The organism is Pseudomonas sp. RIT623 (assembly GCF_004519305.1).
Lineage (GTDB): Bacteria > Pseudomonadota > Gammaproteobacteria > Pseudomonadales > Pseudomonadaceae > Aquipseudomonas.
This window is the reverse complement of the sequence record NZ_SOZA01000004.1, coordinates 56,143-112,569: the sequence shown is the minus strand read 5'-3', so window position 1 is coordinate 112,569 and position 56,427 is coordinate 56,143. Positions and strand designations below refer to the sequence as shown.

Genomic DNA, 56,427 nt, shown 5'->3' with positions numbered 1-56,427 from the left:
AGCTTCCACGGGCAATTGATGCACTGGCGCGGGCGGGTCGACTGGCACTTCCGCCAGGTGATCGCCGACCCGGACGAAGACGACGCCGAGGGCGAGCTGGTGGTGGGCGGCGAATGGTCGCCGTTGTGGGAGCAGGCCCAGGATGAAGAGGCCGCCGGGCGGCAGTTGGAAGAGGCCGGCTTCCGCCAGCCCGCCGAAGCCTTGCGCCGGCTCAACGCCTTGCGCGTCAGCCCGACCTTGCGCTCGATGCAGCGCATTGGTCGTGAGCGGTTGGACGCCTTCATTCCGCGCCTGCTGGCCCAGGCCGTGGAACACGACAACCCCGACCTGGTGCTCGAGCGCGTGCTGCCTCTGGTAGAGGCGGTGGCGCGGCGCTCGGCCTACCTGGTGCTGCTGACCGAGAATCCCGGGGCCTTGCGCCGCTTGCTGACCCTGTGCGCCGCCAGCCCGTGGATCGCCGAACAGATGGCCCGCTACCCGCTGCTGCTCGACGAGCTGCTCAACGAAGGCCGGTTGTTCAGCCCGCCACTGGCCCCGGAACTGGCCGCCGAGCTGCGCGAGCGCCTGATGCGCATCCCCGAGGACGACCTCGAGCAGCAAATGGAGGCCCTGCGCCACTTCAAGCTGGCCCACAGCCTGCGGGTGGCGGCGTCCGAGATCAGCGGCAACCTGCCGTTGATGAAGGTCAGTGACTACCTGACCTGGCTGGCCGAGGCGATCCTCGACCAGGTGCTGGCCCTGGCCTGGCGCCAGACCGTGGCGCGCCATGGCCAGCCCAAGCGCAGTGACGGCAGCCTGTGCGACCCGGGCTTCATCATCGTCGGTTATGGCAAGGTCGGCGGCATCGAGCTGGGCCATGGCTCCGACCTGGACTTGGTGTTCATCCACGATGGCGACCCGAACGCCGAGACCGACGGCGCCAAGCCCATCGACAGCGCGCAGTTCTTCACCCGCCTGGGCCAGCGCATCATCCATTTGCTGACTACCCAGACCAACTCCGGGCAGCTGTATGACGTCGATATGCGCCTGCGCCCGTCGGGGGCCTCGGGGTTGCTGGTCAGCTCGCTGGGCGCCTTCGAGCGCTACCAGCAGAACGAGGCCTGGACCTGGGAACACCAGGCCCTGGTGCGCGCCCGGGTGCTGGTGGGTTGTCCGCAGGTGGCGAAGGCTTTCGAAGGCGTGCGGGCGCAGGTGCTGGGCCAGCCGCGCGACCTCGACAAGCTGCGCGCCGAGGTGAGCGAAATGCGCGCCAAGATGCGCGACAACCTCGGTACCAAGGGTACTGCCGCAGGTACCGCCGGCAACGCCTTCGACGCCGGCCAGCCGTTCGATATCAAGCAGGATGCCGGCGGTATCGTCGATATCGAATTTATGGTGCAATACGCCGCTTTGGCGTGGTCCCACGCGCATCCGGCGATACTGCGCTGGACCGACAATATCCGCATCCTCGAAGAGCTGGAGCAGGCCGCGCTGATGCCCGCCGCCGATGCGGTGTTGCTGCGCGAGGTGTACAAGGCGTTCCGCTCGGCCTCGCACCGCCAGGCCTTGCAGAAGCAGGCGGGGGTGATCGATGCCGCGCAGTTCGTCGATGAGCGCCGTGAGGTAAGGCGGATCTGGGGGGAATTGGGCCTGGCTTGAGATTTTGGGGCCGCTGTGCGGCCCTATCGCGACACAAGGCCGCTCCTACAGGGAAATGCGATCTCCTGTAGGAGCGGCCTTGTGTCGCGATAGGGCTGCATAGCAGCCCCAAAGGTCCATGGCCCGACACCGGTGGTACACTGTCCGCCACATAGCCTGAATATAAAGAGGGGAGGCCAGGTTGTAGCGCAGCCTGCAGCCTCCCCGAATGTTTCTGGATAAAGCATGAGAATACTGATCATTGGCCCCAGCTGGGTCGGCGACATGGTGATGGCGCAGACCCTGTTCCAGTGCCTGAAGCAACAGCATCCCGACTGCGCGATCGATGTGCTGGCCCCCGAGTGGAGCCGGCCGATCCTCGAGCGCATGCCCGAAGTGCGCCAGGCCTTGAGCTTCCCGCTCGGCCACGGCGCCCTGGAGCTGGCCACGCGGCGGCGCATCGGCAAGTCCCTGGCCGGCCAGTACGACCAGGCGATCCTGCTGCCCAACTCGCTCAAGTCGGCGCTGGTGCCGTACTTTGCCGGTATCCCCAAGCGCACCGGCTGGCGCGGCGAGATGCGCTACCTGCTGCTCAACGATGTGCGCAAGCTGGACAAGGCGCGCTACCCGCTGATGATCGAACGCCTCATGGCCCTGGCCTATGCCCCAGGTGCCGAGCTGCCGCAGCCATATCCGCGGCCGAGCCTGCAGATAGAAGCCGCCAGCCGCGACGCCGCCCTGGCCAAGTTCGGGCTGGCGCTGGACCGCCCGGTGCTGGCCCTGTGCCCGGGGGCCGAGTTCGGCGAAGCCAAGCGCTGGCCCGCCGAGCACTACGCCGAGGTGGCCGATGCCATGATCCGCCAGGGCTGGCAGGTGTGGCTGTTCGGTTCGAAGAACGATCACCCGGTCGGCGAACAGATCCGCGACCGGCTGATCCCGGGCCTGCGCGAAGAGTCCAGCAACCTGGCCGGCGAGACCTCGCTGGCCGAGGCAATCGACCTGATGTCCTGCGCCAGCGCGGTGGTTTCCAACGACTCTGGCCTGATGCACGTGGCCGCGGCCCTCAACCGCCCGCTGGTGGCGGTGTACGGCTCTACTTCGCCGGGCTTCACCCCGCCGTTGGCCGAGCAGGTCGAGGTGGTGCGCACCGGTATCGAGTGCAGCCCGTGCTTCGAGCGCACCTGCCGTTTCGGTCACTACAACTGCCTGCGGCTGCTGGAGCCGGCGAAAGTCATCGCCGCCCTGCACAGCCTGGGTGGGCCTAACCTGATCGATACCGTGGCCGAGGTCGACTGAGTGCGGGTGCTGATCATCAAGACGTCGTCGCTGGGCGACGTCATCCATACCCTTCCGGCGCTCACCGACGCCGCCCACGCCATCCCCGGCATTCGTTTCGACTGGGTGGTGGAAGAGGGCTTCGCCGAGATCCCCAGCTGGCACCCAGCGGTCGACCAGGTGATCCCGGTGGCGATCCGCCGCTGGCGCAAGAACCTCTGGCAGACCCTCAAGAGCGGTGAGTGGAAGGCATTCAAGCAACGCCTGCGCGCGCGCAAGTACGACCTGGTGATCGATGCCCAGGGCCTGGTCAAATCGGCCTGGCTGACCCGCTACGTGAAGGCGCCGGTGGCTGGCCTGGACCGCTATTCGGCGCGTGAAGGCTTGGCCAGCCGCTTTTATGACCGGCGGCTGTCGGTCGCGGTTGGCCAGCATGCCGTCGAGCGCGTGCGCCAACTGTTTGCCCTGGCCCTGGCCTACGACCTGCCCGAAGGGCTGGGCAACTACGGCCTGGATCTCAACCGCCTGCAACTGCCGCCAGCGGCGCCCTATGTGGTGTTCCTGCACGGCACCACCTGGGCCACCAAGCACTGGCCCGAATCCTACTGGCGTGAGTTGGCCGAACGCATGGGCCGGCGCAAGCTGCAAGTGATGCTGCCGTGGGGCAACCCGGCGGAAAAGGCCCGCGCCGAGCGCATCGCCCAGGGCTTGAATAACTGCCAGGTACTGCCCAAGTTGAACCTGGTCGGCGTTGCCCGCGTACTGGCGGCCGCCAAGGCCTGCGTGGCGGTGGACACCGGCCTCGGCCACCTGGCCGCCGCCCTGGATGTGCCGACCATTTCCCTGTTCGGCCCCACCAACCCTGGTCTGACCGGTGCCTACGGACGCGCCCAGATCCACCAGGCGAGCGACTTCCCCTGCGCGCCGTGCCTGCAGAAGAAGTGCACCTACAAACCGAGCGCCGAGGACCTGCGCCGGTTCGATCTCAAACGCGAGTGGCCGCTGTGCTTCACTCGCCTGAATCCCGAGCATGTGGCGGGCCGCTTGAGCGCGCTGCTGCTGGCTGAGGATGTTCGTTGATGCAACTGGCTTTTGTGCTCTACAAGTATTTCCCCTTTGGCGGGCTGCAGCGCGATTTCATGCGCATCGCCCTTGAGTGCCAGAAACGCGGCCACCAGATCCGCGTGTACACGCTGATCTGGGAAGGTGACATTCCGCCGGGCTTCGAGGTGCTGGTGGCACCGGTCAAGGCGTTGTTCAACCACCGGCGCAACGAGAAGCTCAGCGCCTGGATGGAAGCGGACCTGGCCAAGCGCCCGGTCGATCGCCTGATCGGCTTCAACAAGATGCCGGGCCTGGACGTGTATTACGCCGCCGACGGCTGCTTCGAGGACAAGGCCCAGACCCTGCGCGGCGGCCTGTACCGCCGTTGGGGCCGTTATCGTCATTTCGCCGACTATGAGCGAGCGGTGTTCGCCAAGGACGCACGCACCGAGATCCTGATGATCTCCGAGGTGCAGCAGCCGCTGTTCATCAAGCACTACGGCACCCCTGAAGCACGTTTCCACCTGCTGCCACCGGGGATTTCCCAGGATCGCCGACGCCCGGCCGATGCCGAGGCGATCCGCGCCGAGTTCCGTCGTGAGTTCGGCCTGGCCGACGACGAGCTGCTACTCGTGCAGATCGGCTCGGGCTTCAAGACCAAGGGCGTGGACCGCAGCCTCAAGGCCCTGGCCGCTCTGCCGTCGGCGCTGCGCAAGCGCACCCGGCTGATGGTCATCGGCCAGGACGATCCCAAGCTGTTCCAGGTACAAAGCACCGCGCTCGGCCTGGGTGACCAGGTGCAGTTCCTCAAGGGGCGCAGCGACATCCCGCGTTTCCTGCTCGGTGCCGACTTGCTGATTCATCCGGCCTACAACGAAAACACCGGCACCGTGCTGCTCGAGGCGCTGGTCGCCGGGCTGCCGGTGCTGGTGTCCAAGGTCTGTGGCTATGCCCACTACATCGCCGAGGCCGACAGCGGCCTGGTGCTGGACGAGCCGTTCGAGCAGGAGCAGCTCAATCGCTATCTGCAACGCATGCTCGAAGACAGCGAGGCGCGTGCGGCTTGGTCGCGCAATGGCGTGGCCTTCGCCGCCAGCGCCGACCTGTACAGCATGCCGCAGCATGCCGCCGACGTGATCCTGGCCCAGGAGCGCCCATGAAACTGATGCTGGCCGAGCCGTTCAAGCGCCTGTGGGCCGAGCGCGACCCATTCGAGGCCGTCGAGCAACTGCAAGGCGAGGTATACCGCGAACTGGAAGGCCGCCGCACGTTGCGCACCGAAGTCGACGGCGCAGGCTTCTTCGTCAAGATCCACCGTGGCATCGGCTGGGGCGAGATCTTCAAGAACCTGTTCAGCGCCAAGCTGCCGGTATTGGGTGCCGGCCAGGAGTGGCGGGCCATTCAGCGCTTGCATGAGGTAGGCGTGCCGACCATGACCGCGGTGGCCTATGGCGAGCGTGGCAGCAACCCGGCGACCCAGCATTCGTTCATCGTGACCGAAGAACTGGCGCCGACCATCAGCCTGGAAGATTTCAGCATCGATTGGCTCAAGCAGCCGCCCGAGCCGCGTCTCAAGCGCGCCTTGATCGCCGAGGTGGCGAAGATGACCGGCGGTATGCACCGCGCCGGGGTCAACCACCGCGACTGCTATATCTGTCACTTCCTGCTGCACACCGACCGCCCGGTGACCGCGGACGACTTCAAGCTGTCGGTGATTGACCTGCACCGCGCTCAGACCCGGGCGACCATCACCCGGCGCTGGCGCGACAAGGACCTGGCCGCCCTGTATTTCTCGGCCCTGGACATCGGCCTTACGCGCCGCGACAAGCTGCGTTTCTTGCGCGGTTATTTCCAGCGCCCGCTGCGCCAGGTGCTCAAGGAGGAGGCGGCGCTGCTCGCCTGGCTCGAGCGCAAGGCGCAAAAACTTTACGATCGCAAGCAACGCTATGGAGATGCACTCTGATGGCGGGTTGGACACTGGCGCCGGGCTACGAACACCTGGCGGTGGACTTTGGCAGCTTGGACGCGGTGTTCGCGCTCAAGGGCGAGCACCTCACCCGGGACCCACTCAGCGAGGTGATTCGCGTCCAGCGCGACGGTGTGTATTACTACGTCAAGCGCTATACCGGCGCCGGCAAGCACATGCGCCGCTATCTGGGGCGGCCGCGGATCAAGGCTGAGTGGCAGAACCTCAAGCAGTTCGCCAAGTGGGGCATCCCCACGGCCGAGGTCGTGGCCTGGGGCCTGGAGCGCAACGGCCTGGCATTTGGCCGCGGGGCGATGATCACTCGTGAACTACCGCGTACCGAAGACCTGTCGGCCTTGGCCGAGCGCAATGATCCGCGCCTGGCCGACCGTGCCTGGGTTGGCCATGTCAGCCGGCAACTGGCGCGGCACACGCGGGTCATGCACGAGCACCGTTTTGCCCACAACGACCTGAAATGGCGCAACCTGTTGGTCGATGACCAGGGCACGCTATTCTTCATCGACTGCCCGACGGGCGACTTTTGGCGCGGTTTCATGTGGCGGCACCGGATGATCAAGGACCTGGCCTGCCTGGACAAGGTCGCCAAGTATCACCTGTCGTCGACCCAGCGCCTGCGTTTCTACCTGCAATACCGTGGTCGCGAGCGCCTCAACGGCCGTGACAAGAAGCGGATCCGCCAGGTGCTGAGCTTTTTCGAGGGAAGGGAATGACCGACTACCTGGCCAGCGCCGACCAGGCGCTGCTGCAACGCCATGGCCTGGGCGACTTCGACGCGCTGTGGGCGCTGCAACTGGACGCCGTGGACGAGCCCAACACCGGTCGTGGCGGCTGGAGCAGCGTGTTTCGCCTGGAGCTCGAGGGCAAGGGTTACTACCTCAAGCGCCAGAGCGACTACTTGACCCGTACCCTGCACCGGCCCTTCGGCGAGCCGACCTTCGCCCGTGAGTTCCGCAATATCAGCCGCTACCAAAAACTCGACATCCCGGCCTTGCAGGCGGTGTTCTATGGCGAGCGCAAGCAGGCAGGCGAGCACCGCGCGATCCTCATGACCCGCGCGCTGGACGAGTGGACCGACCTGGATCAGTTGCTGGCGCAGTGGCCACAGCTACCCGAGGCCCAACGCACTGGCATACTCCAGGCCTGCGGCCAATTGGCCCGCACCCTGCACGCGGCCGGCCAGGTGCACGGCTGCTTCTACCCCAAGCACATTTTCCTGCGCGAGCGCCGCGAAGGCTGGCAGGCCCAGCTGATCGACCTGGAAAAGACCCGGCCGCTGCTGTTCGGCATGCGTGACCGCCTCAAGGACCTGGAGCCGCTGCTGCGTCGAGCCGATGCCTGGGGCGAGGAGGATGTGCGGGTACTGCTGGGCGCTTACCTGGCGCAGCCTGTGCACAGTGCGCCGGTCGATACCTGGTTGCACCGCTTGCTGCAACGCCGTCGCCATAAAGAGGCCCGCTGATGCGTTTGTCCGAACTCAAGCACGCCGGGCGCAGTCCGGCATTGCCACTGACTGTCACCCTCGCCGACGCCGCGGGCCCGGCCGATCTGCAACTGCTCAGCCTGCTGCGCGTGCTGCCGGGCCAGCGTTATGTCGGCGCCGGGATCTGGCGGGGCACCAAGGTATTGGCCAAGCTGCTGGTCGGCGGCAATGCCGCCCGGCACTTCCAGCGTGAGCTGGACGGCGCCCGCTTGCTGGCCGGGCAGGGCCTGACTACCCCGCGGTTGCTGGCCGATGGCCTCAAGGAGGGCGAGGGTGGCTGGTTGTTGTTCGAGTACCTCGACCATGGCGAAAGCCTGAGCGAGGCCTGGGCCGCTGTCGAACACCTGCCAATGCTCGCCGATGAGCAGCACCTAGTGCTCGGCGAGGCGCTGACCGCCGTGGCCCGGATGCATGCCAAAGGCCTGTGGCAGGAGGATCTGCACCTGGACAACCTGTTGCGCCAGGACGGCCAGCTGTACCTGATCGATGGTGCCGGCATCAAGGCCGAGACCCCCGGTCAGCAGCTGTCGCGCCAGCGCGTGCTGGAAAACCTCGGCGTGTTCTTCGCCCAGTTGCCCAAGCGTCTTGAGCCGTTCATGGAAGAGGCGCTGGTGCATTACATTCTGGCCAACGCCGAGCACGCGCTGCCGCTGGAAGCCTTGCAGAAGCAGGTGGACAAGGTGCGTGCCTGGCGCCTGAAGGATTACCTGGACAAAGCGGGTCGCGAATGCACGTTATTCAGCGTCGAGCGCAGCCTGTCCGGCCTGCGTGCCGTCCGTCGCGACGAAGCTCAGGCGCTGTTGCCGGTGCTGGAACAGGCCGACGCGTTGATCGACCAGGGCCACCTGTACAAGACCGGCGGCGCGGCCAGCGTGGCGCGCATCGAGGTTGGCGGGCGCAGGTTGGTGCTCAAACGCTACAACATCAAGAACACCGCGCACTGGTTCAAGCGCTTCTGGCGCCCGAGCCGGGCCTGGCATTCGTGGATCGAAGGCCACCGCCTGGAGTTCCTCGACATCGCCACGCCCAAGCCGTTGGCGGTGCTGGAACAACGCACCTTGGGCCTGCGCAGCCGTGCCTACCTGCTGACCGAGCATGCCGACGGCCCGGACCTGATCGCCTGCTTCGCGCCCTTCATCGACAGCGGCGAGGCACCTGACGAGCAGGTCGATGCCCTGGTACGGCTGATGCAGCAACTGATCCGTGAACGCATCAGCCACGGTGATTTCAAGGGCCACAACCTGTTCTGGCAGGATGGCCAGTGGTCGCTGATCGACCTTGATGCGATGTGCCAGCACGCCACGCAGTTGAGCTTTGCCCCTGCGTTTGCCCGGGACCGGGCACGTTTGCTGCGTAACTGGCCCAGCGGCAGCGCCCTGCACCGACGGCTGGATGAGGTGTTGCCGCGCCTGGCCGAGTGAGGCGCGCTGAGCCCGGGACCGCGCCATCCACCGCGTCGTCTGGTTCGCCAGCAAGGCTGGCTCCTACGGGCCTGAGGCAGGCTGCAACCGTGCAGGAGCCGACCTTGCCGGCGAAGCCGGTGCCATCCTTCACGTCGCCGGGTTTATGCCAACGCCAGCCAGTCACTGCTGCGCCCGGCCTGGCGGATGCGGATCCGCCACGCCCCCTCGACCTTGCGCAGCACCGCCCAGGCCCCCACGGCACCTGGCACGCCTTGGGGCATCTGCAAGTGGTAATGCCCGGCCAGCAGATGCCTGCGCACGGGTAGCTGCCGGTCGTTGACTTGCAGGTACAGCACACCCTCGGCATCGAACAGCGCGGACTCCCCGTCCACCGGCATTCCATTTAGTTGGGACACCAATTGGCAGTCATCCAGCAGTTGCCGCACATTGGGTAGCCCGTCATGCCAAAGCACCGGCGAATCGATCACCCAGGTCCCGTCCTGCAGGCGCTTGAGTGGCTGTTTGATGTAGGCGTCTGGTTGCCTGGGGTCGCTCACACGCCACCGTTGCCCATCAAAACTGACGTGGTAGTGGCGCCCTTGGCCATCGCGGATGAAGTACTGGTTCAGTCCGGCGTTGGCACCGAGCTTTTCGAAGACCCCTTCGCCATGGATACCGTCGAGGCGATAGCGCAACGTGCTGGTTTCCACGGGCAGTGCATACCGTGGCGGCAGTGTCAGCGGCCGGGGCGGCGGCAGTCCCCGTATGGCACGCCGCATCAGCGTTGATCCGGAGAAACCCTTGACGCCAGCTGGTAGGGGGCTTACGCCATCGACCAGATTGTTCAGTGCGTCGAGCGAGTGGCTCAGGGCCGCGAACGCGTGATGCAAGGCTTCCTGTTGATTGTCCTCGCCCATGGCTTGCACCCCGTCGAGCACGGAGATGCACAACCGGCCGAACGCCAGCGCGGCCATGGCGGGGTAGGGCAGGGCCAGGCTGAGCAGGTCGAGCAGGATGCGCAACGTATCCAGGCCGACACGGCCGAGCAGTTCACGGTTGCTGCGGCTACTGGCATCGGTTTGCGCCATCAGGCCACGGACCTCGGCGCGATAGACCTCATCGAACAGGTTGCCGGTGATGAGTGGACGCCGCACATGCGGGCCGAGGCGCCCCTTGCGCAGCAGCTCGCCGGTTTTACTGGGGTTGGCCAGTGGCATGCGGTCGCTCACGTATTGGCGTAGCGCAGGGTTGCCGCGCAGGTCGCGCAGTACCTCGCGGGTTGTCCGATATTCCCGCCAGGGACGCCGGTCGGGTGCGTCTGGGGCATAGATCACCACGCTAGCGCTGTGGGGCGCATCCTGGGTGAGCAGGAGCAGGCCGTGCACGGTATGCCCCTTGAGGATCAACTGGCGCACGCTGATCCGCTCCCCCTCGGCGGTGAAACGTTCTGCACTGTGGGGGTGCTCGATCACGGCCCGTGCCCAGCGGTAGCCACGTTCCATCGTGCCAACCAGGAAGTGCCCGGCATAGCGGGCCTTGGCGGCCTCCGCGTGCATGCGCGCGCGGTTCAGGCGCGCATGGGCCTCGCGGCGCCACTGTGCGTGCCCCGAATCGAGCAGGTTGCGGCGCAGGAAACGGTTGTAGCTGGTGCCGGCGTCGAGATTGCGCACCAGGGCCTTGACCCGTGCCGGGGTCAACGCCGGTATGGCCTCGCCGTCATCCAGGTGTACCCGAGCGGTGAGCCAGTAGTCGACATCGAACCAGGCGATGTTGAGCAGGGCCAGTTGCTCGAGGCTGTAGGTCATGGGGATGAGCTCGACGGTTTCGTCTGCATGAGGCCGGCTGTTGACGGCAATGTATGCCGAGGGCTGCAAGGGGTTGACCAGCGGGCCCTTGCGGCGGGCGAGGGTGACGCTGACGCGGATGTCCTCGGGCGGGATATCGATGCCAGGGTTCCAGCGCAGGCCTTCGCCAAGGCGTGCGCGGACCCAGCTGAGCAGATCATGCTGGTGACGGAATTGCTCAAGCGTCAGTAACCCCGGCGCGCTGGCATGGGTGATGGCGCCAGCCAGCTCCTGCAGGGTTTGCATGACGTGCGCCAGTTGACCTGCTGACGCGTTGCGCAGCCAGTCGGGCAGATGCTTCTCCAGCAGCAGGGCGTAACGCGTGGCCAAGGGTAGCTGGCTGCCAATCTGGGCTTTCAGGTCCAGCAGGTCGGTGAGCACGCTCGATGCTGGGGGCCATGCGCTGGTGAGCCGGGTACGTTGGTGTTCGATCAGGGCCTGGGCCTGATAGGCGAAGGGATCGTCTGGGTACCATTCGTAGCGCAGGCGATCGGCCTGCTCAATGATCGCTCGGTCCGCGTCGCGGCTCACCAGGTTCAACAGTGCCTGGGATTGCAAAGGATCGTCGAGGCGTTCGCACAGCTCGACATGCAGGTCCATCAGGCTGGGGAAGGCTTCTATTCCATGGGGCAGGCTGCAGAGCAAGGCCTTGCCGCGGACCAGGCCCGGAATGACTTCGGCGCCCTGTGGGGCGGCGACGATCACCACGGTGCCGGGTAGATGGCAGCGTCGGTTCGGGGTGTGCGTGCTGAACCAGGGGCGAAAGACTTCTGCACGTGGTTGCGCGGTGGCTTGCCGCTGCCAGGCCGAGGGATAGGCCAGGCAGGTGCGCAGGAGGAGTTCGTCGGTGTCATCGAGGGTTGCATCGGCCAGGCGCAGTTCGAGTTCTGCCTGTATTTGCTGTTGGCGTAGCTGGGCTAGGGCTTGCTGGCGGCGCACCCCATCGCTGCCCTGGGTACTCCAGAAACTGGCCAGCTCGCTGAAGAAGTGCTGACGCTGCTGTTGTGGGGCGAGATTGGGGTCGAGGCTGGGTTGGCCCTGTTGCAGCTCGCTGATGCGCGCGTCAAGGGCCGTGAGGCGTTCGAGAGGGGTCATGATCGGGCTCCTGGCGGGTCAAGCACCCACCATGCCGATGACTGGCCTGGTCGAGGTGGTAGCCGGCTATGGTTGCCGGCGTCGCCAGAAGCCGCTCAGCCCCAGTGCCGCCGAGAGCCCCAGGCCTAGCCAGGCCAGGCCGTCCCAGATGCCGTCGCCGAGCAGCGCGGCGAACAGACCGGCGCCGCTGAGCAGGGCGATCAGCAGTGGCCAGGCGAAAATCCTGCGGGTTGATTGCGAGGCATGGCTCATGAGCGTGGCTCCCTTGGTTTACGCTGTTTACCCCACCACAGGTACAGGCCGCTGCACAGCACGACGATGGTCAGTACATCGAGCAGCGCCCAGAGAATCTGCATCGGCCGGCCGCCGTAGTCGCCGAAGTGCAAGGGTTGCGACAGGCCCATGGCGTCCATGTACCAGGGGCGATCGCCGACGGCGGTCACCTCGAGGGTGCGGGCGTCGATCAGCACTGGCGTGAACAGGTGCGCGCTCAGGTGCGTGGCGCCGTTCATGAACACCGCGTAATGGTGTTCGCTGGAGAAGCGCGTGCCAGGGAAGGCGATGAAATCCGGGCGCATGCCGGGCGCGGCCTGTTCGGCGATCGTCAGCAGCCGGGTGGCCGCGGCGCGTTCGGTGAGCGGCGGGGCATCGCGGTAGGGAGCGACCATGGCCGCCAGGCTGTCGTTGCGCCAGGCGGCGATCACCAGGTCCGACAGGGCACTGATCACCCCGGTGACACCGACCACCAGGGCCCAGGTCAGGGTGACCACGCCGATCAGGTTGTGCAGGTCGAGCCAGCGCAGGCGCGTGGACTTGTCGTGGCGCACCGTGGCGAACTTCAAGCGGCGCATGAACGGTGCGTAAAGCACGGTGCCAGAGACGATCGCCACCACGAACAATACGCCCATGAAGGCCAGCAGCAACTTGCCGGGCAGGCCGGCGAACATGTCCACGTGCAGGCGCAGGAAGGTCATCATCAAGCCGCCGTTGGCCGCTGGCATGGCCACGGCCTCGCCGGTGCGGGCGTCGAGCATGAAGGTGTGAGACAAGTCGGGGTGGGTGCCGGCGGTGGCGGCCATGATCGCCACCACGCCGTTGGGTTCGTCTGCTTCGTAGCCGAAGTACTGCATCACCTCGCCGGGGCGGTGCTGCTCGGCCTTGAGCACCAGTTGTTGCAGGTCCAGGTGCGGGGTGCCGGCGGGCATCTCGCGCAGTTCGGGAGCGTCGCCCAGCAGGTGTTCCAGTTCGTGGTGGAAGATCAGCGGCAGGCCGGTCAGTGCCAGTAGCAGCAGGAACAGCGTGCACACCAGGCTGCTCCAGGTATGGATCGCCGACCAGCGGCGGATGGTTAGGCTTTTCATCACGGCTCCTTACGCAATCGCGGGTCTAGTCCGCTCCCACGATCTGTAGGAGCGGACTAGACCCGCGATGCCCACTCAGAACTTGTAGGTGGCGCTGGCGACGACGCTACGCTGATCGCCGTAGTAGCAGTAGTACCCATCGCAAGTGGAGAGGTAGTCCTTGTTCAGCAGGTTGCTGGCGTTGATGGCCACCGAGGCGCCCTTGAGGCTGTTGTCCAGGCGGCCCAGGTCATAGTGCACGGCGGCGTCGAACACAGTGTAGGCCTTGCTCTTGCCGAGCCAGGTATTGGCTTCGTCACCGTAGCGATTGCCGGTGTAACGTGCGCCCAAGCCAATGCCGAAGCCGTCAAGCACACCGGTATGCCAGGTGTAGTCGGCCCACAAGGAGGCCTGCTGGTTGGGCATCTGTTGCAGGCGGTTGCCTTTGTACTGCCCTTTCTGGACTTCGGACTTGGCCAGGGTGTAGGCGGCGATCACCTTGAGGTTGTCGGTGACGTCCGAGACCGCCTCAAGCTCCAGGCCGTGGACTTTCACTTCACCCGTCTGGCTGGAGACGGGCTTTCCACCCACGTTGTTGGTGACGGTCACGTTTTTCTGGGTGAGGTCATACACAGCGGCGGACAACAAAGTGTTGGAACCAGGGGGTTGGTACTTGATACCCAGTTCCCACTGCTTGCCTTCGGTGGGCTTGAACGACTTTTCAGGGCTGGCTTCAGAGCCGCTGCTCGGCTGGAATGACTCGGCGTAGGACAGGTAGGGGACGAAGCCTGAATCGAATACGTAGCTGAGCGCCGCGTTGCCGCTGAACTGCTTGTCGCGTTGGGTGTTGGTGGCATCACCCAGGTTGTGGAAGGTGGTGCCAGTGTGTACCCAGTCCTCGCGCCCGCCCAGGGTCAGGCGCCATTTGTCGAGTGCCATCTGGTCCTGGAGGTAGAGCCCGGTCTGGACGGTTTTCTGGTTGTAGTCCAGGTAAGCCGAGGAACGGGGCGGTCGGGTGATCGGCAAACCGTACACCGGATTATTGACGTTGGTGGTCGGTAGTCCGAAGCCATAGATGGAGAGGAAGTCGGACTCGGTGCGCTGATGGTCCAGGCCGATCAGCACGGTGTGGCTGATGTCGCCGGTAGTGAAGTCGGCCTGGAAATTGTTGTCGAGGGCGAACTGGCTGATGTCTTCATCGACGTTGGTGGACATGCGATTGGCAATGCCGTCATCGGTGACTGGAGGGGTGTCCTTGTTGTAGCTGCCGACGGTGATGGTCTGGAACGACAGTTCACTCTTGGTGTAGCGCAGGTTCTGGCGGAATTGCCAGACATCGTTGAAACGATGCTCGAAGGCATAACCCAGGGCGTAGTAAGTGCGGTCGTAGAACTCGTAGTCCGGATCGCCAAGATTCTTGTGGCGGGAGATCTTGCCGAATGGCATGTCGATCTTGGTGCCTTGTATGGGGTAGAACTGGCTGGTGGCGCCGGTATCGTCACGGGTGAACTGGCTGAGGAAGGTCAGCGAGGTGTCTTCGTCGATGTTCCAGGTCAGGCTTGGGGCGATGTTGTAGCGTTTGTTCTCGATATGGTCGATCTGCGTACCGCTGTCGCGCACGACACCGCTGATGCCATAGAGGAACTGACCTTGCTCATCGATCTTGCCGGTGCTGGCGAAGTTGATCTGGCGGTGATTGTCGCTGCCGTACTGGAGCTGGATCTCGTGGCTGCTTTCTGCCTGTGGGCGGCGGCTGACCATGTCCAGCAGACCGCCGGGCGGGGTCTGGCCGTAGACCGACGAGGCCGGGCCGCGCAACAGCGCGAGGCGGTCGAGGTTCCAGGTTTCGGCTTTCGGGTTGGCATACACGCCGCGAGGCAGGGGCAGGCCATCGAGGAACTGGGTCGGCTCGAAACCGCGCACGCGCATCCAGTCATAGCGGGTGTCGCTGCCGAAACTGGCCGAGACGATGCCCGGCATGTACTTCACCGCGTCATCCAGGCTTTGCACGCCGCGGTCGCTCATCTGCTGGCGGGTGGCGACGGAAATGGAGCGTGGGACTTCGACCAGTGCGGTGTCGGTCTTGGTACCGGCGGCTGTGCGTTTGGCGGTATAGCCCTCGACCGGTCCCCAGGCGCTTTCGTAGCTGCTGTTGGCGTTGATATTGGTTTCCGGCAGCGCCAGGGTGCCCTCAGAGACGGCCACCAGGCTATAGCTGCCGGCGCTGCCCTGCTGCAATTGCAGTCCGGTGCCGCGCAGGGCTGCCTGCATGGCGCCGAGGGCATCGTACTGGCCGTTGACGGGGGCCGAGGCGCGGCCCTGGACCAGGCTCGGGTCAATGGCCAGGGCAATGCCGGCCTGGCTGGCGATCTGGTTGAGGGTGCTGGCCAGCGGGCCGCTGGGCAGGTTGTAGGCTTGTGGCACCGCCTGTTCGGCGGCGAACAGGGCCGGGCTGGCCAACGGGGCGGCCAGGCCAATGGCCAGGGCCATCAGGCTGGGGCGAAGCAAAGCATCAACGGCACGGGACATGCAGCGGCTCCTCGACGAAATAGTGCTGACTGCTTCCTTGCCGAGCGAGAGTGGGAAAGTGACAGGGGGGGCGTGAAAAAAAATGCGACTGATTTGCACAAGCCTTTGCGAGCCGGCAAGCCAGCTCTTACAAAGGGCTGTTAGGTGTGGGTTTATCTGGCGGTGACGGTCACCCACCACGGCGTGTGCCGTTCGATCTTCACTGGCAGCGCCGGCAGCAGCGAGGCCAGGGCCAGGTCGGTGTCGGCCAGCGGGAAGCTACCGCTCACGCGCAGGTCGGCCACCTCGTCGGCGACGCCCAGGTGGCCGCTGCGGTATTGGCCGAGGGTGGCCAGCAGCTCGGCCAGGCGCACGTTGTCCACAACCAGCATGCCGCGGGTCCAGGCATCGCTGCCCGGCGCCACTGGGGCAACCCGGCCCAGGCCGTCGGCGCTCATCAACACTTGCTGGCCCTCGCGTAGCACTTGTTCATCGCCGCTGTTCTGCGGCTTGGCGGCTACCGAGGCCTGCAGCACCTCCAGGCGGGTGCCCTGGTCTTCGCGCTTGACCAGGAAGCGCGTGCCCAACGGCCTCAGGCGGCCTTCCTCGGTGCGTACCAGCAGCGGCCGGGTGTCCTCATGGCCGGTCTCGACCGAGATTTCACCCTGGTGCAGCACGATCAGCCGCTGTTCGCCCTGGAAGTCGATGTCCACCGCCGTCTGGGTGTTCAGGCTCAGCAAGGTGCCGTCTTCCAGGCGCAGGGTGCGCATTTCGCCGGTGCCGGTGCGCTGGTCGGCCAACCAGTAGGTCGGTGCCAAGGTCGGAACCCCGGCACCGAGCAGCAAGCCAGCCAGCAGCAACAGGCCGGCCAGGCCACCGCCTAACCCGCCCAGACGCTGGCGCAGGCCAGCGCGCGACTGCATCAGGGTATGCCGCACCGGGCCGGCGGCGGCCTGCACGCGTTGATCGAGGGCGCCCAGCTGGCGCCAGGCGCGGGCGTGCTCCTCATGGGCGGCATGCCAGCGCATGAAATCGTTGCGCTCATCCGGGGTACCGCTACCTTCATCCAGGCACAGCTTCCAGGCGATGGCCGCTTCCAGCACCTCGCTGGACACTGGGGCATGGTTCATGTCGGGTCCCCGTACAGGGCGATGTAGCACTGGCGCAGGCCCTGGGCGAGGTACTGGCGCACGCGGGACACAGACACCCCCAGGCGCTCGGCGATCTCGGCGTGGCCGAGGCCGTCCAGGCGGTTGTACAGGAAGGCCGCGCGGGCCTTGCTCGACAGCTTGCCGAGCAAGCGGTCGATGGCCTTGAGGTCTTCGAGGATCAGGTGCTGGAGTTCAGGGGAGGGCTGTTCGGCTTCTGGTGCCCGTGCCAGTTCCGCCAAGTAGGCCTGCTCGAGGGCGGCGCGGCGAAAGTGGTCGAACAGCAGGCCCTTGGCCACGGCTGCCAGGAATGCCCGGGGTTCACGGGGGGTGTCCAGCTGGTCGCGTCCCAGCAGGCGCACGAAGGTGTCCTGGCTCAGGTCCTCGGCGCGCTGGCGACAGGCGGTGCTGCGCTGTAGCCAGGCGAGCAGCCAGCCGCGATGGTCGCGATACAGCGTCCCGACCAGCTCGGCATGTGGACTGTGCGCAGACGTCAAGGAACGCCCCCCGGAAAAATATACGTTAACTAACGATAATTATTCGCGATTGTGGCAGAGGCGAGGGTGGTGGCGCAATTGACGCTTATCGGATTGCCAGCATGGCAGAGGCTGCAATAGCAAACGTTTTGCGATTCTATGCAGGCTAGGTGTAACTCCTGTAGGCGCGGCCTCGGCAAGGCCGCTCCCGGGGGCGATGCATGAGTCAGAAGCTGTGCTGCTGGACCTTGCGTCGCTGCCATTGGCCAAGCCGCTGACGCAGTTGCAGTGGGCTGTCCAATTGCTGGCGGCGAGCCTGGCTGAACAGGATCAACGCCAGCTCGGCGGTCACCTGGGCGTCGGCGCTGGCATGGTGGCGAGCCTGCACTTCAAGGCCGAAACGGGCGATCCAGTCGTCCAGCCCGGCTTCGCGCAGCACGGTGTCGGGGTTGAGCATCGGCGCCAGGTCGGCGACATCCAGGAACGCATGCTGCAGGCGCAGGCCCAGGCTGCCTTTCACGGCGCGTTCGAGCATGCGCTGGTCGAACGGCGCATGGAACGCCAGTACCGGGCTGTCGCCGATGAATTCCAGCAACTCCAGCAGTGCCTCGGCCGGGTCGCAGCCGGCGGCCAGGGCGCTAGGGCCCAGGCCGTGGATCAGCACGCTGGCGTTGGTCTTCTGTTCAGGGCGGTGCAGGGTACGTTCGAACGGACGGCCCAGGTCGATGGCGCCGTCCTCGATGGCCACTGCGCCAATCGACAGGACCTGGTCGCGGTTGGGGTTCAGGCCGCTGGTTTCCAGGTCGAGTACCACCCAGCGCTGTTCGCGCAGCGAGCACACCGCCGCCGGTGCCGGGCGCGGCAAGCGGGCCAGGCGCTGGCGCAGCGGTGCGGCCAGTTCGGGCATGGGCTGGCGTAGCCAGGCGAACAGCTTCACAGCTGGTACCGCAGGGCCAGGCTGCTCTGCAGGCGTTGGGCCTGGCGCAGGGACTCGCGCAGGATGCGCCGGTCCAGGTGGTTGAGGCTGTCAGGGTCGAGCCGGTTGGAGTACGCCAGGTTGTCGCGGCTCTGGCGCTGGTGCTGTTGCATGCGGGTCTGCTGGATGAAGTGGTAGGCCTCTTCATAGGCGGCGCCATCCAGCGCCTCGATGACGCCCTTGGCCACTAGCTGGCGCAGGCGTTCAAGGGTGTTGCAGGCGCCAATGCCGTTGGCCAGGGCCAGCAATCGGGCGCCGTCGACGAAGGGGGTCAGGCCCTGCACCTTGAGGTCGAGGGTGGCGGCCTTGTCGTCGCCCTGGCGGGTCAGCACGAACTCGCGCAGGCGCCCCACCGGCGGGCGCTGGCGCAGGGCGTTGTCGGCCATCATGCGCTGGAACAGGCGGTTGTCGGCAACCTGTTCCAGCACGGCCTGGCGCAGCTGCTCGCAGCCTTGCTCGTCACCCCAGACCACGCGCAGGTCGAAATAGATGCTCGAGCCCAGCAGGTTTTCCGGGCTGGCCTCGCGCACGAAGCCGGCGAAGCGCCGCGCCCATTCGCCACGCGACAGGCACAGTTCGGGGTTGCCGGCCATCACGTTGCCCTTGCACAGGGTGAAGCCGCACTGTGCCAGGTTGTGGTTGATGCATTGGGCCAGCGGCAGCAGCCTGGCGCGAATCGCCTCGGCCTCGGCGTGGTCGCGGGCCTCGAACAGCATGCCGTTGTCCTGGTCGGTGTGCAGGGTCTGCTCGCGGCGGCCTTCGCTGCCGAAGCACAGCCAGCTGAACGGTACGCCAGGGTCGCCGCGCTCGGCGATGGCCAGCTCGATCACCCGGCACACGGTGTGGTCGTTGAGCAGGGTGATGATCTGGGTAATCTGCGTGGAGGAGGCGCCGTGGGCGAGCATGCGCTCAACCAGCTGGCCGATCTCGCCGCGCAGCGATACCAGGTTGTCCAGGCGTGGCGCGTGGCGGATGGTGCGCGCCAGGTGCACCAGGTCGACCCGTTGCAGGGAAAACAGGTCGCGTTCGGAGATCACTCCGCACAAGCGCTGGTTCTCCACCAGGCAGACGTGGGCGATATGCCGCTCGGTCATCGCCATGGCGGCGTCGAAGGCGCTGGCCTGGGGGCTGAGGTAGAAGGGGCGGGGTGTCATGTAGCGTTCGATCGGCGCGGTCAGTTCGGCGCTTGGGTCCGCCACTACCTGGCGCAGGTCGCGCAGGGTGAAGATGCCCCTAGGGTAGCGCTGCGCGTCGACGATGACGATGCTGCCGACCTGCTGTTCGTGCATCAGGTGCACGGCTTCGCGCAGCGGGGTGTTGGCGGCGCAGACCACGGGATGGCGCAGCGCCAGTTCGCCCAGCGGGGTGTTCAGCGAGTACTGGGTGCCGAGGGTTTCCACCGCGCGCTGGCGCACTTGCTGGTTGACCTGGTCGAGCAGGCTGCTGACGCCGCGCAAGGCGAAGTCGCGGAACACGTCGGACATCGAGAACAGCCGAATGAACGCGGCCTTGTTCAGTTGCAGGCAGAAGGTATCCTCGCCGGCCAAATGCTCGGTGCGGGTCGCCCGTTCACCCAGCAGCGCGGCCAAAGGGAAGCATTCGCCGCTGGTGATCTCGAAGGTGGTCTCGGTGCCTGGCTTGGTCACGTGGTGGCGTTCGCCGACCACCCGGCCCTGCTTGACGATGTAGAAGTGCTCGACCGGCCCGTCGGCGGGCTTGATGATGCTTTCGCCGCCCGCGTAGAAGCGCAGCTGGCACTGTTCCACCAGGTAGGCCAGGTGGCTGTGTTCCATCTGGTTGAACGGCGGGAAGCGCTGCAGAAATTGCAGGGTTCCCTGGATGTTCTGCAGTACCGCAGTCCTGCCGGCCTGGGTGTAGGCGTCCTTTTTGCTCATGAAGCTGACCGTATCGCTACGCCGAACTATATATATCTATGTATAGAGGTCGGCTTTGTTGTTCTCGGCCTCCATGGTCGGCTGGCCGTCCTGTGGTGCCCATTGGACGTAAGTCTAGAGCGGGCGCTGTCAAAGACCCGACGAAAGGCTAACCGGGTGACGCAACTTTTGCGGTCCTAAGCTGCGAACGAGATTTTTTTGACGAGATGGCCATGGCTGAGCATGACGACATCCTGAGTGACGCCGAGCGCGAGGCGCTGGCCGGGGTGACTGCGCCTGTCGCGCCGAGGCCCGTGGTACTGGTGGTCGACGATAACCCAGTGAACAGCGAGGCGTTGAGCCTGTACCTGAAGAGCCGGGGTATAGCCTGCATGACGGCCGATGGGGCGCAGGAGGCCATGCTCAAGCTGCATTACGAGCCGCGTATCGCGCTGATGATCACTGATCTGCGCATGGAGCCGGCGGATGGCCTGGAGCTGATCCATCAGGTACGTGAGTCGGAGCGGGCGGCGCTGTCGATCATCGTGGTGTCGGGCGACACCGATGTGAAGGAGGCGGTGGACGTGATGCACCTGGGGGTGGTGGATTTCCTGCTAAAACCGGTGGACCTGGGGAAGCTCCTGGAGCTGGTGCGACGTGAGTTGAGAATGGATCAGGTCTGAAAACGATCGCGGGGCAAGCCCGCTCCCACGCTGCAGAGGCGTGGGAGCGGGCTTGCCCCGCGATGCGTTGCTGGCTGTTTACAGCCCGTTGCGCGCCTTGAACTCGCGACGACGGCGGTGCAGCACTGGCTCGGTGTAGCCGTTCGGCTGTTTGGCGCCTTCGATCACCAGTTCGATCGCCGCCTGGAACGCGATGTTGTCATCGAAGTTCGGCGCCATCGGCCGGTACAGGGCGTCACCGGCGTTCTGCTTGTCGACCACCGCGGCCATGCGCTTGAGGCTTTCCAGCACCTGGTCCTGGGTGACCACGCCGTGGCGTAGCCAGTTGGCCAGCAACTGCGCCGAGATGCGCAGGGTGGCGCGGTCTTCCATCAGGCCGACATCGTTGATGTCCGGCACTTTCGAGCAACCCACGCCCTGGTCGATCCAGCGCACCACATAGCCGAGGATGCCCTGGGCGTTGTTGTCCAGCTCGTTGCGGATCTCGTCGGCAGACCAATTGGTGTTGGCCGCCAGCGGGATGCTCAGGATGTCGTCGACCGAAGCCGGGGTGCGGCTGGCCAGCTCGCGCTGACGGGCCTGCACGTCGACCTTGTGGTAGTGCAGGGCGTGCAGGGTGGCGGCGGTCGGCGATGGTACCCAGGCGGTGTTGGCACCGGCCAGCGGGTGGGCGATCTTCTGCTCGAGCATGGCGGCCATCAGGTCGGGCATGGCCCACATGCCCTTGCCGATCTGCGCGCGGCCCTGCAGGCCTGTGGCCAGGCCGATGTCTACGTTGTTGTTCTCGTAGGCGCCGATCCACTTCTCGTTCTTCATGGCGCCCTTGCGCACCACGGCGCCGGCTTCCATCGAGGTGTGGATCTCGTCGCCGGTGCGGTCGAGGAAACCGGTGTTGATGAACGCCACGCGCTCGGCGGCGGCCTTGATGCAGGCCTTGAGGTTGACCGTGGTGCGGCGCTCCTCGTCCATGATGCCGACCTTGACGGTGTTGCGCGGCATGCCCAGCAGGTCTTCGACGCGGCTGAAAATCTCGGCGGCGAAGGCCACTTCCTCGGGGCCGTGCATCTTCGGCTTGACGATGTACACGCTGCCGGTGCGGGTGTTCTTGCGGCTGGTGTTGCCGTTGAGGTTGTGCAGGGCGATCAGGTTGGTGAACAGGCCGTCCTGGATGCCCTCGGGGATCTCGTTGCCCTGGGCGTCGAGGATCGCCGGGTTGGTCATCAGGTGGCCAACGTTGCGCACGAACAGCAACGAGCGACCATGCAGGGTCACGCTGCCGCCGTTGGGCGCGGCGTATTCGCGGTCCGGGTTCATGGTGCGGGTGAAGGTCTTGCCACCCTTGCTCACGCTTTCGGCCAGGTCGCCCTTCATCAGGCCCAGCCAGTTGCGGTAGACGATGACCTTGTCGTCGGCATCGACCGCGGCGACCGAGTCTTCGCAGTCCATGATGGTGGTCAGCGCCGACTCCATCAGGATGTCCTTCACGCCGGCGGCGTCGGTGCTGCCGACCGGGGTGCTGGCGTCGACCTGGATCTCGAAGTGCAGGCCGTTGTGCTTGAGCAACACGGCTGTCGGCGCCTTGGCGTCGCCATGGAAACCGATCAGTTGGGCGTCGTCGCGCAGGCCGCTGTTGCTACCGCCCTTGAGGGCAACCACCAACTTGCCGGCTTCGATGCGGTAGCCGGTGGAGTCGACATGAGAGCCAGCGGCCAGGGGCGCGGCTTCGTCGAGGAAGGCGCGGGCGAAGGCGATTACCTTGTCGCCACGTACCTTGTTGTAGCCCTGGCCTTTCTCTGCACCGCCTTCGTCGCTGATGGCGTCGGTGCCGTAGAGGGCGTCATACAGCGAACCCCAACGGGCGTTGGCGGCGTTCAGGGCGAAGCGGGCGTTCATCACCGGAACCACCAGCTGTGGGCCGGCCATCACGGCGATTTCTTCGTCGACGTTCTGCGTGGTGGCCTGGAAATCGTCGGCTTGTGGCAGCAGGTAGCCGATTTCCTGGAGGAAGCTTTTGTAGGCCGCGGCGTCGTGTGCCTGGCCCTGACGTGCCTGGTGCCAGGCGTCGATCTTGGCTTGCAGCTCGTCGCGCTTGGCGAGCAGGGCTTTGTTCTTTGGAGCGAGGTCTTTAATGATCTCTGCCGCCCCGGCCCAGAACTCATCGGCCTTGATGCCGGTTCCAGGGATCGCTTCATCGTTGACGAAGTCGTACAGGGCCTTGGCGACCTGAAGGCCACCGACTTGAACGTATCCAGTCATTGCTTGCCTCACCTCTGCTCAGCTATTTCGCTTTCGCTCTTCTGTATTAAGCCTGTAGCGCTTCTCTAAACACGGCACCAGTGCATGCCCTCGGCATCGAGCGCGGCTGGGTGCGGCTCGCCAGACAGGCTGGCGGGCGGTTGGCGTATTTTCACAGGCGCCTTGGCAGACTTCCAAACGACGTTTTGTAGTCCGCGTCGATGCATACTACATGAAGCAGCAGGCAGGTAAACATCAGACTAGAAACGTCGTTGCGCGACCGATCAGTCGCATAGGGTCACGCTGGGAGAACGTATGTTCGCAAAAAACAGGTGGATTGTTCCAGATAAATCTTGAAACAGTACACGATTCATTCGGCGGACTGTCCTGCGGCAGGTTGCCGCGCCTTGCCTATACTGATGCGATCCCCAATTCATGGCCGTTCGCGACGGCCCGAGCTTAGTAGAAGGAGTGGCCCGTGGACCATCTCGTACTCACCGTGATCGCTCCCGACAAGGCCGGGCAGGTCGAACGTATCGCCCAGTGCATTGCCGATCACAATGGCAACTGGCTGGAAAGCCGCATGTCGCGCATGGCCGGGCAGTTCGCCGGGATCCTGCGGGTGGCGGTGCCGGCGGAGAACTATGCCGAGCTGGTCGAGTCGCTGCAGAAGCTGGGCGACCACGGCATTCGAGTGTTGATCGCCGAAAGCGGCATCGAGCCGTCCTGCACCTGGAAGCCGATCGCCATGGAACTGGTGGGCAACGACAGGCCCGGCATCGTTCGCGACATTACTCGCCTGCTGGCAGAGCTTGGGGTGAACGTGGAACGTCTGAGCACCGAGGTGCGCCCGGCGCCGATGAGCAGCGAGCCGTTGTTCCAGGCCGATGCGCTGCTGGCGCTGCCCTTGACCTTGTCGCTGGATGATTTGCAGGCAAGGTTGGAGAGCCTGGCGGATGATCTGATGGTGGAGTTGCGGCTGCGGCCGGAGGAGTGATTTAAGATTGCCGGGGCCGCTTCGCGCCCCATCGCGACACAAGGCCGCTCCTACAGGGGATCTCGATTTCCTGTAGGAGCGGCCCTGCGGTGGTTATCCCGATTTTGCGGGGAAGCCCCTGTGGATAAGCTGGGGGCGCTACGCTGGAGGCCAGTAACAGCAAGGCCTGGCGAGATTTGAGCAAAAAACGTCCACTATTCAGTAGCTTGTGCACAAACGGCGGGGACGAGGGTGTGGATAACCTTTGGAGCGCTTGCTGCAGGCCACGGATTCCGTGGCTCGCAGCTGTTTGATCATTAATTGATCAGGCGCGCTTGCGCAAACTCAGCCAGGCATCGACGCTGTACACCGCCAGCCCCGCCCAGATGCACGCGAACGCCAGCAGGTTGCTGGAGGTCAGGTGCTCATCGAACAGCCACACCGCCTGCAGCAGCACCAAGGTTGGCGCCAGGTACTGCAGGAAGCCCAGGGTGGTATAGGGCAGATGGCGTGCGGCGGCATTGAAGCACACCAGCGGCACCAGGGTGACCGGGCCGGCCGCGATCAGCCATAACGCTTCGCTGCTGCTGAAGAACTCGGCATTGGCGCTGCTGGCGCTCGGGTGCAGCAACAGCCAGCCGATGGCCAGCGGCACCAGCATCCAGGTTTCCACCACCAACCCGGGCAATGCCTGTACCGGCGCCTGTTTGCGGATCAAGCCGTAGAAGCCGAACGACAACGCCAGGGCCAGCGACACCCACGGCAGGCTGCCGACTTGCCAGACCTGCTGGGCCACCCCAAGGGCGGCCAAGCCCACGGCCAGCCACTGCAGGCGGCGCAGGCGCTCGCCGAGCAGCAGCATGCCCAGCAGCACATTGATCAATGGATTGATGTAGTACCCGAGGCTGGCCTCGAGCATGCGCCCGTTGTTCACCGCCCATACGTAGGTCAGCCAGTTGCCGGCGATCAGCGCGCCGCTGAGCGCCAGGATCGCCAGACGCCGTGGGTTCTCGCGCAGTTCGCGCCACCAGCCGGGGTGTTTCCACACCAGTAGCAGTAGCGAGCCGAACAACGCCGACCAGAGCACCCGGTGGACGATGATCTCCACCGCCGGGACGCTCTGGATGGCTTTGAAGTACAGGGGGAACAGGCCCCAGATGATGTAGGCGCCGAGGCCCAGAATGTACCCGCGGCGCGGGTTGGCGGCGTGCATGCAGAATCCTTGCTTAGGTAGCTAAATAAAGCGACGCCTATTGTAGACAGCGCCTGGCGCAGATCTAGAACAATTTCAGCGGTTCTTCATCCAGGGCGGCGAGCTGCTCGCGCAGGGCGAGAATCTGGTCGCCCCAGTAGCGTGGCTGGCCGAACCAGGGGAAGCTCGGCGGGAACGCCGGGTCGTCCCAGCGCCGTGCCAGCCAAGCGCTGTAGTGCAGTTGGCGCAGGGCGCGCAGTGGCTCTATCAGGGCCAACTCGCGCGGGTCGAAGTCGTGGAACTCGTTGTAGCCGTCGACCAGTTCGGCCAGTTGCCCCAGGCGCTCCTCGCGGCTGCCAGCAAGCATCATCCACAGGTCCTGCACCGCCGGGCCCATGCGGCAGTCGTCGAGATCGACCATGTGGTAGATATCGTCGCGATGCATCAGGTTGCCCGGGTGCAGGTCGCCGTGCAGGCGGATCAACTGATGCGGCGTGCGGGCGTAGAGGTCCTCGACGCGCTTGAGCAAGTCGCGGGCGACCGATTCGAAGGCCGGCAGCAGTTCCTTGGGGACGAAGCTGCCATCCAGCAGGGTGTTCAACGAGGCGTGGCCGAAGTTGTCCACAGCCAGGTGCTCACGGTGCACGAAGGGCCGGGTGGCGCCTACGGCATGCAGGCGGCCAAGCAACTGGCCGAGGCGGTACAACTGGTCGAGGTTGCCAGGCTCCGGCGCATGGCCGCCGCGGCGTGGGAACAGGGCGAAGCGAAAGCCGGCGTGTTCGAAGAGTGACCGGCCCTCATGTTGCATTGGCGCCACCACCGGCACTTCGTGCTCGGTGAGTTCGGCGCTGAAGGCGTGCTCTTCGATAATGGCCGCATCGCTCCAGCGCCCGGGGCGGTAGAACTTGGCGATCAGCGGTTGTTCGCCTTCGATGCCCACCTGGTAGACGCGGTTCTCGTAGCTGTTGAGGGCCAGCACCCGGGCATCGCTGAGAAAACCGAGGCTTTCCACGGCGTCGAGGACCAGATCGGGGGTGAGGGTATCGAAAGGGTGGGACATGCAAGCTCCAGGCACGGGACAGCGTGGGCGCATGGTAACCCATGCCGGCCCATATCGAGGGCGTCGATCTGGAGCTGTGTTGCAGCCCTTTCGCCGACAAGCCTGCGCCCAGGTTAAACCGGCACTCCCAACAATACGAACGACGGATGGAACTGCACGCGCACCGCGCTGCCGGCGGCGATCCGATGCTCGCCCAGCCACGCTTGCTCGGCAAGCGCGCACAAGGTCTGGCCGTTGCCTAGTGCCAGGCGTACCTCGCAGGACGCGTCCTCGCCACCGAGCACCTCTTCGACCTCGGCCTTCAGGCAATTGCTGCCCGCCTCGGGTTGCTCATCGTCCCCCAGCAAGCGCACCCACCCTGCCTTGAGCAATGCCACGACCGTGCCGCCCAGGGTCAGCTCCAGGCGCTCGGTACTGCCCCGGGTGATCAAGGCTTCGATCTCCAGCTCGCCGCCCAGGTCCAGGCTGACGCGGTCATGCCGCCCTTCGCGACGCAGCCCGCTGATGCGCCCTTGCAACTGGTTGCGCGCACTGGTGCGCAGCATAAGGCGGCCCAGCAGGTCGAAGTCGCTGCTGTCCTCGGCGGACTCGAGAATTTCTGCCTGCAGCGCCTGCAGGCGCTGATACAGGCGCAGCACTCGCTGACCCTCGGCGGACAGCCGCGCGCCACCGCCGCCGCGACCGCCGGTGCTGCGCTCGACCAGCGGCTGGGCAGCCAGGTTATTGAGCTCGTCGATCGCGTCCCAGGCAGCCTTGTAGCTGATGCCGGCGGCCTTGGCGGCGCGGGTGATCGAGCCTTGTTCGGCGACATGCTGCAACAGGGCGATGCGCTGTGGACGGCGGGCGATGTGCTGGGTGAGCAGGGCGGGCAGGGACATGGTCAGGTTTCGGGGGTTGCTTCAGGTTCCGCGACGTTGCCGTCCAGTTGCGCCCAAGTCAAGCCTGGCCCGGCCTGGGCGTGCGGGCCAGGCAATATATATCCACGCGTCGGGCGCCAGCCTTGCGCAGCACGTGGGCGATGGCCTGCGCGGTGGCGCCGGTGGTCAGCACATCGTCGACCACGGCCAGGTGCAAGCCCTCGACATCCACGCCGGGCAACAGGCTGAAGGCCTGGCGCAGGTTGCGCCGGCGGGCCCGGGCCCCCAAGGCCTGCTGGGCTGGCGTGTCGCGCGAGCGTTCGAGCAGGCGTTCGCAGCAGGGCAGGTTCAGTTGCCGGGCCAGCCAGCGCGCCAGCATCGCCGCCTGGTTGAAGCCACGCTGGCGCAGTCGACGCCGGGCCAGGGGCACCGGCAACAGTCCGTCGGGGCGTGGCAGGCCTTCGCTGTAGCGATGCTCCAGGACATGGCCGAGCAACTGCGCCATCAGCCGCCCCAGCGGCCATTGGCTGTTGTGCTTGAAACGGCTGATCAGCGTGTCGATCGGAAATGCATATTCCCAGGCCGCGACCACCTGGCGAAACCCTGGCGGGCGGCGCCGACAGCCTTTGCACAAGAAGCCGTCGATCGCCAGCGGCAGGGCGCAGCGGGGGCAGTGGTCGCCCAGCCAGGGCAATTCCTGCTCGCAGCCCATGCACAGCGGATAAGGCTGATGGGCAGGTGCGTCGCATAACAAACATGTCTGGTTGATATTTGTACAGTTGTAAACCATGGTCTTTATGGTTGGTTGACAGTTCATGGGCCTTCCGTGACTATGCGGGCTATCCGTGATGCGCTGGCGGGCTTTCTTCTCCCGGCGTCAGTCAGACCCTAGATAAGGAAACGCCGATGAGCGCCAGTACAATTGCAACCACACGTCACGACTGGTCCCTGGCCGAGGTCAAGGCGCTGTTCCAGCAGCCGTTCAACGACCTGCTGTTCCAGGCGCAGACCGTGCACCGCGCGCATTTCGACCCCAACCGTGTACAGGTGTCGACCCTGTTGTCGATCAAGACCGGCGCCTGTCCGGAAGATTGCAAATATTGTCCGCAGTCCGGCCACTACAACACCGGGCTGGAAAAACAGAAGCTGATGGAAGTGCAGAAGGTGCTGGAAGAGGCCGCCCGGGCCAAGGCCATCGGTTCCACGCGCTTCTGCATGGGCGCGGCGTGGAAGCACCCCTCGGCCAAGGACATGCCCTACGTGCTGGAGATGGTCAAAGGGGTCAAGGCCATGGGCCTGGAAACCTGCATGACCCTCGGCAAGCTCGACCAGGAGCAGACCCAGGCCCTGGCCCAGGCCGGCCTGGACTACTACAACCACAACCTCGACACCTCGCCGGAGTTCTACACCAGCATCATCACCACCCGCACCTATGGCGAGCGCCTGCAGACCCTGGCCTATGTGCGCGATGCCGGGATGAAAATCTGCTCTGGCGGCATCCTCGGCATGGGTGAGTCGCTGGACGACCGCGCCGGGCTGTTGATCCAGCTGGCCAACCTGCCCGAGCACCCGGAGTCGGTGCCGATCAACATGCTGGTGAAGGTTGCCGGCACGCCACTGGCCGAGGAAGAAGATGTCGACCCGTTCGACTTCATCCGCATGCTGGCCGTGGCCCGTATCCTCATGCCCAAGTCCCATGTGCGCCTGTCGGCCGGTCGCGAGCAGATGAACGAGCAGATGCAGGCGCTGGCGTTCATGGCCGGGGCCAACTCGATCTTCTACGGCGAGAAGCTGCTGACCACGGCCAACCCGCAGGCTGACAAGGACATGCAGCTGTTCGCTCGCCTTGGTATCCAGCCCGAAGCCCGTGAGGAGCACGCCGACGAAGTGCACCAGGCGGCTATCGAGCAAGCCCTGGTCGAGCAGCGCAGCAGCGAGCTGTTCTACGACGCAGCCTCGGCCTGAGCATGGCCTTCGACCTCGCCGCGCGGCTGGCCGAACGGCGCGCCGCCGACCTGTATCGCCAGCGACCGCTGCTGGAAAGCCCGCAGCGGCCCGAGGTGGTGGTCGACGGCCAGCCGCTGCTTGCCTTCTGCAGCAACGACTACCTGGGCCTGGCCAATCACCCCGAGGTGATCAAGGCCTGGCGCGACGGCGCCGAGCGCTGGGGTGTCGGCGGTGGCGCCTCGCACCTGGTGATCGGCCACAGCACGCCGCACCACCAGGTGGAAGAGGCGCTGGCCGAACTGACCGGACGGCCACGGGCGTTGTTGTTTTCCACTGGCTACATGGCCAACCTCGGTGCCATCACCGCGTTGGTCGGGCAGGGCGACACGGTGCTGCAAGACCGTCTCAACCATGCCTCCTTGCTCGACGGCGGGTTGCTTAGTGGCGCGCGTTTCAGCCGCTACCTGCACAACGACCCGGCCAGCCTGGCCAGCCGCCTGGACAAGGCCACCGGCAACACCCTGGTAGTCACCGATGGCGTGTTCAGCATGGATGGCGATTGCGCCGAGCTGCCGGCCCTGGCCGAGGTGGCGCGCGCGCGCGGCGCCTGGCTGATGGTCGACGACGCCCATGGCTTGGGCACGCTTGGCGCCAACGGCGGTGGCCTGGTCGAGCACCACGGCCTGGGTCTGGAAGATGTACCGGTGCTGATTGGCACGCTCGGCAAGGCCTGTGGTACTTCAGGCGCCTTCGTCGCCGGTAGCGAAGAGCTGATCGAGGCGTTGGTGCAGTTTGCCCGGCCTTACATCTATACCACCAGCCAACCTCCGGCCCTGGCCTGTGCCACGCTCAAGGCCCTGGCCTTGTTGCGCCGCGAAAGCTGGCGACGTGAGCACCTGGCTGCGTTGGTCCGCCAGTTCCGCGAGGGCGCCGGACAGATCGGCCTGACTCTGATGGACAGCCACACGGCGATCCAGCCGATTTTGATCGGCGATGCCGGCCGGGCCATGGCGTTGTCGCGCATGTTGCGCGAGCGCGGGTTGCTGGTCACCGCGATCCGTCCGCCGACCGTGCCCACTGGCAGCGCGCGTCTGCGGGTAACCCTGAGCGCGGCCCACAGCGCGGCTCAGGTGCAGCTATTGTTGAATGCATTGGCCGAGTGTTATCCACAGTTGGAGTCCGCCGATGCGTAACCGAATGATCCTTCTGCCCGGCTGGGGGCTGGGCACCGCCTCACTGGAGCCGCTGGCCGCCAGCTTGCGGGCCCAGGACTCGCGCCTGCAGGTCGAGCTGATGCCGCTACCGGAGCTGGCCGAGAGTGATCCGCAGGCTTGGGTCGCGCACCTCGACCGCAAACTGCCCAACGATGTCTGGCTGGGTGGCTGGTCACTGGGCGGCATGCTCGCCAGCGCCCTGGCGCACAAGCGCGGCGATCATTGCTGCGGCTTGCTCACCCTGGCGAGCAACCCCAGTTTCGTTGCACGGCCAGATTGGCCGCATGGCATGGCGCCGGACACCTTCGGCACCTTCCTTGACGGCTGCCGCAGCCATACCCAGGTGACCCTCAAGCGCTTTCGTACTTTATGCAGCGACGGTGCGCTGCAGCCGCGCACCTTGCTGCGCCAACTCGGCGTCGGCGTGCCGGACACCGACCCGTTGTACCTGGCCAGTGGGCTTGAAGTTCTGGCCAAGCTGGACACCCGCATCGCCCTGGAGCAATACGGCGGTCCGCAGCTGCACCTGTTCGCCGGCAGTGACGCGCTGGTGCCGGTGGAAGCGGCCAAGGCCCTCAGCGACCTGTTGCCCGACGTGGAAGTCGGCCTGGTCGAAGACAGTTCCCACGCCTTCCTGCTGGAGTACCCGCAGGAGCTGGCGGCGGGCATCAAGAGTTTCCTGCATGAGAGTGGCGATGACTGATCTTTCCCAGCCCACCTTGCCCGGTGCCTTGCCGGACAAACGCCAGGTGGCGGCTTCGTTCTCCCGCGCCGCAGCCAGCTACGACAGTGTCGCGGCCCTGCAGCGCGCCGTAGGCATGGCGCTGCTGGAGAAACTGCCCGCGGGTCTGGCCCCTGTGCGCTGGCTGGACATGGGCAGTGGCACCGGCCATTTCAGCCGGGTCCTGGCCGAGCGCTTCAACGATGCCGATGGTGTGGCGGTGGACATCGCCGAGGGCATGTTGCGCCATGCCCGTGAGCACGGCGGCGCCCGGCACCATGTGGCAGGTGACGCCGAGCGTCTGCCGTTGCGCGATGGCAGTGTCGATCTGCTGTTCAGCAGCCTGGCGGTGCAGTGGTGCGGCCAGTTCGCCAGCGTGCTGGGTGAGGCACGGCGGGTGCTGCGCCCAGGCGGGGTGCTGGCATTCAGCAGCTTGTGCGTGGGCACTCTTGATGAGTTGCGTGCCAGCTGGCAAGCCGTCGATGGCATGGTGCATGTCAATCGCTTCCGGCGTTTCGAGGATTACCAGCGTCTATGCGGGGACGGCGGCCTGGAGCTGATCGACCTGGAGCGACGTCCCCATGTACTGCATTACCCCGACGTGCGCAGCCTGACCCACGAGCTCAAGGCACTGGGTGCGCACAACCTCAATCCGGGGCGCCCATCGGGGTTGACCGGACGTGCGCGGATGCAGGGCCTGTTGCAGGCCTATGAACAGTTCCGCCAGCCTCAGGGGCTGCCTGCCACCTATCAGGTGGTGTATGGCGTCTTGCGCAAACCGCTGGCCGGGGAGCAGTGACATGAGCCAGGCCTATTTCATTGCCGGCACCGACACCGATGTCGGCAAGACCACCATCGCCGCCGGCCTGCTGCATGCTGCCATGCAGTCGGGGCTGAGCACGCTGGCGGCCAAGCCGGTGGCATCCGGGTGCATGGTGACGCCTAGAGGGTTGCGCAACAGCGATGCCCTGGCGTTGATCGATGAAAGCTCGGTCAAACTGCCCTATGAAGCGGTGAACCCTTTCGCTTTCGAGCCGGCCATCGCTCCACATGTGGCGGCGCGCGAGGCGGGGGTGGTGTTGAGCGTGCCGGTGCTGCGTGATGCGATGCAGCAGGTGCTGGCGCAGCACGCTGACTTCACCTTGATCGAAGGGGCCGGCGGCTGGCGAGTGCCGTTGTCCGACCATGCCAACTTGTCGGACCTGGCCATTGCCCTGAAACTACCGGTAATCCTGGTGGTAGGGGTGCGATTGGGATGCATCAACCACGCCTTGCTCAGCGCCGAGGCCATCAAGCGCGACGGCCTGCAACTGGCCGGTTGGGTGGCAAACATCGTCGATCCGCGTACATCGCGCCTGGAGGAGAACCTGTCGAGCCTGGCCGAGCGGCTGCCCGCGCCATGCTTGGGGCATGTACCCTGGTTGAAAGTGGCGGGCGCGGCAGCTGTGGCCGAGCATTTGCACTTGGACCTATTGGATTAGGTCTCTGCCTATCGGCTGGCACAAGGCTATTAGGGATTTCAACGGGCCTTTTTTCCGTTCTGCTGCTTTAATAAGGCCTGTTCATCATCCAGCGTCATGGAGTCCTGACATGGAAATCAATGCGAGCTCCGCCTACTACGCGGGCCTGGGTGCCATCCAGAACGGCCAGAACCGTGTCGACCAGGCCGCCCAGCAGATCGCCAGCGGTGCCGTCGAGCGGGGCACCAGCGGGCAGTCCACCGACTACCAGGCCGAACGCCTGCGTGGCGTCGACCGCAGCCAGCAGTTGGACTTGGCCACCAGTACCGTGCAGTTGGCCCTGGGCAAGCACGAAGTCGAACTGGGCGCCAAAGTCGCCAAGGCCTCGGACGAAATGCTCGGTCGTTTCATCGACACCTACGCCTGATCCACCGACCTTTCCGGCACACATCGCGGGGCAAGCCCGCTTCCATTCGTGGGAGCAGGCCTGCCCCGCGATGCGTTTGAGGGTGCTTGGCGTAAATGTCATGTTCGGCGGCATAAATGCCACCGCTAGCCCTCCTTGACAGCGAGGCCACCTAAACGTAAGTTTCAAACAACTGTTTGACCGAAAGCCGCCAAGAGCTGGTCGGTATCCGCGGTCTCCCCAACGAACTCATCACAGAGGTTCATCGCAATGCCTGATTACAAAGCCCCCTTGCGTGATATCCGCTTCGTCCGCGACGAGCTGCTCGGCTATGAGGCGCACTATCAGAGCCTGCCGGGCTGCCAGGACGCCACGCCGGACATGGTCGACGCGATCCTGGAAGAAGGCGCGAAATTCTGTGAGCAGGTGCTGGCCCCGTTGAACCGCGTCGGCGACCTCGAAGGCTGCACCTGGAGCGAGTCGGGCGTGAAGACCCCGACCGGCTTCAAGGAAGCTTACGAGCAGTTCGTCGAAGGCGGCTGGCCGAGCCTGGCCCATGACGTCGAGCACGGCGGCCAGGGCCTGCCGGAGTCGCTGGGCCTGGCCCTGAGCGAAATGGTCGGCGAGTCGAACTGGTCGTGGGGCATGTACCCAGGCTTGTCCCATGGCGCGATGAACACCATCTCCGAGCACGGCACCCCCGAGCAACAGGAGACCTACCTGACCAAGCTGGTGTCCGGCGAATGGACCGGCACCATGTGCCTGACCGAGCCGCACTGCGGCACCGACCTGGGCATGCTGCGCACCAAGGCAGAACCTCAGGCCGACGGCAGCTACAAAGTGTCCGGCACCAAGATCTTCATCTCGGCCGGCGAACACGACATGGCCGATAACATCGTCCACATCGTCCTGGCCCGCCTGCCCGATGCGCCGGCCGGCACCAAGGGTATCTCGCTGTTCATCGTGCCGAAGTTCCTGCCCAACGCCGAAGGCGGCGCGGGCGAGCGCAACGGCGTGAGCTGCGGCTCGCTCGAGCACAAGATGGGCATCCACGGCAACGCCACCTGCGTGATGAACTTCGACAGCGCCACCGGCTACCTGATCGGCCCGGCCAACAAGGGCCTGAACTGCATGTTCACCTTCATGAACACCGCTCGCCTGGGTACCGCGCTGCAAGGCCTGGCCCATGCCGAAGTGGCGTTCCAGGGCGGCCTGAAGTACGCCCGTGACCGTCTGCAAATGCGCTCGCTGACCGGCCCGAAAGCACCGGAAAAAGCCGCTGACCCGATCATCGTCCACCCGGACGTGCGCCGCATGCTGCTGACCATGAAGGCGTTCGCCGAAGGCAACCGCGCCATGGTCTACTTCACCGCCAAGCAGGTGGACATCGTCAAGTACAGCCAGGACGAGGAAGAGCGCAAGAAGGCCGACGCGCTGCTGGCCTTCCTGACCCCGATTGCCAAGGCATTCATGACCGAAGTCGGTTTCGAGTCTGCCAACCACGGTGTGCAGATCTACGGCGGCCACGGCTTCATCGCCGAATGGGGCATGGAGCAGAACGTACGCGACAGCCGTATTTCCATGCTGTACGAAGGCACCACCGGCATCCAGGCGCTCGACCTGCTCGGGCGCAAGGTGCTGATGACCCAGGGCGAGGCGCTCAAGGGCTTCACCAAGATCGTCCACAAGTTCTGCCAGGGGCAGGAAGGCAACGCTGCCACCAAGGAGTTCGTCGAGCCGCTGGCCGCGATCAACAAGGAGTGGGGCGAGCTGACCATGAAGATCGGCATGGCGGCGATGAAGGACCGCGAGGAAGTCGGCGCTGCGTCGGTGGACTACCTGATGTACTCCGGCTATGCGTGCCTGGCCTACTTCTGGGCTGACATCGCCCGCCTGGCCGCCGAAAAACTGGCCGCTGGCACCAGCGAAGAGGCCTTCTATACCGCCAAGCTGCAGACTGCGCGCTTCTACTTCCAGCGCATCCTGCCGCGTACCCGCAGCCACGTGGCGGCGATCCTGTCGGGCGCCGACAACCTGATGGCGATGAAGGAAGAAGACTTCGGTCTGTCCTGCTAAGCCCTAGCGGTTATACAAAAAACCGCCTGCCCTAACCGGCAGGCGGTTTTTTTTTGCCCGGACTTTCACGCGTGCCCCTGTAGGAGCGGCCTTGCGTCGCGAAAGGGCTGCGCAGCAGCCCCAGGATTTCAGCGTTGATGCAACGATCGCCGGGGCTGCTTTGCAGCCCTTTCGCGACACGAGGCCGCCCCTACAGGAATTGCGTAAACAGGAAGAGTCCTACTGGGTGTCGCATCCAGTAACGAGAAAGTCTCAAGCTTCACCCCTGATCTGCCGTTAAAACGGGCATCTGTATTCATCTATTCATGTGCACTGCCGATGCAGTAGGGCACAATGCCATTATTGATCTGCCGGGTCGGAGATTACCCTTGTTTCGTTTATCCGCTGTACGCGCGAGCCACTTCCTGCCTTCGCTGATTCTGTTGCTGGCAGGGCTTGCGGCAGCCTATGTGAGGGACCTCAGTGTCTTCTTCACATCGCTGTTCAACGTTCTGCCAACCTTGGTGCTGTTGCTCGGGGGCGCCTACTGCGCCGTATACCGCCGCCAGCGCGAACTGTTCCTGATGGTCACGGTGTACATCGCCTATTTCCTGCTCGACACCCAGACCGATTTCTACCGGGACAATGGCCGCGTGCGCGAGGACGCCGCGGTGATTTTCCACCTGGTCTGCCTGCTGTTGCCGGCCTTGTATGGGCTGTACGGTGCCTGGCAGGAACGCACCCACCTGGCCCAGGACCTGCTGGCGCGCTTCGCCGTGCTGTTCGCCGTGAGCAGTGTCGCGGTGGCGCTGGAGCAGAGTTTTCCCGAGGCGCTGCTGACCTGGCTGGCCGAGATCCGCTGGCCGGCGCTGCATGGCCAGTGGATGAGCCTGATCCAGTTGGCTTACCCGTTGTTCCTGGCGGTGTTCATCCTGCTGGTTGTGCAATACCTGCGCGAGCCGCGGCCCTTGCACGCGGCGCAGATCATCGGCCTGATCGGCATCTTCTGGATGCTGCCCAAGACCTTCATCCTGCCGTTCACCCTGAACATCATGTGCAGCCAGGTGATGCTGATGATCGCCGCGGCGGTGTCCCACGAGGCCTACCAGATGGCGTTCCGCGATGAGCTGACCGGGTTGCCGGGGCGCCGGGCGTTGAACGAGCGCATGCAGCGCCTGGGGCGCAACTACGTGATCGCCATGACCGACGTCGACCATTTCAAGAAATTCAACGACACCCATGGTCACGATGTCGGCGACCAGGTGTTGCGCCTGGTCGCCAGCCGCCTGTCCAAGGTCACCGGTGGTGGCCGCGCCTACCGCTACGGCGGCGAGGAGTTCGCCTTGGTGTTCGCCGGCAAGACTGCCGAGGAATGCTTGCCGCACCTGGAGTCGGTGCGGGAGATGATCGCCAACTACGCGATCCAGCTACGCGACCAGAACAGCCGGCCCCTGGACGACTCCACCGGCCGGCAGCGTCGCGGGGGGGGCGCCAATACCACGGTATCGGTGACCATCAGCATTGGCGTCGCCGAGCGCCAGGTCGAGCACCGCAACCCCGACGAAGTGCTCAAGTCCGCCGACCAGGCTTTGTACAGCGCCAAGGGCGCCGGGCGTAACTGCGTGATGACCTTCGGCCAGCAATCGCGGCGTGGGGCCGTGCGCATGGCGTGAATTCGGGTGTGACCATGCCTGACTATTCAGTCGCATGATGACCCTATGTCTCGTAAAAGTTGTTCGGTTACACTGCGGGTCATCCCAGTGCCGCGGCCCTCGATGGGCCGCCCCGACCCCGATAGCGAGAGGTTGTCATGGCTGAATATAAAGCGCCCCTGCGCGATATGCGCTTCGTCCTCAATGAAGTCTTCGACGTGGCCACACTCTGGTCGCAACTGCCGGGGTTGGCGGAGGTGGTCGACGCCGACACGGCGATGGCAGTACTGGAAGAGGCCGGCAAGGTCACTGGCAAGTCCATCGCCCCGCTGAGCCGCGCCGCCGACGAGGAAGGCTGCCATTGGGACAACGGCTCGGTGCGCACCCCGCAGGGCTTCATCGAGGCATACAACACTTATGCCCAAGGGGGCTGGGTCGGCGTTGGCGGAGATCCGCTCTTCGGTGGCATGGGCATGCCCAAGGTCGTCTCGGCCCAGGTCGAGGAAATGGTCAACGCCTCGAGCCTGGCTTTCGGCCTGTATCCGATGCTGACCGCCGGCGCCTGCTTGTCGATCAACGCCCACGCCAGTGAAGCGCTCAAGGAAAAGTACCTGCCGAACATGTACTCCGGTGTTTGGGCCGGTTCCATGTGCCTCACCGAGCCCCACGCCGGTACCGACCTGGGCATCATCCGCACCAAGGCCGAGCCCCAGGCTGATGGCAGCTACAAGGTCAGTGGCACCAAGATTTTCATTACCGGCGGCGAGCACGACCTCACCGAGAACATCATCCACCTGGTGCTGGCCAAGCTGCCGGACGCCCCGGCAGGCCCGAAAGGCATCTCGCTGTTCCTGGTACCCAAGTTCCTGGTCAACGAAGATGGCAGCCTTGGCGCGCGCAACCCGGCCACTTGCGGCTCGATCGAGCACAAGATGGGCATCCAGGGTTCGGCCACCTGCGTGATGAACTTCGACGAAGCGCTCGGCTATATCGTCGGCGAGCCGAACAAGGGCCTGGCGGCCATGTTCACCATGATGAACTACGAGCGCCTGGGTGTCGGCATCCAGGGCCTGGCTTCGGCCGAGCGTTCCTACCAGAATGCCGTGGAGTACGCCCGCGACCGTCTGCAAAGCCGCGCCCCGACCGGCCCGCAGGCCAAGGACAAGGTGGCCGACCCGATCATCGTCCACCCGGACGTGCGGCGCATGCTGCTGACCATGAAGGCGCTGACTGAAGGCGGCCGGGCGTTCTCCACCTATGTGGCGATGCAGCTCGACAGCGCCAAGTACAGCGAAGACGCTGCGACCCGCAAGCGCAGCGAAGAGCTGGTGGCGCTGCTGACCCCGGTGGCCAAGGCCTTCCTCACCGACCTGGGCCTGGAGTGCACGGTGCATGGCCAGCAGGTGTTCGGCGGCCATGGCTACATCCGCGAGTGGGGCCAGGAGCAGCTGGTGCGCGATGTGCGCATCACCCAGATCTACGAAGGCACCAACGGTATCCAGGCACTGGACCTGGTCGGGCGCAAGGTGGTGGCCAGTGGTGGCGCCTACTACAAGCTGTTCGCCGACGAGATCCGCGAGTTCATCGCCACCAGCGCTGCTGACCTTGGCGAGTTCAGCAAGCCGCTGGCGGCCTCCCTCGACCAGCTCGATGAGCTGACCGCCTGGCTGCTGGACCAGGCCAAGGGCAACCCCAACGAGATTGGCGCGGCTTCGGTCGAGTACCTGCACGCATTCGGCTATGTCGCCTACGCCTACATGTGGGCGCTGATGGCCCGCACCGCCAAGGCGGGCGAGGGCGATGTCGAGTTCTACGGTGCCAAGCTGGGCACGGCACGCTTCTACTTCGCCCGCCTGCTGCCACGGGTACATTCGCTGGTCGCTTCGGTGAAAGCTGGCAGCGAGTCGCTCTACTTGCTGGACGCGGCGCAGTTCTAAGCCAACTGCGGGCTGGCTGACAGCCCCGCGCGGCCCAGGCCGCTCTTGCCGAGGATTGCGATCCGTCGGCGGGAGCGGCTTTTTTCGTTAGGGCAATCCTGTTTGCGAATACACCTATTTTGTAAGCTTTGTCTTACATCGCGTGGTGACTTTTCGCCTCTTTCCTAAGATTGGATCCACGGTTACTCTTTGTCACATGGACGTAGCGCAGGAAGCGCAATGGACAGAACAGGGACACGAAAGGATTTCCTGCCAGGGAGGCGGGGTGATAGGGATGTCAAAGGGAAACAGTCTGGGAAACCCCGCTTCGGCGGGGTTTTCTTTGTGCGCGTGATTTGTCAGCCGAGCACATCAAGCGGCGATACACCCAGGGGCCGGGTATCTGTCTCTTCCTCGAGCAAGGCGCGCAACAGCTCCACCGAGGCCTGCTGGCGCTGCGCGTCGCGGAACACCAGGCCGACCTTCAAGGGCACCCGCGGTTCGCTCAATGGCTTCCACAGCAGTTCCTGGTCATCCTGGGCGGCATCCTTGGCGCGGCCCGGCAGGATGGTGGCCAGGGCGGTATGCGCCAGGCTGTCGAGGATCCCCGCCATGTTGTTCATCTCGGCCTGCACCTGCGGCCGGCGGCCTTGGTTGGCCAGTTGCGCCTTCCAGATCTGGCGGATCTGGAACTCCTCGCCGAGCATCAGCAGCGGCAGCTCCGCCGCCTGGCGGATCGAGACCTTCTTGAAGTCCTTCAGCGGGTGAGTCTTGGGGATCACCAATTGCAGTTCGTCTTCGTACAGCAGCAGGCCGTGCAGCCCCGGTTGGCGCGGTGGCAGGTAGCTGATGCCGATGTCCAGGCTGCCGTTGAGCAGACGCCGCTCGATTTCTGAACCTGACAGCTCGTAGATCTGTACCACAAGATGCGGTTGGGCCTTGCGCACCCGTTCCAGCAGTTGCGGCACCAGGCTGGGGCGGACGGTTTGCAGCACGCCGATGGCCAGGGTGCGTAGCGACTGTCCCTTGAAGTTGCGCATGGCCTCGTGGGCCCGCTGCAAACCTTCGAGCAGGGGGCCGGCGTGGTTGTACAGGGTGTGGGCGGCAAGGGTTGGCAACAGGCGCTTGTTGCTGCGCTCGAACAGGTTCAGGTCGAGGCTGTGCTCCAGCTGACGGATCTGTTGCGACAGGGCCGGCTGGGACAGCGACAGGCGCTCGGCGGCGCGGCCGACATGGCCTTCCTCGTAGACCGCGACGAAGTAACGCAGTTGGCGAAAATCCATAACTATTACTTATCGAAAAAGCTGGAAAAACGAAATGGCCGGACATCGGCTTGGGGCCTAGTCTATCGCCGTATTCCAGCGGGTTACAGCGCTTATACAGGCGATTGTTACCTTGGATGAAAAACACTTTTGATAGGCAAGGCAAAATATACCCTCCGGCGTTCGACCGGGGCCTTGGCCGCCTGACACCGTGATTGGCTGGAGCCTCGATGAACCTGTTCAACCTGCGCCGCTCGGCACCTGCCGTGGCCGAGCCCAAGCGTGCCCCGGCGCTGGCGCCGGCCACCGCGCAGCCCAGCCGCGAGCGGCTGATGCCCAGCGCCGAGCGCGCGGCGCAGATGTTCGTGCGTGGCCAGGGCTCGTGGTTGTGGGACAACGAAGGGCACGCCTACCTGGACTTTACCCAGGGCTGTGCGGTCAACAGCCTGGGCCACAGCCCGAGCGCGCTGGTCAAGGCGCTGGGCAACCAGGCCCAGGCGTTGATCAACCCTGGCGCTGGCTATCACAGCCGCGCGCTGTTGAGCCTGGTCGAGCAACTGTGCCAGAGCACCGGCAGCGACCAGGCCTACCTGCTCAACAGCGGTGCCGAGGCCTGCGAAGGGGCGATCAAGCTGGCGCGCAAATGGGGGCAACTGCACCGCAATGGCGCCTATCACATCATCACCGCCAGCCAGGGCTGCCATGGCCGTAGCCTGGGGGCGTTGTCGGCCTCCGACCCGCTACCGTGCAACCGCTGCGAGCCGGGCCTGCCGGGCTTTAGCAAGGTGCCGTTCAACGACCTGGCGGCGCTGCATGCCGCGGTCGACTCGCGCACCGTGGCGATCATGCTCGAGCCGATCCAGGGCGAAGCCGGGGTGATCCCGGCCAGCGCCGACTACCTCAAGGGCGTCGAGCGGCTGTGCCGGGAGCTGGGCATCCTGCTGATCCTCGACGAGGTGCAGACCGGGATCGGACGTTGCGGCGCCTTGCTGGCCGAGCAGACCTACGGCGTGCGCGCCGACATCGTCACCCTGGGCAAGGGCCTGGGTGGCGGCGTGCCCCTGGCAGCGCTGCTGGCGCGGGGTAGCGCCTGCTGCGCCGAGCCTGGCGAGCTGGCGGGCAGCCACCATGGCAATGCGCTGATGAGCGCGGCCGGGCTGGCGGTGCTGAGCACGGTGCTGGAGCCGGGCTTCTTCGACCAGGTGATGGATAGGGGCCGGCACCTGCGCGATGGCCTGAGCCGCCTGGCGGGTCGCTATGGCCAGGGTGAGGTGCGCGGACAGGGGCTGCTCTGGGCCTTGCAGATGCGTGAAGGCGTGGCCGCCGAACTGGTCGAGGCCGCCTTGCATGAAGGGCTGTTGCTCAATGCCCCACAGGCCGACGTGGTGCGCTTTTCGCCGGCGCTGACCGTGAGCCAGGGCAACATCGACGAGATGCTCCTGCGCCTGGCCCGCGCCTTTGCCCGACTGCATGCCCAGCAACACAGCCGCCGGGAGATGCCGGCCTGAGCGGCCCACAGAATTTCAACGAACCGTCTCGCGTTTCTGCGCATCGCCCCTGGCCTGAAATATTTGGCTCGGGGCGTTTTTTTTGCCTGTTGCACGGCGTGGGCAATATGCGCAGGGAACCTCTGCGAAGCGAGGCTAGTCTGTGATGAGACACCCTCAAGGAGCGCATCGCATGGATTTCATTCGCATCATCATCGCCATCATCCTGCCGCCGCTGGGCGTGTTCCTTCAGGTTGGCTTTGGCGGGGCATTCTGGTTGAACATCCTGCTGACATTGTTGGGGTATATCCCCGGGATCGTGCATGCGGTGTATATCATCGCCAAGCGCTGAAGACCCTCAGGGGCGAGGCATACCGCAAACCTCGTAGGAGCCGGCCTTGCCGGCGAACACCGGCGCAGCCGGTGCCATGCACCGTGGCGCCTACAGAGGCTCTGTGGCCAAGACCCGGCAATAGAACTTCCATTCCTCTTCGAGCGCATGGGCCAGATTCGCCGCCTGGCGAAAGCCATGTCGCTCGCCTGGGTAGAAATGCCCCTCGGCGGCAATGCCGTTGGCCTGCAAGGCCTCGAGCATCGAGCGGGTCTGCGCTGGCACGACTACCGCGTCCAGTTCACCCTGGAAGAAGATCACCGGTACCTGGATTTGCCCGGCATGCAGCAGCGGCGTGCGCTGGCGGTAGCGTTCGGCATCCTTCACGGGGTCGCCGATCAGCCAGTCCAGGTAATCCCCTTCGAACTTGTGGGTGGACTGCCCCAGCGCCACGGGGTCGCTGACGCCATATAGGCTGGCGCCGCCGCGGAACACCTTGTGGAAGGCCAGCGCGCAGAGGGTGGTGTAGCCGCCCGCGCTGCCACCGCGAATGAACGCCTGGCGAGGGTCGACCAGCCCCTGTTCGGCCAGGTATGCCACCACCGCGCAAGCATCCTGCACATCGCTTTCGCCCCAGCGCAAGTGCAGGGCCTGGCGATAGGCACGGCCATAGCCGCTGCTGCCCCGGTAGTTGAGGTCGGCGACGGCGAAGCCGCGCTGGGCCCAGTACTGGATACGCGGGTCGAGCACCGGGTAGCAGGCCGAGGTCGGCCCGCCATGGATGAACACCACCAGCGGCGCGGGGCCGTTGCTGGTCATCGCCGGGTAGAAGAACCCGTGGGCCATGCCATCGCCGCTGGCATAGCGAATTGGCTGTGGCTGGCTGATGTGTTCGGCGGGCAACACCTCGGCCCCGCCCGCCAGCACCCGTACCTCGTGGCTGCGCCGGTCGATGGCGATGACTGCCGGCGGGCTGATGGGCGAGGCGGCGATGGCATAGAGGGAGTCGGCATCCAGGGCCAGGCTGCGAAAGCGGCTGTAGGCGCTGGCGTAGCGCTGCACTTCACCGCTGTCCGTGCGTAGCCCCAGTTGTCCGAAGCCTTCTTCGAACCAGCTGGCCAGGTAGCTGGCAGGGCCCAGCGCCAGCCAGGTGCAGGGGCCCAGTTGCCAGGGTGCGGCGGCATGGTCGGCGTTGGTGGCGGGCAAGGCTTGCCAGCGTTCGTCGACTTCACCCCAGGGCTGCCAGAAACCGTCGTGGTCCGACAGGCAGTACAGGCGTCCTGCGGTATCGAAGCGCGGTTGCTGCAGCGACTCGTCCTGTCCGGCGATGCAGCGTGCCGGCCCCCAATCGCCAGCCGGGCCGCGCTCGCGGCACATCAGGCGGGTGTGGGTCCATGGCTGCGCGGGGCGATCCCATTCGATCCAGGCCAGGCGCTGGCCGTTGTCGCTCAGGGTCGGCGTGGCATAGAAGTCGGCGCCTTCAGCGAGGACTTCACGGCTGCCTGCGGCCAGGCTGACCAGCCGATGGACCACCTGCTCGCCATGGCTTTCCTCCACCGCCAGTACCTGCCCGGCGTGCCAATGCACGTCGCCATAGCGACAGGCCTGGTCATGGGTGAGGGCGCGCGGCGCCGAACCATCCAGCGCCTGGGTGTAGACCTGCTGGTCGTGCTCGTTGACGAACACCAGGCCGTGCTCGGCCAGGCAGAAGCTGCCACCGCCATATTCATAGACCCGGCTGCGCACACTGAAGCCGTCGGGGGTCAGGCAGTGGGCCTGTTGCTCGCGCCACTGCCAGATCCGGCAGGCGCCATCGGCGGGGCGGAACTCGTTCCAGAACAGGCCCAGCGCGCCGACCTTGAGTTCGGCGAAGTCGGTGCCTGCGGCCACCGCCTGGGCGGCGCTGAACTCAGCCACGGGCAATGACATGGGAGTTGCGTTGGTTGCGGAAGGTCATCTGTTCGATCTCCAGCGTCGCGTGTTCGGCGTCCTCGCGGGCCTTGAGGATGATGCCGTGGTCGGGTGACTTGGCGCACACCGGGTCGGCCTTGCTGGCGTCGCCGGTGAGCATGAAAGCCTGGCAGCGGCAGCCGCCGAAGTCCTTTTCCTTCTCGTCGCACGAGCGGCACGGCTCGGGCATCCAGTCATAGCCGCGGAAGCGGTTGAAGCCGAACGAGTCGTACCAGATGTGGCGCAGGTCGTGCTCGCGCACATTGGGGAACTGCACCGGCAGTTGGCGCGCGCCATGGCAGGGCAGGGCGGTGCCGTCCGGGGTGATGGTCAGGAACAGGCTGCCCCAGCCGTTCATGCAGGCCTTGGGGCGCTCTTCGTAGTAGTCGGGGGTAACGAAGATCAGCTTGCATGGGCTGCCTTCGGCCTTGAGTTTGTCGCGGTACTCATTGGTGATGCGTTCGGCCCGTTCCAGCTGGGCGCGGGTCGGCAGCAGGCCTAGGCGGTTGAGGTGCGCCCAGCCGTAGAACTGGCAGGTGGCCAGCTCGACGAAATCGGCCTCCAGGGCGATGCACAGCTCGATGATGCGGTCGATCTTGTCGATGTTGTGCCGATGGGTGACGAAGTTGAGCACCATCGGGTAGCCGTGGGCCTTTACCGCCCGGGCCATCTCCAGCTTCTGCGCGAAGGCCTTCTTCGAGCCGGCCAGCAGGTTGTTCACCTGCTCGTCGCTGGCCTGGAAGCTGATCTGGATATGGTCCAGCCCGGCCTGCTTGAACGCGGCGATCTTCTGCTCGGTCAGGCCGATGCCGGAGGTGATCAGGTTGGTGTAGTAGCCCAGGCGCCGGGCCTCGCCGATCAATTCGGCGAGGTCCTGGCGCACCAGCGGTTCGCCGCCGGAAAAACCAATCTGCGCGGCGCCCATCTCGCGGGCTTCGGCCATTACCTTGAACCACTGCTCGGTGCTCAGTTCCTGGCCTTGCGCGGCGAAGTCCAGGGGGTTGGAGCAGTACGGGCACTGCAGCGGGCAGCGGTAGGTCAGCTCGGCCAACAGCCACAGCGGCAGGCCGACCGGCACCTCAGGCGAGGGTGATCCAATGTTCGGCACGGGCCACCTCCATGAATTGCTCGATGTCGTCGGCGACTTCGGGCACACCGGGGAATTGCTGTTCAAGCTCGGCGATGATCGCCGCCACCGAGCGCTGGCCATCGACCAGGCCGCCGATCAGCCCGGCGCTGTCGTTGAGCTTGATCATGCCCTCGGGGTACAGCAGCACATGGCCCTTCTGTGCCGGCTCGTATTGGAAACGGTAGCCTGGGCGCCAGGCGGGCACCTGTTGACGGTCGAAACTCATAGGGCGATCCCCTTGTGCCAGACCCGCTCGGCGGTGACGCTGTGGTACGGCGGGCGGTTCAGTTCATAGGCCATGCTCATGGCATCGAGCATGCTCCACAGGATATCCAGCTTGAATTGCAGGATCTCCAGCATGCGCTCCTGCCCTTGGCGGGTGGTGTAGTGCTGCAGGGTGATCGCCAGGCCGTGTTCCACATCACGCCGGGCCTGGCCCAGGCGGGTACGGAAGTATTCATAGCCGGCCGGGTCGATCCACGGATAGTGCTGCGGCCAGCTGTCCAGGCGCGATTGGTGGATCTGCGGGGCGAACAGCTCGGTCAGCGAGCTGCTGGCGGCCTCCTGCCAGCTGGCGCGACGGGCGAAGTTGACGTAGGCGTCCACGGCAAAGCGCACCCCGGGCAGCACCAGCTCCTGGCTGCGCAGTTGGTCTGGGTCCAGGCCCACGGCCTGACCGAGGCGCAACCAGGCCTCGATGCCGCCGTCCTCGCCGGGTGCGCCATCGTGGTCGAGCAGGCGCTGGATCCACTCGCGGCGGATTTCGCGGTCCGGGCAGTTGGCCAGGATCGCCGCATCCTTCATCGGGATGTTCACCTGGTAGTAGAAGCGGTTGGCCACCCAGCCCTGGATCTGCTCGCGGCTGGCACGGCCTTCATACATCGCCACGTGGTAGGGGTGATGGATGTGATAGTAGGCGCCCTTGGCGCGCAGGGCCTGCTCGAACTCGGCAGGGGACATCGGCGTTGCGTCGCTCACAGGGCCTCCTTACAGCTCGATACTCATGCCATCGAAGGCGACTTCCACGCCGCGGCGCTGTACTTCGGCACGTTCTGGCGAGTCTTCGTCGAGGATCGGATTGGTGTTGTTGATATGGATAAGCACCTTGCGCTGGCGTGGGAAGCCGTCCAGCACCTCGAGCATGCCGCCCGCGCCGTTCTGCGCCAGGTGGCCCATCTCGCGTCCGCTGCGGGTGCCGACACCGCGGCGCTGCATCTCATCATCCTCCCACAGGGTGCCGTCGACCAGCAGGCAATCGGCGCCGTGCATCATCTCCAGCAGCTTGGTGTCGACCTGGCCCAGGCCCGGCGCGTAGAACAGCTTGCCGCCGGTGCGGGTGTCCTCCACCAGCAGCCCGAGGTTGTCGCCGGGGTGCGGGTCGAAACGGTGCGGTGAGTAGGGCGGCGCGGCGCTGCGCAGCGGGAAGGGGGTGAAACGCAGGTTCGGGCAGGCGCCGATGACGAAGCTGGTGTCGAGGTCGATGCGGTTCCACACCAGCCCGCCGTTCCAGTGGCTGAGCATGTTGAACAGCGGGAAACCGGTGGTCAGGTCCTGGTGGACCATGTCGGTGCACCACACCTGGTGCGGGCAGCCTTCGCGCAGGCTGAGCAGGCCGGTGGTGTGGTCGATCTGGCTGTCGAGCAGGACGATGGCATCGATACCGGTGTCACGCAGGGCACGGGCCGGCTGCATCGGCGCGAAGGCCTGAAGCTGGGCGCGGATGTCCGGCGAGGCATTGCACAGAATCCAGTGCTCGCCGTCGTCGGACAGGGCGATGGACGACTGGGTACGCGCCGTGGCGCGCAGGGTGCCGTCGCGGTAGCCCTTGCAGTTGACGCAGTTGCAGTTCCACTGGGGGAAACCGCCGCCAGCGGCCGAGCCGAGAATCTGGATGTACATGGGCGCCCTCTGAAGCAGGAAACGGTGATTCGAAAACGACGACGCCCCGGCGGGCCGAGGCGTCTGGTCGCGCTGCCGCTTAGCGGTTGGCGAAGTACATGGTCACTTCGAAGCCGATACGCAGGTCAGTGTATGCAGGTTTGGTCCACATGGGCTTGCTCCTTCCGGATGGGTTTTGGGGTCAGCTCATCATTGGGTACCGTCTGGGGGCAGAGGTTCCATTGGCTGAGATTGCGCTATCTTACAAGAAAAATTTGTACCGAAAGGTTAATTATTCGAAATGCGCCCTTGCAGGCTTGGTAACAATCCGCGCCGCGCTCAGTGCCAATGAGCCTCTGGGGCGGCGGCGTTGGCCAAGCATAGCCAGCCATGTTCGGCTGCCAGTAACTGCTGCAGTAGCGCCTCCAGATCGCGCTGTTCGACAGTCAGGATAGACTGGCGCATGCAAGCCAGCCGCGGATTTTGTGTCGCCATATGTGCCTGCCAGGCCCAGTGCGCGACTTCGGCATTGGCCATGGCCGCTTCGCTGAACTGCTCGGCCAGTTGTTGGCGGCTGTCGGCGGCCAGTTGCACGCCCTCCTGCAGCAGCGTGGTCAGGTGGCCAAGCACCTCGGCCTGGCCGGCCTTCGGCGATTGTACGCCGAATAGCAGCCCGCCGTGCCCGGCAACCTGGCGAAAGGCGCTGAACACCGCATAACCCAGTTGCAGTTCGACCCGCAAGCGCTGGTAAACCGGCCCTTGCAACAGGTGCGCGAGCAGGCGGCCGCTGGCTTGCAGGGTGTCTGGCAGCGGGCAGAACAGTAACAGGGCCGGCTCGCTGCCAGGGGTGTGCACCTGATGCCAGTGGCGCCCAGTGAAGTGGCGCCTGGCTGGCGGCTCGCCAGGCTGCCCAGGGATGGCCTGCACGGCCGCGCCGAGGGCGTCGCGGCTGGCTTGGTCGAAGCCGATGGCCAGGCCTTGCCAGCGGGCCTGCTGCCAGGGCGAGGCGAGATCGCCGGCGGAGTGGCCTTGGGCTGCTGCCGGGTCAAGGATGTTCGGCAGGGCCTTGAGCAAGGCGCGGATAGGGATCAGCGCCGGTTCGCTGGCTGCCGTGGCCTGCCAGTGTTCGCGGGCTGGCGTGCTGATTTGCTCGAGCGCCTCTGCCGCCGCGCTCACCACCGCCAACGGATAGCCGCCGACACGCAGTTGCAGGTAGGCGCCAGTGGCTTCCAGGTCCAGTTGCACTGCGGCGCGTTCGGCACGCTCACGGAGCGTTTGCAGGGCGCGCTCGAGCACGGGCAGTACGCGCGCCGCCGAGGGCAGGTGCCAGCGCAGGTAGAGCGTGGCGAACTGGCGCGAGGCGGGCAGCGCATCGCTGACCGTCAGGCCCGGCGGCAAGGCGGCGTTTCGGGCCGGTGGCGTTGTCGCCAGCAGTGGTTCGGCCGGTGGCAGATGCCAGGGGCCGGCGCAGCCCTGCGGGAGATCGGCTAGTAGTGCATCCAGGGCGGCCAGGCCTTGTCGGGCGAGTGCTTGGTAGGGCTGGCCGGCACTGTCGCGGCGGGCCAGCTCCAGCGCGCTGGCCGCCTGCTCACGGCGTTGTTGCAATTGCCCGAAGGCGACGTTCAGCCGCTGTCCACCCTGCTGGCGAACGAAACCGAGCCAGCTGTGCAACAGCTGTTGGGCTTGTGTGGCATCGGCCTGGGCCGTCAGTTGCAGCCGCACGTGCCACAGCAGCTGGCCGGCATGGCTGTACAGGCGCTGCGCCTTGCAGTTGTGCAGCCAGCCTCGCTGGCGCAGTTCGGCCAGCCAGCCACCTGGGCGGCTATCGCTGAGCAGGTCCAGCAGCAGCTCAAGGGCTTGCTCGGCTTGTGCCGGGAGGTGCTCGTGGGCAAACAGCAGGTCCTGCGTGCTGGGCGAGCGCAGTGGGCCGTCGCGCAACCGGGGTGGCGTGGGGCGATCTGCCGAGGTGCCCGCGGCGAACTGCGCGCCCAGGCGTCTGGCCAATGCTTCCAGTGCTTCCAGCGGTTGAGGGCCTGCCAGGCTCAGGGTGATCCGGTTGCCTTGATAGAAGCGCCGGTGAAACTGTTGCAGCGCCTGTTGGAACGCCGCATCCCTTAGCGGCAGGCTGTAGCGGTTACCGGCGTGGAAGGCCCTGAGCGGATGATTGGCGGCAACCGACTGGAGCAAGGCGAACTGCTGTTGGGCCTCGGGGTTGCGCGTCCAGGCGATGAACTCGGCGTGGATCACCTCGCGCTCGGGCTGCTGGCGCTCAGGGCTCAGGTCGGGTTCGGCGAGCATCTGGCACAGGCGCTCCAACCCACCGGCCAGCGCTGCAGGGGGCACTTCGAAGAAGAAATCGGTGGTGCGTTCGCGGGTGCTGGCATTGACCTGGCCGCCCAGGCCCTGCACGTAGCGCATCAGGCCGTCGTCCAGTGGGAAACGCTCGGTACCCAGGAAGAACAGGTGCTCGAGAAAGTGCGCCAGGCCCGGCCAGCGCGTCGGTGCGTCGTGGCTGCCGGCATGCACTCGCAGCGCCGCCGCCGCCCGTTTGAGGCGTGGCGCGTGGCGCAGGGTCAGGTGCAGGCCGTTGGCGAGGGTGAGGTGGCGGATGGCGTCGGACATAGCGCCATGCTAGCGCGCAATGCCGAGGTTGTCTGGTTTGGCCCAGCGCCAATTATCAACACCCTGCAAGGGATGGCTGTTAATGCAGATCCCGGCGCAGGTCCGCCAGGTAGGGGAACGCCAGGCGCCCCTCGACTACCCGCTCGTGCTCCAGGTCCGCCAGCAACTGGCACTCTTCGCGCCCGGCCATCGCCAGCAGGCTGCCGTCCGGGCCGACGATGCTGCTCTGGCCGCAATACTGGATCTCGCCCTCGCTGCCGCGGTAGTTGGCATACACCAGGTAGCACTGGTTCTCCTGCGCCCGTGAGCGCACGGTCACCTGGCAAACGAAGTCGTAGGGGGTCATGTTCGCCGTCGGCACCAGGATCAGTTCGGCGCCGGCCAAGGCCAGGCGCCGGGCGTTCTCCGGGAACTCGATGTCGTAGCAGATCAGCAGACCGACCTTCCAGCCGTCCAGCTCGACCACCGGGAAGTGATCGGCGCCCGGGCTGAACATCGAGCGGTCGAGCTCACCGAACAGGTGGGTCTTGCGGTAGTTGCACAGGCTGCGGCCATGGGCGTCGATCAACTGCACGCTGTTGTAGATCGCGCCATCCTCGCCCCTCTCGGGGTAGCCATAGACGATGGCGATTCGATGCGCCTGGGCAATCTCGACCACACTCATCGCCGAGGGGCCGTCCTCGGCCTCGGCCAGGCGTTCCACCTGGTCCAGGCCGATGTTGTAGCCGCTGAGGAACATCTCCGGGCACACCAGCAACTGGGCGCCGCGTCCGGCGGCCAGCTGGGCCTGGCGTTGCAGGCGCTCGAGATTGCCGGGCACGTCCAGGGGCTGGGGCGTGCCCTGGTACAGGGCGATGCGCATGGCGCTACTCCTTCGCTCAGTCGGCCAGGGCGATTGGCCCGATCTCGTCGAACACGTCGCCCGGGCCGGGGTTGTCCGGGTGGGTCTGGCCACCAAAGTGGTTCATGATACCCCACACCGCGTTCAGCGAAGTCTGCACCGCGCCTTCGACCCAGGCTGGGGTCCACGACACGTCGTCACCGGCGATGAAGATGCCGCGTTGCTCGGCCGGCATGTCGGCCTGCATGAAGTGCGCGTACATCCGTTGGTTGTAGCGATAATGGCCGGGCAGCGCGCCTTTGAAGGCACCGAGGAAGTGCGGGTCGGCCTCCCACGAGATGGTGATAGGGTCGCCGATGATATGCCCGGCGATATCAGTCTTCGGGTAGATCTTCTTCAGCGCGTCGAGGGCCAGCTGCACGCGCTTCTCGGTAGGGTGCGGGAGCATCTTCAGGGCATCGCTCATCCAGGCGTAGGACAGGCAGATCACCCCGGGCTTGTCATCGCCGTTGTCGAACAGGTAGGTGCCGCGGGTCAGGCGGTCGGTGAGGGTCATGCTCATCAGGTCGCGGCCGGTCTGCGGGTCCTTGTCCTTCCAGAACGGCCGGTCGACCATGACGAAGGTCTTCGACGACTGCATGTAGCGGGTGCGGTCCAGGGCCATCCACATCTTCTGCGAGAACAGCGATTCCTCGCAGTCGATCTGGGTGGTCAGCAGCCAGCTCTGGCAGGTGGTGAGCACCGCGGCGTAAGAGCGGGTGTCGCCATAGTTGTCGGTGACCGCCAGGCGCCCATCGGCGGCCCGGGCGATACGCTTGACCCCGGCGCGCGGCGCGCCGCCGTGCAGGGTCTTGAGGCTGGTGCCGGCCGGCCAGTGGGCGCAACGCTCCGGTACATGGCGCCAGATGCCCTGGGGTACCTGCTCGACGCCGCCGACCACCAGGTGCTGGTGGTCGTCGCAATTGGTCATCACCACGCGGAAGATTTCCAGCATCGAGTTGGGGAAGTCCGAGTCCCAGCCACCGGTGCCGAAGCCCACCTGGCCGAACACCTCGCGGTGCTGGAAGCTGAGCTTGGCGAACGAGCGCGAGGTGGCGACGAAGTCGTAGAAGGTGCGGTCGTCCCACAGCGGCACCAGTTTGTTCCATAGGTCTTTCAGGCGCGGCACGTCGCGGTCGCGGATGGCCTGCTGGATATCGCCGAATTGCGCGCCGCTTTCCAGGGCGTCGGCCCAGGCGTCGGCAACTTCGTGGAACAGTTGCGGCAGGTCGGCCTTGTTCTCGGCGTAGTAGGTTTGCCCTTCCAGGTCGATGACCGTGCTGCCCGAGGCGGGCGTCAGCGGGTTGGGGAAGGGCTTGGTCTCCAGGCCCAGCTTGTCGACATAGTGGTAGAAGGCCGTGGACGACACCGGAAAGCGCATGCCGCCGAGTTCGGCGACGATGCCGTCGGTGCCGTTGAAGGCTTGCGAGCGCAGCCGGCCACCGAGTTTGGAGGCTTCGTACACCACCGGCTTGAGGCCCAGCTTCATCAGTTCGTAGGCCGCCACCAACCCGGCGATGCCGCCACCGACGATAGCTACTTCCTCGCCATGCCGCTCCTTGGGGATGCTGCCCAGGCCGGCCGGGTGCTCCAGCCAGTCGTCGAAGGCGAAGGGGAAGTCCGGGCCGAAGATGGTGATGGGTTTCTTGCCGTCGGCGGGGTGGCGGTTGTTCTTGTTCATGTAATGACCTTGCCAGGGAGGCTGCGCAGGGGCGGAGCCTGAGTATAGAAAATGCCTGGTGGCCATTTTATGAAGCGCGGAGTTCGTAATTAAGAGGCAGAGTGGCGTCGTTATGAAGGTTGTTTCGTCGTAATGACTGCTATTGGTAAAAGAGTGACGAAGGCGCTGCTAATCGCGATTTTTCTTACGGGCCCGGTCGTTCAGGGACATGGATGGTCAGCCTGGCTGCCCGCGGTCCACCTTGCTGCTGAGGATGATCGACGTGGTGGTCTTCTCTACCCCCTCGAGGCTGCCGATCTGGTCGAGCAACTGGTCCAGTTGCTCCGGCGAGTCGCTGCTCAGCCAGGCGACGTAGTCGAATTCGCCGCTCACCGCGCACAACTGCTGCACCTGGCCCATCGCCCCCAGGCGGCGGACGATGTCCTTGCCCGAGCGCGGCTGCGCCTTGATCCCCACATAGGCCTGCAAGCCGCCGCCGAGCAGGCGCTGGCCCAGGCGCACGCCGTAGCCGGTGATGACCTTGCTCTTTTCCAGCCGCGCCAGGCGCGAGTTGACCGTGGTGCGGGCGATGCCCAGGTGGCGGGCGAGGGTGGCGACGCTTTCGCGGGCGTTGATCTGCAGCAGGGCGATCAGCTTGCGATCGATTTCGTCGAGGGCGATGGCGCGGGAGTCTGGCATGGTGGGTCTCGGCAGTCGGGTCGCTAGCCTAGCCAGCTCCTACGGTCCAGGGCAAGACACGGTGTGGCGGCGCTTCAGGCCGCTGGCTGCGGATGCGTGGTGATCTGCACATCGAGCTTCTGGCTGGCGGCCAGGCACCAGGCCTGGAGCGCCGCATCGATCGCGGCCTTGTCGGCCAAGTGCTCCAGGCCAATGGCCTGGGCGAAGCAGCGATAGCCGGGTTTGCTCTGATCGTTGACTTGCCCGTCCTCCGGGTAGTCGATGGTCAACCAGGCGTCTCGGTACCAGTTGCCTTCGGCGGGGGTATCGCAGACCACCACCGACAACACCAATTTACTGGTGGCCGCTTCGACCGCAAGATCACTGAACTGGCCTGTGTGTTTGTCATACCCCGTATCGCTGCGCACCCAAACACCGAACATCAGGTCGCCCTTGCGGTGGCTGTGCCATGGCTCAGGTTGGTTCTGCGGGGTGCGTAGCCAGAGCACCGACATGTCATGGAACGGCAGGTAGCGCAGGCCGCTGGTCTTGAGGTTTTCCAGCCCGGCGACCCGTTGTGGCAGCGAATGGACGTAGGTCTGGTAATAGTCTTGTGCGCCCAGGCTGTCGCGCAGATACGCGAGCAATTCGAACATGCGCTGCTGGTAATCAGCCAGCAGACGGTAAGCACGGCGTACATCGATCAGTGCGTTTGCCAAAGATTCGCTCATTTCAGGCTCCATGCCGCGAAAGCGCCGGTGGGCGTTTCGATGTGAACCGGCTTCAGGGCGCTGAGCCACTGCACCGGGTGGGTTTTCAGGCTGTGCCAGGCATAGCACCTGGCAAGGTCTTCCAGCAGGCGCTGGCTGCCGGTGAACGAGCTGTCGAGCGCGCTCTCGAGTGCCTGGAACATCTGTTGCCAGCTCCGGCAGACCAGCCGGAAAGGTTGCTGTGGCCGGTTGGCCAGCTCGTTGTGCACCTGCTCGAGCAGCCGCGCCCGGCCAGCTTGCGAGTTGTCCTTGAGCCCTCCCAGTGTCAGCAGGATGCTATCGGCCTCCAAGGCCCCGGCATGCCAGCCAGCCCTGAGCTCGCGAGCCAACTGCGCGGGAGACTGTTGATCGTAATGGTCATGGCGCTTGGCCTCGATCAGCAGCGTGCGATTGCCATCGCTGAGCAGCACGTCGGGTTCTACCTGCCTGCCTTCGGGCAGGCGCCAGGAGGGCCAGAAGGTGATGGCTTGCAACGGACCAAAGGGCTCGCCCAGCAACGCCTGGAACACCGCGCAGAACTGTTCATCGGGCAGATAAGCCAGGCGTTCGAACAAGGTAGCGGTCAACACGTCCTCCGCACCCTCGCTGCGCTCGAGGTCGAGCGCCTGATGGTGCATGCCGGTGCCTCTTTTCTTGCCGGCCAATACGGCATTGAGCATGACGCGTCCTTCGTCTGGAGAATGGGGTGGCAGAACCGCGGAGTATCGTAGCAAGGGATATGGCTATGTGCCTGCTTTTGCGGAAAACGCCAAGAAAAAGGCCGCGCATGAGCGCGGCCTGTTCCGACCTGGAGGGGGCGCGGCGATGTCAGCGCGCGGCGCTGGTCTGCGCGGTGGCGCAGGGCGACTTCAGTCCGGCGGTCATGCTCTCGACGTTGTCGAGCATCTGGTTGCCCTGATTGACCTTCTGGGCATTCTCCGCCAGTTGCATGCGCTGATCGTAAGTGGCGGAGGTGCCGTTCATGCTGTGCTTGGTCTCGAGCACGGAGTTGGCGATGCTGAGCAGGCTGCGCCCGGTGGAGATCAGGTTGTCGGTTGCGCTGGGCGTGCACGGCGAGTTGCTGCTGGCCATGTTCTGCGTGCCCTGGTTGTAGCCCCCGGGTGCCGCGCAGCCGGCGAGTGCCAGCAGCATGGGTGCAACGAGCAGGGCCCCAAGGCGTCCTTGGATGTTCATGTGACGTTCCCTCGATCACTGGGCTCCGACCCGGTGCCGAAGCGATGGAGGAATTCTAGAAAGGAGGCAATGATGGCGAAATAGAACGGGTGTCCTAAAGGCACTTTGCCCTGCCTGGGCGCTATTCGCGAGGCATCAGATGCCCAGCAGGGTTTTGACCGTGGTGGCGACGTTGGCGATGTTGGAGAAGATGTTGGTCTGCCGCTCGATCTTTTGCAGGCCGTTCACTGCCTCGCTGTCAGCGTCGTTGCGGATAAGTTTGGGGTCGCCATCCGCCATTGGGGCTTTGATTTCAAGGGCATCGACAGTTGAGGTGTAGCGCGCCTTGGACTCGGCGAAAAGATCGCTTGGTATGCCTTGGTAGTCACTGAATTGGCTGAATTTTACGACGTTCTCGATGAGCTGAAGTTCCGCGTCGATGCGGATGGCGATGGAGGCGAAGGTGGTGAAATTGGTGTTTTGATCGATGATGCTGGCGCGCCAGTTGTACTGGTCGACAATGTTGTTGAACGGATACAGCAGGTCGAAACCCAGGCGCAGCATGCGCTGCTGGGCCGTTGGGCCTAGCACGACCAAGCAGGCCTGGACTTCGGTCGCCAGGGTGCAGGACTGCGGGTCGCCAAGCTTGGAGCTGTCGTTGATCGGTGCCTTGGTCGGGTAGGTGTCCAGCAACAGTTTGAAGTAGGCGTCGTGGGCCGCTCTGAACTTGCCGATGATGTGGAAGGTGTCCATTGTGGGTGATCGTCCTTGGTCTTGAGTGGCATCGCTTATTTGCTGGCGGTTCTTGAGCCCTGTGAACCGGTTCGTTTCCTTGCCATCGCGGTTGAGGGCAGGTTCAGCATGCACCGTTGCCAGGTTCGGCACCATCTGTATCTGGGGTGCGCTGGCCACGTTGATCTGGAAGGCTGCAACGCCCGGCAACGGCGTGAGTTAGCAGGGGCATGAGCTGAGGCAGGGTTACGGCAGCTGTAGAAAGCACAAAGCCGCGTCAGACGCGGCTTTAAATTGGTGGGCCCACACGGACTCGAACCGTGGACCAAAGGATTATGAGTCCTCTGCTCTAACCGACTGAGCTATAGGCCCTCAGCAGGTGCGCCGGATTATAACGAGGGTTTCGATAGCGTGCCATCCGAAAGATCCGTTTGTGCTATGCGAAGAAACGTAGCGGCGAATTCCGCTGGCGGCAGCGGCAGGCTGACGATGTAGCCCTGGATCTGCTCGCAGCCCTCGGCGGCCAGGAAGCGCTGCTGCGCCTGGTTTTCCACGCCTTCGGCAATGATCGTCAATTGCATGCTGCGCCCCAGGGCGATGATGGCGCGGGCGATGGCGGCGTCGTGGGGGTCGTCGGGCAGGCCGCGGATGAACGACTGGTCGATCTTGAGGATGTCCAGCGGCAGGCGCTTGAGGTAGCTGAGCGAAGAGTAGCCGGTGCCGAAGTCGTCGATGGCCAGTTGCACCCCCAGCTGCTTGAGCTGGTGCAGTACGCTCAGGGCTTCCTCGGCCTGGCTCATGATGAAGTTTTCGGTGATCTCCAGTTGCAGGTCGCCGGCCTTGAGCTGGTAGGTGCGCAGCAACTGCTCGATGCGTTTGGCCAGGTTGGGTTGGCGCAGCTGGGCACCGGCCAGGTTCACCGACAGCGGGCCGAAGGCGTGGTAGGCCTTCTTCCAGTGGTGCATCTGGCGGCAGGCTTGCTCCAGCACCCAGTCGCCCAGCTGGAGGATGCTGCCGTTTTCCTCGGCCAGGTGGATGAACTGCTCGGGCGGCACTTCGCCGAAGGTTGGGTGGGTCCAGCGGATCAGCGCTTCGGCGCCGACCAGGCTCTGGGTCTTGAGGCTGAACTTGGGCTGGTAGCACAGGCTCAGTTCGTTGCGCTCGATGGCGCGGCGCAGTTCGTGCTCCAGGGCGATGCGTTCGCTGGCCTGGGCGGTGAGGTCGCGGGTGTAGGCCTCGACCCGGTTGCGGCCCTTGGCCTTGGAACGGTACATGGCGGCGTCGGCGTTGCGGATCAGGTTGGCGACGTCGGTGCCGTCCTGGGGATACAGGCTGATGCCGATGCTGGCGCTGGTGAAGAATTCATGGTCGCCGGCCTGGAAGGGCGCATGGAAGCCGGCCAGCAGCTTGTTGGCGATGGCGCTGGCGTCGCTGGGCTTGTGCAGTCCGGGTAGC

The 56,427-nt window shown here is 65.2% G+C and carries 50 protein-coding genes and 1 tRNA gene (2 of these 51 cut by a window edge); 21 read left to right on the top strand and 30 right to left on the bottom strand.

Features of this window, described 5'->3' with window-relative positions; translation table 11 throughout:
* The 8 genes from glnE to E3U47_RS04755 form a co-directional block, all read left to right on the top strand.
* Positions 1-1,638 carry the 3' portion of a bifunctional [glutamate--ammonia ligase]-adenylyl-L-tyrosine phosphorylase/[glutamate--ammonia-ligase] adenylyltransferase gene (glnE, locus tag E3U47_RS04795; RefSeq protein WP_134689866.1) on the top strand. The gene continues 1,296 nt to the left of window position 1, outside the view, so 1,638 of the gene's 2,934 nt are visible here — the last part of the coding sequence; its start codon lies off the left edge, out of view; it ends in the stop codon at positions 1,636-1,638.
* 225 nt (positions 1,639-1,863) lie between these two features.
* Complete coding sequence (gene waaF / locus E3U47_RS04785; RefSeq protein WP_134689864.1) at positions 1,864-2,913, top strand: lipopolysaccharide heptosyltransferase II; 1,050 nt, start codon at positions 1,864-1,866, stop codon at positions 2,911-2,913.
* Complete coding sequence (waaC, locus tag E3U47_RS04780) at positions 2,914-3,972, top strand: lipopolysaccharide heptosyltransferase I (RefSeq protein ID WP_134689863.1); 1,059 nt, start codon at positions 2,914-2,916, stop codon at positions 3,970-3,972.
* Entirely contained in the window at positions 3,972-5,096 is a 1,125-nt protein-coding gene (locus E3U47_RS04775; RefSeq protein ID WP_134689862.1) for a glycosyltransferase family 4 protein, read from the top strand. Before waaC ends, E3U47_RS04775 begins: the two co-directional genes overlap by 1 nt.
* A complete protein-coding gene (rfaP, locus tag E3U47_RS04770) occupies positions 5,093-5,899 on the top strand; it encodes a lipopolysaccharide core heptose(I) kinase RfaP (protein ID WP_134689861.1) in 807 nt (268 codons plus the stop codon). Before E3U47_RS04775 ends, rfaP begins: the two co-directional genes overlap by 4 nt.
* Positions 5,899-6,633 (top strand): lipopolysaccharide kinase InaA family protein, encoded by a 735-nt coding sequence (locus tag E3U47_RS04765; protein WP_134689860.1) that lies wholly within the window; start codon positions 5,899-5,901, stop codon positions 6,631-6,633. Before rfaP ends, E3U47_RS04765 begins: the two co-directional genes overlap by 1 nt.
* Complete coding sequence (locus E3U47_RS04760; protein ID WP_134689859.1) at positions 6,630-7,382, top strand: lipopolysaccharide kinase InaA family protein; 753 nt, start codon at positions 6,630-6,632, stop codon at positions 7,380-7,382. Before E3U47_RS04765 ends, E3U47_RS04760 begins: the two co-directional genes overlap by 4 nt.
* Positions 7,382-8,824, top strand: a complete 1,443-nt coding sequence (locus E3U47_RS04755; protein ID WP_134689858.1) for a lipopolysaccharide kinase InaA family protein — start codon at positions 7,382-7,384, stop codon at positions 8,822-8,824. Before E3U47_RS04760 ends, E3U47_RS04755 begins: the two co-directional genes overlap by 1 nt.
* Positions 8,825-8,967: 143 nt before the next feature.
* Here E3U47_RS04755 and E3U47_RS04750 read toward each other — a convergent pair whose 3' ends face one another.
* The 8 genes from E3U47_RS04750 to E3U47_RS04715 all read right to left on the bottom strand — a co-directional run bounded on the left by E3U47_RS04750 (position 8,968) and on the right by E3U47_RS04715 (position 20,088).
* Complete coding sequence (locus tag E3U47_RS04750) at positions 8,968-11,745, bottom strand: dermonecrotic toxin domain-containing protein (RefSeq protein WP_134689857.1); 2,778 nt, start codon at positions 11,743-11,745, stop codon at positions 8,968-8,970.
* A 66-nt stretch (positions 11,746-11,811) separates the two neighbouring features.
* Positions 11,812-11,997: a hypothetical protein gene (locus E3U47_RS04745; RefSeq protein WP_134689856.1), complete on the bottom strand. Its 186-nt coding sequence runs from the start codon at positions 11,995-11,997 to the stop codon at positions 11,812-11,814.
* A complete protein-coding gene (locus tag E3U47_RS04740; RefSeq protein WP_134689855.1) occupies positions 11,994-13,106 on the bottom strand; it encodes a PepSY domain-containing protein in 1,113 nt (370 codons plus the stop codon). The genes E3U47_RS04745 and E3U47_RS04740 overlap by 4 nt, the downstream gene beginning before the upstream one ends.
* Positions 13,107-13,181: 75 nt before the next feature.
* Positions 13,182-15,614 (bottom strand): TonB-dependent siderophore receptor, encoded by a 2,433-nt coding sequence (locus E3U47_RS04735; protein ID WP_134689854.1) that lies wholly within the window; start codon positions 15,612-15,614, stop codon positions 13,182-13,184.
* A gap of 152 nt (positions 15,615-15,766) precedes the next feature.
* Positions 15,767-16,723, bottom strand: coding sequence for a FecR domain-containing protein (locus E3U47_RS04730; RefSeq protein WP_134689853.1), 957 nt, complete (start codon positions 16,721-16,723; stop codon positions 15,767-15,769).
* Positions 16,720-17,238, bottom strand: coding sequence for an RNA polymerase sigma factor (locus tag E3U47_RS04725; protein WP_134689852.1), 519 nt, complete (start codon positions 17,236-17,238; stop codon positions 16,720-16,722). Before E3U47_RS04725 ends, E3U47_RS04730 begins: the two co-directional genes overlap by 4 nt.
* A gap of 205 nt (positions 17,239-17,443) precedes the next feature.
* Positions 17,444-18,154, bottom strand: a complete 711-nt coding sequence (locus E3U47_RS04720; RefSeq protein WP_134689851.1) for a PolC-type DNA polymerase III — start codon at positions 18,152-18,154, stop codon at positions 17,444-17,446.
* Positions 18,151-20,088: a putative nucleotidyltransferase substrate binding domain-containing protein gene (locus E3U47_RS04715; protein WP_134689850.1), complete on the bottom strand. Its 1,938-nt coding sequence runs from the start codon at positions 20,086-20,088 to the stop codon at positions 18,151-18,153. The genes E3U47_RS04720 and E3U47_RS04715 overlap by 4 nt, the downstream gene beginning before the upstream one ends.
* A gap of 206 nt (positions 20,089-20,294) precedes the next feature.
* On the opposite strand from E3U47_RS04715, the gene E3U47_RS04710 reads away from it, so the two are divergent.
* Positions 20,295-20,750 (top strand): response regulator, encoded by a 456-nt coding sequence (locus tag E3U47_RS04710; RefSeq protein WP_256660225.1) that lies wholly within the window; start codon positions 20,295-20,297, stop codon positions 20,748-20,750.
* A 78-nt stretch (positions 20,751-20,828) separates the two neighbouring features.
* Here the strand turns inward: E3U47_RS04710 and E3U47_RS04705 are convergent, their stop codons facing one another.
* On the bottom strand, positions 20,829-23,006 hold the full coding sequence (locus tag E3U47_RS04705) for a malate synthase G (RefSeq protein WP_134689848.1): 2,178 nt from the start codon (positions 23,004-23,006) through the stop codon (positions 20,829-20,831).
* A 457-nt stretch (positions 23,007-23,463) separates the two neighbouring features.
* Here E3U47_RS04705 and E3U47_RS04700 point away from each other — a divergent pair, with 457 nt between their 5' ends.
* A complete protein-coding gene (locus tag E3U47_RS04700) occupies positions 23,464-23,982 on the top strand; it encodes a glycine cleavage system protein R (protein WP_134689847.1) in 519 nt (172 codons plus the stop codon).
* Between the two features lie 304 nt (positions 23,983-24,286).
* On the opposite strand, the gene rarD is transcribed toward E3U47_RS04700, so the two are convergent.
* The 4 genes from rarD to E3U47_RS04680 all read right to left on the bottom strand — a co-directional run bounded on the left by rarD (position 24,287) and on the right by E3U47_RS04680 (position 27,887).
* Positions 24,287-25,174: an EamA family transporter RarD gene (gene rarD, locus E3U47_RS04695; RefSeq protein WP_134689846.1), complete on the bottom strand. Its 888-nt coding sequence runs from the start codon at positions 25,172-25,174 to the stop codon at positions 24,287-24,289.
* 64 nt (positions 25,175-25,238) lie between these two features.
* Entirely contained in the window at positions 25,239-26,213 is a 975-nt protein-coding gene (locus E3U47_RS04690) for a serine/threonine protein kinase (protein WP_134689845.1), read from the bottom strand.
* 113 nt (positions 26,214-26,326) lie between these two features.
* On the bottom strand, positions 26,327-27,091 hold the full coding sequence (locus E3U47_RS04685) for a TOBE domain-containing protein (protein WP_134689844.1): 765 nt from the start codon (positions 27,089-27,091) through the stop codon (positions 26,327-26,329).
* Positions 27,092-27,149: 58 nt separating this feature from the next.
* Positions 27,150-27,887 (bottom strand): ComF family protein, encoded by a 738-nt coding sequence (locus E3U47_RS04680; RefSeq protein ID WP_134689843.1) that lies wholly within the window; start codon positions 27,885-27,887, stop codon positions 27,150-27,152.
* Between the two features lie 89 nt (positions 27,888-27,976).
* On the opposite strand from E3U47_RS04680, the gene bioB reads away from it, so the two are divergent.
* The 9 genes from bioB to E3U47_RS04635 all read left to right on the top strand — a co-directional run bounded on the left by bioB (position 27,977) and on the right by E3U47_RS04635 (position 38,462).
* The gene (gene bioB, locus E3U47_RS04675; RefSeq protein ID WP_134689842.1) at positions 27,977-29,035 is read left to right on the top strand and encodes a biotin synthase BioB; all 1,059 of its coding nucleotides are present in this window, start codon (positions 27,977-27,979) and stop codon (positions 29,033-29,035) included.
* 2 nt (positions 29,036-29,037) lie between these two features.
* A complete protein-coding gene (bioF, locus tag E3U47_RS04670) occupies positions 29,038-30,210 on the top strand; it encodes an 8-amino-7-oxononanoate synthase (RefSeq protein ID WP_134689841.1) in 1,173 nt (390 codons plus the stop codon).
* The gene (locus E3U47_RS04665; protein ID WP_134689840.1) at positions 30,203-30,934 is read left to right on the top strand and encodes an alpha/beta fold hydrolase; all 732 of its coding nucleotides are present in this window, start codon (positions 30,203-30,205) and stop codon (positions 30,932-30,934) included. Before bioF ends, E3U47_RS04665 begins: the two co-directional genes overlap by 8 nt.
* A complete protein-coding gene (gene bioC, locus E3U47_RS04660) occupies positions 30,927-31,751 on the top strand; it encodes a malonyl-ACP O-methyltransferase BioC (protein WP_134689839.1) in 825 nt (274 codons plus the stop codon). Before E3U47_RS04665 ends, bioC begins: the two co-directional genes overlap by 8 nt.
* 1 nt (position 31,752) lies before the next feature.
* A complete protein-coding gene (gene bioD, locus E3U47_RS04655; RefSeq protein ID WP_134689838.1) occupies positions 31,753-32,433 on the top strand; it encodes a dethiobiotin synthase in 681 nt (226 codons plus the stop codon).
* 109 nt (positions 32,434-32,542) lie between these two features.
* Positions 32,543-32,839, top strand: a complete 297-nt coding sequence (locus tag E3U47_RS04650; RefSeq protein WP_134689837.1) for a pyrroloquinoline quinone biosynthesis protein PqqE — start codon at positions 32,543-32,545, stop codon at positions 32,837-32,839.
* Positions 32,840-33,088: 249 nt separating this feature from the next.
* Complete coding sequence (locus E3U47_RS04645) at positions 33,089-34,894, top strand: phenylacyl-CoA dehydrogenase (protein ID WP_134689836.1); 1,806 nt, start codon at positions 33,089-33,091, stop codon at positions 34,892-34,894.
* Between the two features lie 368 nt (positions 34,895-35,262).
* Positions 35,263-36,546 carry a diguanylate cyclase gene (locus tag E3U47_RS04640; RefSeq protein ID WP_134689835.1) on the top strand — a complete coding sequence of 428 codons (1,284 nt, stop codon included), beginning with the start codon at positions 35,263-35,265 and terminating at the stop codon, positions 36,544-36,546.
* A 137-nt stretch (positions 36,547-36,683) separates the two neighbouring features.
* Positions 36,684-38,462 (top strand): acyl-CoA dehydrogenase C-terminal domain-containing protein, encoded by a 1,779-nt coding sequence (locus E3U47_RS04635; RefSeq protein ID WP_134689834.1) that lies wholly within the window; start codon positions 36,684-36,686, stop codon positions 38,460-38,462.
* Positions 38,463-38,800: 338 nt separating this feature from the next.
* Here the strand turns inward: E3U47_RS04635 and E3U47_RS04630 are convergent, their stop codons facing one another.
* Complete coding sequence (locus E3U47_RS04630) at positions 38,801-39,724, bottom strand: LysR family transcriptional regulator (protein WP_134689833.1); 924 nt, start codon at positions 39,722-39,724, stop codon at positions 38,801-38,803.
* Between the two features lie 209 nt (positions 39,725-39,933).
* Here E3U47_RS04630 and E3U47_RS04625 point away from each other — a divergent pair, with 209 nt between their 5' ends.
* Both E3U47_RS04625 and E3U47_RS04620 read left to right on the top strand, forming a co-directional pair.
* On the top strand, positions 39,934-41,211 hold the full coding sequence (locus tag E3U47_RS04625; protein WP_134689832.1) for an aspartate aminotransferase family protein: 1,278 nt from the start codon (positions 39,934-39,936) through the stop codon (positions 41,209-41,211).
* Between the two features lie 172 nt (positions 41,212-41,383).
* A complete protein-coding gene (locus E3U47_RS04620) occupies positions 41,384-41,542 on the top strand; it encodes a YqaE/Pmp3 family membrane protein (RefSeq protein ID WP_009681539.1) in 159 nt (52 codons plus the stop codon).
* A gap of 90 nt (positions 41,543-41,632) precedes the next feature.
* Here the strand turns inward: E3U47_RS04620 and E3U47_RS04615 are convergent, their stop codons facing one another.
* The 16 genes from E3U47_RS04615 to E3U47_RS04540 form a co-directional block, all read right to left on the bottom strand.
* Positions 41,633-43,450 carry a S9 family peptidase gene (locus tag E3U47_RS04615; protein ID WP_134689831.1) on the bottom strand — a complete coding sequence of 606 codons (1,818 nt, stop codon included), beginning with the start codon at positions 43,448-43,450 and terminating at the stop codon, positions 41,633-41,635.
* Entirely contained in the window at positions 43,431-44,579 is a 1,149-nt protein-coding gene (gene pqqE, locus E3U47_RS04610; protein WP_134689830.1) for a pyrroloquinoline quinone biosynthesis protein PqqE, read from the bottom strand. The genes E3U47_RS04615 and pqqE overlap by 20 nt, the downstream gene beginning before the upstream one ends.
* Complete coding sequence (pqqD, locus tag E3U47_RS04605; RefSeq protein WP_134689829.1) at positions 44,551-44,826, bottom strand: pyrroloquinoline quinone biosynthesis peptide chaperone PqqD; 276 nt, start codon at positions 44,824-44,826, stop codon at positions 44,551-44,553. The genes pqqE and pqqD overlap by 29 nt, the downstream gene beginning before the upstream one ends.
* Positions 44,823-45,560, bottom strand: coding sequence for a pyrroloquinoline-quinone synthase PqqC (gene pqqC, locus E3U47_RS04600; protein ID WP_177414198.1), 738 nt, complete (start codon positions 45,558-45,560; stop codon positions 44,823-44,825). Before pqqC ends, pqqD begins: the two co-directional genes overlap by 4 nt.
* A 27-nt stretch (positions 45,561-45,587) precedes the next feature.
* Positions 45,588-46,499: a pyrroloquinoline quinone biosynthesis protein PqqB gene (pqqB, locus tag E3U47_RS04595; RefSeq protein WP_134689827.1), complete on the bottom strand. Its 912-nt coding sequence runs from the start codon at positions 46,497-46,499 to the stop codon at positions 45,588-45,590.
* A 79-nt stretch (positions 46,500-46,578) separates the two neighbouring features.
* Positions 46,579-46,650, bottom strand: a complete 72-nt coding sequence (gene pqqA, locus E3U47_RS04590; RefSeq protein ID WP_003243383.1) for a pyrroloquinoline quinone precursor peptide PqqA — start codon at positions 46,648-46,650, stop codon at positions 46,579-46,581.
* 167 nt (positions 46,651-46,817) lie between these two features.
* Positions 46,818-49,100, bottom strand: a complete 2,283-nt coding sequence (pqqF, locus tag E3U47_RS04585; RefSeq protein ID WP_134689826.1) for a pyrroloquinoline quinone biosynthesis protein PqqF — start codon at positions 49,098-49,100, stop codon at positions 46,818-46,820.
* 79 nt (positions 49,101-49,179) lie between these two features.
* Positions 49,180-49,962 carry a carbon-nitrogen hydrolase family protein gene (locus E3U47_RS04580; protein WP_134689825.1) on the bottom strand — a complete coding sequence of 261 codons (783 nt, stop codon included), beginning with the start codon at positions 49,960-49,962 and terminating at the stop codon, positions 49,180-49,182.
* Between the two features lie 16 nt (positions 49,963-49,978).
* On the bottom strand, positions 49,979-51,661 hold the full coding sequence (locus E3U47_RS04575; protein WP_134689824.1) for an NAD(P)/FAD-dependent oxidoreductase: 1,683 nt from the start codon (positions 51,659-51,661) through the stop codon (positions 49,979-49,981).
* Between the two features lie 216 nt (positions 51,662-51,877).
* Entirely contained in the window at positions 51,878-52,339 is a 462-nt protein-coding gene (locus tag E3U47_RS04570) for an Lrp/AsnC family transcriptional regulator (RefSeq protein WP_134689823.1), read from the bottom strand.
* Positions 52,340-52,413: 74 nt separating this feature from the next.
* Positions 52,414-53,049: a hypothetical protein gene (locus E3U47_RS04565; protein ID WP_167659435.1), complete on the bottom strand. Its 636-nt coding sequence runs from the start codon at positions 53,047-53,049 to the stop codon at positions 52,414-52,416.
* Entirely contained in the window at positions 53,046-53,747 is a 702-nt protein-coding gene (locus tag E3U47_RS04560; protein WP_134689822.1) for an F-box domain-containing protein, read from the bottom strand. Before E3U47_RS04560 ends, E3U47_RS04565 begins: the two co-directional genes overlap by 4 nt.
* A gap of 148 nt (positions 53,748-53,895) precedes the next feature.
* A complete protein-coding gene (locus E3U47_RS04555) occupies positions 53,896-54,261 on the bottom strand; it encodes a hypothetical protein (protein WP_134689821.1) in 366 nt (121 codons plus the stop codon).
* Positions 54,262-54,396: 135 nt separating this feature from the next.
* Positions 54,397-55,152, bottom strand: coding sequence for a hypothetical protein (locus E3U47_RS04550; RefSeq protein ID WP_134689820.1), 756 nt, complete (start codon positions 55,150-55,152; stop codon positions 54,397-54,399).
* A 115-nt stretch (positions 55,153-55,267) separates the two neighbouring features.
* Positions 55,268-55,344: transfer RNA gene (locus tag E3U47_RS04545), tRNA-Ile, on the bottom strand.
* A 17-nt stretch (positions 55,345-55,361) separates the two neighbouring features.
* A protein-coding gene (locus E3U47_RS04540; RefSeq protein WP_134689819.1) for an EAL domain-containing protein crosses the window boundary here: on the bottom strand, positions 55,362-56,427 show its 3' end. 2,678 nt of this gene lie beyond the right edge of the window; 1,066 of the gene's 3,744 nt are visible here — the last part of the coding sequence; the start codon falls outside the window, past its right edge; it ends in the stop codon at positions 55,362-55,364.

What these genes read in the sequence shown, in the direction of transcription:
- waaF (WP_134689864.1), top strand. Translation starts at nt 1,864, where the DNA reads ATGAGAATACTGATCATTGGCCCCAGCTGGGTCGGCGACATGGTGATG.
- E3U47_RS04775 (WP_134689862.1), top strand. Translation starts at nt 3,972, where the DNA reads ATGCAACTGGCTTTTGTGCTCTACAAGTATTTCCCCTTTGGCGGGCTG.
- rfaP (WP_134689861.1), top strand. Translation starts at nt 5,093, where the DNA reads ATGAAACTGATGCTGGCCGAGCCGTTCAAGCGCCTGTGGGCCGAGCGC.
- E3U47_RS04765 (WP_134689860.1), top strand. Translation starts at nt 5,899, where the DNA reads ATGGCGGGTTGGACACTGGCGCCGGGCTACGAACACCTGGCGGTGGAC.
- E3U47_RS04760 (WP_134689859.1), top strand. Translation starts at nt 6,630, where the DNA reads ATGACCGACTACCTGGCCAGCGCCGACCAGGCGCTGCTGCAACGCCAT.
- E3U47_RS04755 (WP_134689858.1), top strand. Translation starts at nt 7,382, where the DNA reads ATGCGTTTGTCCGAACTCAAGCACGCCGGGCGCAGTCCGGCATTGCCA.
- E3U47_RS04750 (WP_134689857.1), bottom strand. Translation starts at nt 11,745, where the DNA reads ATGACCCCTCTCGAACGCCTCACGGCCCTTGACGCGCGCATCAGCGAG.
- E3U47_RS04745 (WP_134689856.1), bottom strand. Translation starts at nt 11,997, where the DNA reads ATGAGCCATGCCTCGCAATCAACCCGCAGGATTTTCGCCTGGCCACTG.
- E3U47_RS04740 (WP_134689855.1), bottom strand. Translation starts at nt 13,106, where the DNA reads ATGAAAAGCCTAACCATCCGCCGCTGGTCGGCGATCCATACCTGGAGC.
- E3U47_RS04735 (WP_134689854.1), bottom strand. Translation starts at nt 15,614, where the DNA reads ATGTCCCGTGCCGTTGATGCTTTGCTTCGCCCCAGCCTGATGGCCCTG.
- E3U47_RS04730 (WP_134689853.1), bottom strand. Translation starts at nt 16,723, where the DNA reads ATGAACCATGCCCCAGTGTCCAGCGAGGTGCTGGAAGCGGCCATCGCC.
- E3U47_RS04715 (WP_134689850.1), bottom strand. Translation starts at nt 20,088, where the DNA reads ATGAGCAAAAAGGACGCCTACACCCAGGCCGGCAGGACTGCGGTACTG.
- E3U47_RS04710 (WP_256660225.1), top strand. Translation starts at nt 20,295, where the DNA reads ATGGCCATGGCTGAGCATGACGACATCCTGAGTGACGCCGAGCGCGAG.
- E3U47_RS04705 (WP_134689848.1), bottom strand. Translation starts at nt 23,006, where the DNA reads ATGACTGGATACGTTCAAGTCGGTGGCCTTCAGGTCGCCAAGGCCCTG.
- rarD (WP_134689846.1), bottom strand. Translation starts at nt 25,174, where the DNA reads ATGCACGCCGCCAACCCGCGCCGCGGGTACATTCTGGGCCTCGGCGCC.
- E3U47_RS04690 (WP_134689845.1), bottom strand. Translation starts at nt 26,213, where the DNA reads ATGTCCCACCCTTTCGATACCCTCACCCCCGATCTGGTCCTCGACGCC.
- E3U47_RS04685 (WP_134689844.1), bottom strand. Translation starts at nt 27,091, where the DNA reads ATGTCCCTGCCCGCCCTGCTCACCCAGCACATCGCCCGCCGTCCACAG.
- E3U47_RS04680 (WP_134689843.1), bottom strand. Translation starts at nt 27,887, where the DNA reads ATGAACTGTCAACCAACCATAAAGACCATGGTTTACAACTGTACAAAT.
- bioB (WP_134689842.1), top strand. Translation starts at nt 27,977, where the DNA reads ATGAGCGCCAGTACAATTGCAACCACACGTCACGACTGGTCCCTGGCC.
- bioF (WP_134689841.1), top strand. Translation starts at nt 29,038, where the DNA reads ATGGCCTTCGACCTCGCCGCGCGGCTGGCCGAACGGCGCGCCGCCGAC.
- E3U47_RS04665 (WP_134689840.1), top strand. Translation starts at nt 30,203, where the DNA reads ATGCGTAACCGAATGATCCTTCTGCCCGGCTGGGGGCTGGGCACCGCC.
- bioC (WP_134689839.1), top strand. Translation starts at nt 30,927, where the DNA reads ATGACTGATCTTTCCCAGCCCACCTTGCCCGGTGCCTTGCCGGACAAA.
- bioD (WP_134689838.1), top strand. Translation starts at nt 31,753, where the DNA reads ATGAGCCAGGCCTATTTCATTGCCGGCACCGACACCGATGTCGGCAAG.
- E3U47_RS04650 (WP_134689837.1), top strand. Translation starts at nt 32,543, where the DNA reads ATGGAAATCAATGCGAGCTCCGCCTACTACGCGGGCCTGGGTGCCATC.
- E3U47_RS04645 (WP_134689836.1), top strand. Translation starts at nt 33,089, where the DNA reads ATGCCTGATTACAAAGCCCCCTTGCGTGATATCCGCTTCGTCCGCGAC.
- E3U47_RS04635 (WP_134689834.1), top strand. Translation starts at nt 36,684, where the DNA reads ATGGCTGAATATAAAGCGCCCCTGCGCGATATGCGCTTCGTCCTCAAT.
- E3U47_RS04630 (WP_134689833.1), bottom strand. Translation starts at nt 39,724, where the DNA reads ATGGATTTTCGCCAACTGCGTTACTTCGTCGCGGTCTACGAGGAAGGC.
- E3U47_RS04625 (WP_134689832.1), top strand. Translation starts at nt 39,934, where the DNA reads ATGAACCTGTTCAACCTGCGCCGCTCGGCACCTGCCGTGGCCGAGCCC.
- E3U47_RS04620 (WP_009681539.1), top strand. Translation starts at nt 41,384, where the DNA reads ATGGATTTCATTCGCATCATCATCGCCATCATCCTGCCGCCGCTGGGC.
- E3U47_RS04615 (WP_134689831.1), bottom strand. Translation starts at nt 43,450, where the DNA reads ATGTCATTGCCCGTGGCTGAGTTCAGCGCCGCCCAGGCGGTGGCCGCA.
- pqqD (WP_134689829.1), bottom strand. Translation starts at nt 44,826, where the DNA reads ATGAGTTTCGACCGTCAACAGGTGCCCGCCTGGCGCCCAGGCTACCGT.
- pqqC (WP_177414198.1), bottom strand. Translation starts at nt 45,560, where the DNA reads ATGTCCCCTGCCGAGTTCGAGCAGGCCCTGCGCGCCAAGGGCGCCTAC.
- pqqB (WP_134689827.1), bottom strand. Translation starts at nt 46,499, where the DNA reads ATGTACATCCAGATTCTCGGCTCGGCCGCTGGCGGCGGTTTCCCCCAG.
- pqqF (WP_134689826.1), bottom strand. Translation starts at nt 49,100, where the DNA reads ATGTCCGACGCCATCCGCCACCTCACCCTCGCCAACGGCCTGCACCTG.
- E3U47_RS04580 (WP_134689825.1), bottom strand. Translation starts at nt 49,962, where the DNA reads ATGCGCATCGCCCTGTACCAGGGCACGCCCCAGCCCCTGGACGTGCCC.
- E3U47_RS04575 (WP_134689824.1), bottom strand. Translation starts at nt 51,661, where the DNA reads ATGAACAAGAACAACCGCCACCCCGCCGACGGCAAGAAACCCATCACC.
- E3U47_RS04570 (WP_134689823.1), bottom strand. Translation starts at nt 52,339, where the DNA reads ATGCCAGACTCCCGCGCCATCGCCCTCGACGAAATCGATCGCAAGCTG.
- E3U47_RS04565 (WP_167659435.1), bottom strand. Translation starts at nt 53,049, where the DNA reads ATGAGCGAATCTTTGGCAAACGCACTGATCGATGTACGCCGTGCTTAC.
- E3U47_RS04560 (WP_134689822.1), bottom strand. Translation starts at nt 53,747, where the DNA reads ATGCTCAATGCCGTATTGGCCGGCAAGAAAAGAGGCACCGGCATGCAC.
- E3U47_RS04555 (WP_134689821.1), bottom strand. Translation starts at nt 54,261, where the DNA reads ATGAACATCCAAGGACGCCTTGGGGCCCTGCTCGTTGCACCCATGCTG.